Source organism: Pseudoduganella sp. jia 12 (assembly GCF_055502675.1).
The window spans coordinates 1-55123 of record NZ_JBUXKP010000001.1 but is presented as its reverse complement, the minus strand read 5'-3'; the positions used below and the strand labels follow the sequence as shown (position 1 = coordinate 55123).

Genomic DNA, 55123 nt, shown 5'->3' with positions numbered 1-55123 from the left:
CGGCATGGCCGTGCTGGGTTTCGCCGCACGCCGCCGCAAGCAGGGCTGATCCGTTCGCGGAAAACAGGAAAGGGCGCTTCGGCGCCCTTTTTTGCATGCATGGCCGATGCGGCCAGCCTTACCAGGTGATCTGCACCGACGGCGCGCTGCGCTGCGATTCGCCGTGGAACACGGCTTCGATGTTGTTGCCGTCCGGGTCGGTCACGAACGCCGCGTAATAGCCGGGGTGGTAGGGGCGCTCGCCGGGAGCGCCGTTATCCTTGCCGCCGCCTTCCAGCGCCGCCTTGTGGAACGCGTCGACCATGGCCCGGTCGCGGGCCTGGAACGCCAGGTGGTGGCGGCCCGTCAGGTGCCCTTGCGCGGTGTCGCTGTCGCGGGCCGAGACGAACAGCTCGTCGACCCAGAAATAATCCTCGGCCGTGCCGCCGACCGGAATGTCCAGTACCTCGAAGATCGCCGTATAGAAACGCTGCGACGCGGGCAGGTCCTTCACGACCAGCTGGATATGATCGATCAGACGGCCACGGTGTACCTCTTGAGCTTCCATGCTGTGCTCCCGACAGGTTGGTGGACTGCGCAGTATTGCAGCTTTTGCCACCGGAAGTCGCACGCTGGCCGCGTGCGCGAGCATTGACCAGCATGTTGGCCGCGTGTGCATCTATTATCCTGCGCTGGCCGCGTATGCAAACGATCAATCGGCTGAGTATTGCCCCGTAAATGAGCTGTGCGCGTAGGAAAATCAGCGCAAGGTCTTCATCATGGCGGCAGCCGTCATGAACCATACGAGGAGACTTCCCATGCCCCAGCGCCACGCCCGCCGATCCCTTGTCGCAGCCGTCCGGACGGCATCACCCGGCCGGTTGCGGTGGACCTTGCTGGCCGCCGCGCTGGCCGCCGGCCTGGCCCATGCCGCGCCGCACGATCCCACCGTATTCCAGCGCATCGGCGACGTGGCGGATCACCTGGCAACGCCACCCGCCGATGCCCGGCCGATGATGCGGTGGTGGTGGTTCGGCCCCGCCGTCGAGAAGGCGCAGCTGGCCCATGAGATCGACCAGATGAAGTGGGGCGGCATCGGTGGCGTGGAGATCCAGGCCGTGTATCCGATGGCGCTGGACGACCCGTCGCGCGGCGTGAAGAACTTGCCGTTCCTGTCGCCCGAACACCTCGATGCGGTGCGTTTCGCCAACGAGAAGGGGCGTGCGGCCGGCCTGCGCGTGGACCTGACCCTCGGCAGCGGCTGGCCGTTCGGCGGGCCGCACATCGGCATCGGCGACGCGATCGGCAAGATGCGCGTGGCGGTCATCGAAGTGCCGGCCGGCGCATCGGGCTACGCGCTGCCGGCCGTGACGGAAGGCGAGAAGATCGAGGCGGTGTTCATCGGCGGCGGCACGGCCAGGCACTACGATGCCACGCGCCTGCGGCCGCTGAAGGAAACGGCGGCCGGCAACGGCCGCGGCGCCGTGCCGCCGGCCGACGCGCCGCGCGTGGCGGTGTACTACATCGCCAGCCGCTCGGGCATGCAGGTCAAGCGGCCGGCCGTCGGCGGCGAAGGCTACGTGCTGGACCACATGAGCCGCCGCGCCATCGACAACCACCTGCAGAACGTGGGCGAACCGCTGCTGAAGGCGTTCGGCGACCAGCCGCCGTACGCGATCTTCTCGGACAGCCTGGAAAGCTACGGTACCGACTGGACCGACAACTTCCTCGACGAGTTCCAGCGCCGCCGCGGCTACGACCTGCGGCCGTACCTGCCGCTGGTGTTTTCCGGCCAGGGCGCCGACGCGCCGGCCCTGCGCCACGACTGGGCGCTGACCCAGACCGAACTGGTGGAAGACAATTACCTGAAGCCGGTCACCGCCTGGGCGCACCGGCACGGCACGCGGTTCCGCTCGCAAACGTACGGCGAGCCGCCCGCTTCGCTGTCGAGCTTCCGCCACCAGGACCTGTTCGAAGGCGAGGGCGCCCAGTACCGGCAATTCTCGTTCACCCGGCTGGCGTCGTCCGCGGCGCACCTGTACGGCAAGCCGGTGGTGTCGGCCGAAACGTGGACGTGGCTGCGTTCGCCCGCGCACACGGCAAGCCCGCTGGACATGAAGGCCGAGGCGGACCGCATGTTCGTGCAAGGTGTGACGCAGATCGTCGGCCATGGCTGGCCGTATTCGCCGCCGAACGCGCCGGAGCCGGGCTACCAGCTGTACGCGGCGGCCGTGTTCAACCACCACCAGCCGTGGTACATGGTGATGCCGGAAGTGTCGTCCTATCTCACCCGCGTCAGCTACCTGCTGCGGCAGGGCGCCCCGGCCAACCAGGTGGCCGTGCTGCTGCCGAACGACGATGTGTACGCGATCAACCGGCCGGGCAAGACATCGTTGTCGGGCGAACTGCCGAAGTTCATCAAGCCCGAGCTGGTGCAGCAGATCATGGACAGCGGCCACAACCTCGATTACGTCGACCCGGAAGCCGTGCTGCGCGTGGGGCTGGACCGCTACCCGGTGCTGGTGATGCCGAACGTGACACGCCTGGCGCCCGAGGTGCTGGCGAAGCTGGCGGCCTACGTGAAGGGCGGCGGCAGGATCATCGCGATCGGCGCCACGCCGTCGCTGGCGCCGGGCTTCAAGGATGCGCAGCGCATCACCGCCGAGGTGAAGCGCGCCTCTGCCGCGTTGTTCGCGGCGGGCCGCGGCGTGACGAGGATCGGTACGGACGCGGAGCTGGGCCGCGCGCTGCTGGCCGTGCTGCCCGGCGACGTGCAGTTGAGCGACGCGCAGTCGAGCAACGTGGGCAAGCGCGTCAGCTTCGTGCGCCGCAAGCTGGCCGATGCGGATATCTACTTCATCGCCAATACCAGCAACGAGCCGGTGTCCGCGAACCTGGCGTTCCGGCAGCCGCGCCGCCATGCGACCCGGCTCGATCCCGACAGCGGCAGGCTGGCGCAATCGGCGCTGGCGCCGGTGCTGGAACTGGCGCCGTACGAATCGGTGGTGTACGTGATGAGCGATGCGCCGATGCCGGGTGCCGCGCCCGAACGCAAGACCGGCGGCGCCGCCGTGGTGGCCGACCTGTCGACAGGATGGCAAGTGCGCTTCCCGGACCGGGCGCCGGTCACGATGGACAAGCTGGTGTCATGGACCGACAGCGAAGCCACGCGCTACTTCTCCGGGCAGGCCGTATATGCGAGGCAGGTCACGGTCACGGCGCAGCAGCTGGACGGCAAGCGCGTGTCGCTCGACTTCGGCACCGGCACGCCGCTGCCGGACAGCGGCGTGCACGCGCACCATTCGGGCATGCGGGCCATGTACGAACCGGCACTGCGCGACGCGGCCATCGTCACCGTGAATGGCCAGCGCGCCGGCACGCTGTGGCATCCGCCATACCGCCTCGACGTGACGCCTTTCCTGAAAGCCGGTGCCAACGCGATCGAAGTAAGGGTGGCCAACCTGGGCGTGAACACGCTGGCCGGGCGCGAGCTGCCGGACTTCAAGCTGCTGCGCCTGCGCTATGGCAACCGCTTCGAGCTCCAGGATACGGCGAAGATCGCGCCGCAGCCGGCGGGCTTGCTGGGGCCCGTGACGCTGGTGGGGCAGGCGGAGAAGTAGCGTCAAGCAAACAGGCGCCGGATGCCCATGCCGTTCAACCGGCGTCGATCGGCGTCAATTGGCGTCAATCGGCGTAGCGGCATCGCCTGCATATGCCCCGGCATCCGCCGCCGGGGTTGCGTTACCTGAACGGCACCGGCATCAGATGCCGATCACCCCGCCATCGATGCGCGTGATGGCCACCGTGGCCGAACGCACGATGCCGCCCTGCGAGACGGGCACCTTGTCCGGCCAGGTCATCGCATCGATCGGGATATCGCGCGGCTGCTCGGTGCCGGGGTGCTGGATGTTGACGAACAGCGTGCGGCCGTCGGCCGTCATCTGCGTGCCGCAGACTTCGGCGCCATCCGGGGCGATCAGGAAGCGCTTCACCTGGCCGGTGCGGGTATCCATCGCCAGCAGCATGTCGTTGCCGAGGCCGGACCAGTCGGTGCCGGCACCGGTCCAGTCGGAGGCCTTCAGCGCGTCGCCCGCGTCGGTGCCGATCCACAGCCGCTGCCAGCCGTCGAACATCACGCTGTCCGGCGAGCTGAAGGCGTCGCCGTTGATCGTGCCGCGATTGGCCGGGTCCGGCGTATCGGTGGTGCCGGTGCCGGCCAGCACCACCATCTCCCAGTTGAAGCGGGTCGCCGTCACGTTGCCGCCGGCATCGCGCAGGCGGATGATATGGCCGTGCAGGTTCTTGTCGCGCGGGTTCATTGCATTCTTCGCCTGGGCGGCGCGCGGCGCGGCGGCGGTGGTGCCCGGCGCGGTCGCGCTGCCGCGGCTGGTGTTGTTCGACAGCGTGGCATAGACCCAGCCGCTGCCTGCATCGGCAGCGATCCACTCGGGCCGGTCCATCTGCGTGGCGCCCACCCTGTCAGCGGCGAGGCGCGCCCAGACCAGCACCGATGCCTGGTCGGCGAAGCCGTTTTCCGCCGTCAGGCCGTTCTGGCCATGCACCAGCGGCAGCCATTCGCCGCTGCCATCCTCGTTGAACTTCGCCACGTGCAGCACGCCGTCGTCCAGCAGGCCGCGGTTGGCGGTGCGGTTCCCGGTGTCCATCGCTTTCGTGGTAATGAACTTGTAGATGTAGTCGAAGCCCTGGTCGTCGCCCATGTAGAACGCCACACGCTTGTCGGCGTTCACCAGGTGCGCCACGTTTTCGTGCGCGAAGCGGCCCATGGCCGTGCGCTTTACCGGCTGCCAGGTGGGGTCGTACGGATCGATTTCCACGACCCAGCCGAAGCGGTTCGTTTCGTTCGGTTCCACGGCAAGGTCGAAGCGCTTGTCCAGGAAGTGCCACGTGTAGTCGCGCGCATAAGCTGGCACGATGTTGTAGCGCACCCACTTCGGGTCCTGGAAACGCGGATCGCCAGCCGGCAGTTCACGCGTCGCGAAGTAGTTCTTGTGACTGTCCTCCTCGCAGGTGAGGTAGGTGCCCCACGGCGTGGCGCCGCTGCCGCAGTTGCCCAGCGTGCCGCGCACCTGCTCGCCGGCAGGATCGCCACCCGTGCGCAGCGCGGCATGGCCGCGCGCCGGACCGCCGATGCCGATCCACGTGTCCGCGTGCACCTTCCTGGCATAGGTGGAGTCGCGCTGCACCTGCCACTGGCCGGCGGCATCGCGGTACACCTCGGCGACGGAGACGCCGTGGTAGGCCTTCTGCTTGCGCACCACGTCCGGGTTCATCGCCGTTTCGCCGGCCGGGTCCAGCGTGGCCGGATCGGTCGCGGCGTTGACGCCGGCGAAGCGGAAACCGCTGATCACGTTGGCGCGCGCCGCCTCGTGGTTGATCGCCAGCAGGCCGCGGTCGCTGTTCGTCGAACCGAACGGCAGCGGGAACCAGGCCATGCCATCGTGGTTGTCGCCGAACTGCAGTTCCGCTTCGGCGCCGGTGGTGTCGAAACGGCGCGCGGCGCCGGTGCGGAACGCGGGAGCGCCCAGCTTGCTGCCGATCGGATCGCCCTGTTTCGTCACGGCCGTCCAGCGGTAGCCGGGCGGCACGACCAGGTCGTCGCCGGCCATCATCGGCGTGCGTTTCACGCTGTCGAAATTGAGCGTGTTCTCCGGCAGCACCGGGCCGGCCGGCGGCGCCGGCGTGACCGGCGCAGTCGAGGGCGGGGCGGGATCGTCGCCGCCGCCGCAACCGAACAGTGCCAGCGCTACCGTGCTGAGGCCGCCGGTCAGCATTGCGCGGCGCGACAGCCTGGCCGTGGCGATGTCGCCGAAGTAGGGATTGCCGGATTGGTTGGTGCCGAAGTCTTCCGGTTCGGGCGGGCGGGAGGTTTTGCTCATGCGCTGTAGTGTAGGTAAGGCAAGGGTTAATGAGAGCCGGGAATTCTAGGAGGCGCGCGTTACCGCTTGATGACCGGGCGCATGGACGTGAAAAAGCCGGCACGCGGCCGGCTTCCGGTAGGGGGGAAGAAACCTTACGACGCGCGGCGCCGGGTCGGCTTTTTCTTGATGACGGCCTTCTTGCGGCCCTCGACCTTGGCTGTCTTGCGCGCCTTGCCTGCCTTGCTTGCCTTGCTCGCAGCCTTCATCACGCGCGGCGCGGTGGCGACGCGCGGTTCATCGTTGCCGGTGATCAGGCGGCGGATGTTCAGCGCATCCGAGATGCGCGCCGACGAGCCGCCGGCATTGAGCAGCACCATCGTGGCGTTCTTGCCGGCCGCCTTGATGCGCATGATCAGGCAGCGTCCCGCTTCTTCCGTGTAGCCCGTCTTGGACAGGCCGATGTCCCATCCCTTCGCGCCGACGAGGCGATTGGTGTTGTGGTATTCGACCTCGCGGCCCTTGATCTTCATGATGTCGCTCTTGTCGGTCGTCATGCTGGTGATCGTGGGGTAGCGCGCCGCGGCGGAGGCCATCTTGACCAGGTCTTCCGCGGTCGAGATATTGCTCGGCGACAGGCCGGTGGGTTCGGCGATGCTCGTATTCTTCATACCCAGCGCGCGGATCTTGGCATCGACGGCAGCCTTGAACGCGGCCGGGCCGCCGGGGAAGGTGCGCGCCAGCGACGCGGCGGCACGATTATCGGACGACATCAGCGCCAGGTGCAGCACGTCGTAGCGGGACAGCGTGGCACCGACCGGGACGCGCGACGTGCTGTGCTTGAACGTGTCGACATCGTCGCGGTCGATGCTGATCTGTTCCTGCATGTCGAGCCTGGAGTCCAGCACGACCATTGCCGTCATCAGCTTGGTCAGCGAGGCGATCGGCACGACGGTGTCGGCATTTTTTTCGAGGATGATTTTCCCGGCGTCGTCGACGACGAGCACGGACTGCGAACCGAGCGGCACGGCGAGCGCGGCTGCGGAAACGGAAAGCAGCACTGCTGCTGCAATTTTCTTGATCATTGGGTTGTGCGAGGAATGGGCGAGCGAATGGAGCAATGCTTTATAGCAAGGTCCAGAAGGCCGAAAGATAGCATGCGCTTGACAGAACAGTCCAGCCTATGTCAGCAGTGCGGGCCCAAACATGACAAAAATGTGATGAGTCCAGGGATTCGTGCCGTTGAAAGCAGCGCGCCCGCCCTGGAAGGGGCGGGCGCGCATGGCAATACCCGGTCTGGTTCGGGGGACGGTGCCCCGAGCGGCCGACGTGCTTATTTGCTTGCGTAGATCTTGTCGAACTCGCCGCCATCGTCGAAGTGGCGCTTCTGCGCCGCGCGCCAGCCGCCGAACACGTCGTCGACCGTGAACAGCTTGATCGGCTTGAACTGCGCTGCGTATTTCTTGGCCACGGCCGCCGAGCGGGGACGCAGGTAATGCTTGGCGATGATTTCCTGGCCCGCTTCCGAATACAGGAAGTTCAGGTAGGCGGTGGCTTCCTTGCGGATGCCGCGCTTGTCGACCACCTTGTCCACGACGGCCACCGGGGATTCGGCCAGGATCGAGACGGACGGGTAGACGATGTCGAAATTGCTGCCCATCTCGGCGCGCACCAGACTCACCTCGTTCTCGAACGTCACGAGCACGTCCCCGATCTGGCGCTGCGTGAACGTGGTGGTGGCGGCGCGGCCGCCGCCATCGAGCACCGGCACGTTACGGAAGATCTTCGTCACCAGGTCGCGCGCCTGCGCATCGTTGCCGCCGTTCTGCAGCACCGAGCCCCACGCGGCAAGATACGTGTAGCGGCCATTGCCGGCGGTCTTCGGGTTCGGGATCACCACTTTCACGCCAGGCTTGGCCAGGTCGGCCCAGTCCTTGATGCCTTTCGGGTTGCCCTTGCGGACGAGGTACACCATGGTCGAATACATCGGCGCGGCATTGTTCGGGAAGCGCTTGGCCCAGTCCTTCACGACGAGGCCGCGGTCGGCCAGCATGTCGATGTCATTGGCCTGGTTCATCGTGACGACCGACGCCTCCAGGCCGTCCGCCACCGAGCGCGCCTGCTTCGAGGAGCCGCCGTGCGACTGTTTCACCTCGATGCTCTTGCCGGCCTGCTGCTTGTATTGCGCTTCGAAGACCGGGTTGATGTCCTTGTACAGTTCGCGCGCGACGTCGTACGACACGTTCAGCAGCGAGACATCGGCCGCGTGGGCCGGGGCCAGGCCCAGCGCCGTGGCGGCGGCGGACGCCAGCAGCACGCGGCGCAGCACGGAGGTCAGGGTGCCGTGCGTGGAGCCGATGCGGCTGGATGCGGCGCCAAATACGATTTTTTTATTTTCCATGGTGTACTCGTGTAAAAAACAGATATGTATGGTCCGCCAGATTGCGTCTGGAAAGAAACGATATTTTCGTAATTTGCTTAGATGCACCCGGCGCGAGCGGAGCCGGCGGCTTGCGGCCGACTGGTGTATAGTCCGCCTAATGAGCCGCCTTAGGGAAGCGCTGTTTGATTGCTGGTGGATGATATCAGTGTTGAAAAGCGTGTCCAGCAAGACGCAAATGCTCCGTCATACTGGCGTATGCCGGGGTATTTGTGGCGCAGCTGGGCGCGTTTTCTCAAGATCGCCGCCATGAATAAATCAGCGCTTCCGTAGCGCACCATTGACCTTTGCTCTCGCGTTGCAGCGAGCCGTCGTCCAAGCCCGCTGTCATGCTTCAATCGCACGAATTTCCATGAGTTTCGAAATCCGCCCTGCCATTTCCGCCGATGCCGCCGCCGTATGCCAGGTCTTGCGCCGCTCGATCGCCGAATGCTGCGTGCTCGACCACCACGACGACCCGGACATCCTGGCGGCCTGGCTGGGCAACAAGCACCCGGCCATGGTGACGTCGTGGTTCGAATCGCCCACCAATTATTCGCTGGTGGCGGTGCGTAGTGGCGAGGTCGTCGGCGTGTCGCTGCTGACCGGGGCGGGCAAGCTGGCGCTGTGCTACCTGGTGCCGGAAGCGCAGCGGCAGGGGGCCGGCTCGGCACTGCTGAGGCGGATGGAGGAACGGGCGCTCGCCTCGGGCATGAAGGCGCTGCACCTGCACAGCACGGCCACCGCGGAAGGTTTCTTCGATGCCAGCGGTTACCGGCGCGACGGCAATGTGCGCTCCCCATATGGCGTCGAGACGATCCTGTTCTGGAAACCCCTGGTGCAGGATGCGCAGCCCGATGCCCGCAAGCGCTTCTGCAACTGCAATTCCGCCTGATAAAGCGCTGATCGATTGCTGGTGGAGGAGATCAGCCGTGAACAGCGTGTCCAGCAAGACGCAAGTTCGCCGTCACTCCGAGGGAGGCGACCGCCGATATGGCGGGAATTTGTGACGCGGCCAGGCGCGTTTCTCATGGCTGAGATCGCCGCCATGAAGCAATCAGCGGTTCCCTGGCGGCGTTTTTCCCGACTTCGCCCGTACTTCGTTCCCGTACTGTCCCCGCATCTCCCGGTATTTTCTTCCTGTTCACGCCTCCGCTAACGGCTCGTTGCATCCGCTCGCGTGCATGCCGAATGCGCGCCGCCGGAAATCCGGCCAGCGCGCAGGGGCGGGTGATGGCGCCGGGGGCGCGGGGTCAGGGATGCAGCGTGCCGCTGCCGAATGCCTTCAGTTCGCCGGCCGCGAAGGCAATCCAGCCGTCACGGGCGTCCACCGGCTGGGTGGCGATCATTGCGCTGCCGTCGTCCAGCCGGTAGTGCAGGTGCGTGGAGCAGTGCGCGAACAGCGTTTCGCCATTCGACAGGATGAAATTGAACGTGCCGTGCGAGGCGATCTCGCCAGCCACCTGCGCCAGCGCATCGCGCAGCAGGTGCGCGGACGGTGCGCCATGCGGGAAGCGGGCGGCGAGGCGCGAGAGCAGCAGGCAGAATGCCGCTTCGCTGTCCGTGTCGCCCTGCGGTACGAACAGGCCGGGCGCCGGGGCGAACTCCTTCAGGTCGCCGTTGTGTGCGAAGCACCACGTGCGGCCCCACAACTGGCGGGCGAACGGGTGCACGTTCTCGATCGCGATGCGGCCCTGGGTGGCCTTGCGGATATGCGCCAGGATATTGCGGGCCCGCAGAGGGCGGCGACGGATCCGTGCCGCCAGCGGCGAATCGATCGCGGCGCGGTGATCCGTATACAGCCTGCAGCGCTTGCCGCTGTGGAAGGCAATGCCCCAGCCATCCTTGTGCTCGTCCGTCCGGCCGCCGCGCTCGGCGAATACGTCGAAGAAGGGACCGAGTCCGGCGGGTACGCTGCTGTTCAATCCGAGGAGCTGGCACATGATGGCATCGAAAATCGTTGAAGTTGAGCCCACGATACCTGCGCGCGGTTCGCGGTAAAACGAATCTTTTCCAATATGCTTATGTGCTGGCACGCTGCTTCCAGGAAATATCGGGTACCGGCGCCGCTTTTTCCCGATATGCACCGGCCGCATAACGAACGGCAAAAGCATTCGTTTTGAAATTGCCCATGGAGCCTTAGCCTTGTCGCACCGTATCTGCTTCAGAAAGGCTGCAATGAGTTTCCCCGTCCTGCAACAGTACCTGGTCCGGCTGGCCGACCCGGCCGCCAGCGCGAAATCGTCGCTCTGGCTCGACGGCAAGGGCCGCGCGCATGGCCGTTTCTTCAACTGCACGATGACGAGCGTGTTCCATCCCGTTCGCGAACTCGACAGTGGAACGGCCGTGGCCTGCGAAGGATTGGCGCGCGGCCTGTCCGCCGAGGACGAGGGCCTGTCGTTGTGGCGCCTGCTGGAGAATGCCGCCAGCGACGACGAATCCGTCGAACTCGACCGCCTGTGCCGCATGCTCCATGCGATCAACTTCTTCCGGCAGCCCGACGCCGAGCGACTCGACCTGTACCTGAACGTGCACGGGCGATTGCTGTCCGCCGTCAGCAGCAACCACGGCCATGCATTCCGGCGCATTCTCGATGCGCTCGAATTGCCGGTGGCGCGCATCGTGCTGCAATTGCCGCCGACCACGCCGCAGCAGGGCTGGCTGCTGGGCTACGTGGCCGACAACTACCGCCGCAACGGCTTCCGGTTCGCGGTGCACGCGGCCAGCGCCCAGGAAGGGCTGGCGCTGCTGGAACGCGTGCGCCCGGCCGTGATCCGCCACGATGCCCGCGACACGCGCGACCGGGAAGGGCTGGCGCGCCTGGTGGCGGCCGCCGCGGAGCATGGAACCCGGATCGTGTTCCATCATACCGAAGGGCAGGGCGTGCTGTCGGCCCTGCATGGTATTGCCGAGCTGGCCGGTGCGCAGCCGCTGGCCCAGGGGCATGCACTCGACAAACCCCGCGCGGTACTGCCTTCGGAAGCCGTACAGGCTGCAGCGTGAGCTTAAGCAAAACTTAAATGTTGAGCCATATTGGATACAATTTAAGCCACACAGTTAAAGAGCTTTCTCAAGTCCCCCAGCGATCGGCTATAGTGACGCTCGCTTCCGTTTCACTGTACCAATGGGGTAAACATGGCAACGCGCAGAGACTTTCTACACAAGACACTGGGGGCAACGGCCGCCAGCTTCATCGGGGCGCCATTGGTGGGCCTGGCACCGGCCCGCGCGCAGGACCTGCAGCCCCCGCCCGACATCTTCGACTCCCAGTTGCTTGACCTGGAATTCTGGATCAAGCCCCGCACACTGACCGTGACCCGGCCGCAGAGCGGCGAAAAGGCATCGGTGCTGTACTGGAAGGATGGCGAAGTCATCGAATCGGCCTACCAGCAGCTGTGCCACCTGCTGCGGGACGTGAACGGCAAGTCCAGTGCGCCGATGGATCCGAAACTGCTGGAAACGCTGTGGGGCACGCAAGCCTTCGTGGCCCGCTATGGCATCCACAGCCCGATCGAGATCCTGTCGGGCTACCGCACCGAGGCGTCGAACCAGCGCCTGCGCGAACAGGGGATCCCCGCCGCCCGCCAGTCGCTGCACATGGTCGGCAAGGCCGCCGACATCCGCATCGCCAACCTGAACGAAGAAGTGGTCGGCGGACTCATCAAGAGCTTCCAGCAAGGCGGCGTCGGCTTCTACTACCGCAGCGGGCCACGCGGCGGGTGGATCCATACGGACACCGGCCTCAAGAGAACCTGGAAGGGGTAAGATGGGGAATTCGTGGAGCACCGCTCCACGCCCATCGAACGGCTCGGCCTTGCAAGGCCGAGACTGGATGCCCGCGTACCACGAATGATCATCCAGGTACTGCTCCGCGCGCGCTGGATGGCCCGGCCCCGCAGGGCCGAGCCGCCGAAGCATCCCGTCAGCCGTAGTAATACGGCTTCGTCTGCACCGAATCCTTCTTCTGCCGGTCCACCGCATCCAGGTCCTGCCGGTGGTCCCACCAGATCTTCCACCCCCGCCGCTGCTCGGCTTCCGTGTTGGGGTGCTCTTCCTTGTAGCGGTTCAGGAATTGCTCGAATTCCGATACGTATCGCGTGTACTTCATGATTCCTCCTGTTATTCGGTTACACTGCCGGCCAATACGGATACCCGATACGAGACCGAACGACCATGCAGCACGATAACGACGAAAAAGCCATTACACACCCGGACGACAAAGCAGGCGAAGCGGCGAAACCGCGGTTCCGCCCGGTGCCGTGGACGGCGCTGGAAACCCCTGCCGATGTCGAACTGTGGATTGCCGAGCACGACCTGGCATTGCAGGAGCACATCGGCAAGAACGAGACCGGTTATGGCGTCTGCTTCACGCTTGCGGCCGGAGGCGACATCTTCATGCAAACATCGGATGACGCCATTGTTCTCGATGTTACGCCCGATGCCGAGTGGGCGGCGCCACTGATCGCCGCGGTCGCCCAGGCGGAACCGCCGAAGGGCTCGATGTGGATCCTGCCCGACGACAAGCTGGTGCAGCTGATCCTCGGCCTGTCCACGCTGGTGGCCAGCACCACGCTCGTGGCCGGCCACAACTTCGGCCGCCGGCGCGCCTGGTAAAAACGCGGTCGCGGGCGAGAGCGTCCTGCAGTCAAACTCCGGTGCGGGACGTGCTCGACTTGGGCAATCGTGCATGCTAGGCTGGTTCAGCTTTCTCGACAGCCGTTACCAGTAAACGAGGGTTTCATCACGATATGGACGATCCCACGGACTACAGCCTCGCGCCCGTACCCGACTTGCTGCCCGCCCTTGCGCCGTCTGCCGGGCTCACGCATGAAGGCCTGCTGGCGGCGCTCGGCGGCAGCGGCCTGGCGCCAGCCCATGCGGGCGGAGCAGCCGATCGCTTCGACGACCTGTATCTGCTCGCGCCCGTCGGCGTGTTCCTGCTTGCACCCGATTCCACGATCCTCCAGGCCAACCTGGTCGGTGCCAGCCTGCTGGGCGTGGATCGCGCCAGCGCCGGTCGGGAACGCTTTCGCAGCTTTGTCGCGCCACGTTTCGCCGGCGATTTCGATGCGTTCGCCTTGCGCGCGCTGGCCAGCACCGAGCCGCTGCGCTGCGGCGTGCAGTTGCAGGGCGACCGGGGCGAGCGCGGCGTTCCCGTCACGCTGCTCGGCTGCGCGGCGGCCGGCGCGTTGCGCCTGACGGTCGAGCCGGCGGAGGGCCGCCTGGCCGCCCTTGAAAAAAGCGAGGAACGCTTCCGCCGCATCGTGCAGACGGCGCGCGAAGGTATCTGGGAATTCGACGGCCAGGCGCGCACCAGTTTCGTCAACCCCCGCATGGCCGAGCTGCTGGGCTACCCGGTCGAGGCCATGGCAGGCCGCCCGCTGCTGTCGTTCCTCGACGCGGAAGGGCGCTCGCTACTCGAACGCAATATCGCGCGCCAGCAGGAAGGTATGCCCGGGCGGCATGAACTGAAGTTCCTGCGCAGCGATGGCAGCGAACTGTGGCTGCACCTGACCGCCAACCCGCTGTTCGATGCCGGCGGGAATCTTATCGGCGCACTGGCGCTGGCATCGGATATTTCCGAGCACCGCGAATCGACCGAACTGGCGTGGCACCAGGCGAACTTCGATGCGCTGACGGGTTTGCCGAACCGGAACATGTTCCAGGAGCGCCTGCGCCATGAAATGAAGAAAGCGCGCCGCGAGCGCAGCTTCCTGGCCCTGCTGTTCATCGACCTCGACCAGTTCAAGCAGATCAACGACCGCTTCGGCCACCAGCAGGGTGACGCCTTGCTGGTGCAGGCCGCCGCTCGCCTGGGCGCCTGCATGCGCGCCACGGACACGCTGGCCCGCATCGGCGGCGACGAATTCGTGGCGATCCTGCCCGGCCTCGGGCACGTGCAGGATGCCGAGCGGGTCGCGCAGGACATCATCGCCGTATTGAACCGGCCCTTTGAGCTGGCCGGCGGCGAACAGGGGCACATTTCGGGCAGCATCGGCATTGCGCTGTATCCGTCGGACGCGGCCGACGCGGAGGAATTGTTGCGCCATGCCGACCAGGCGATGTATGCCGCCAAGAACGGCGGGCGCAACCGCTACACGTATTTCACGGACGACATGCAGTCGGCCGCCCAGCAGCGGGCCCGGCTGGCGGCCGACCTGCGCCGCGCCGCCGGCGAACATGAGTTCGAGCTGTTCTACCAGCCGATCGTCAACGTGAAGACAGGCGTAGTCGAGCGCGCCGAAGCCTTGCTGCGCTGGCGCCACCCGAAGCGCGGGCTGCTCAATCCTGCCGATTTCATCGCCGACGCGGAATCGTCCGGCGTCCTGCTCGACATCGGCGATCGCGCGTTCCGCCAGGCGGCGGACCAGGTCCTGGCCTGGCAGCGCGAACTGGGCCGGCCATTCCAGGTCAGCATCAACCTGACATCGGCGCAGTTGCGCGACGATGCGCACGGCTGGCTGAGCTATGTGGAAAGCCTGCGGCTGCCGCCGAAGAGCCTCGTCGTCGACGTGTCGGAGGATCTGCTGAACGAGCCGGCCAGCCATGTGTTCGAGCGCCTCGGCCGGCTGCATGCGATGGGCATGCAGGTGGCGCTGGACGATTTCGGCACCGGCCATTCCGCGCTGGCACAGCTGAAGCAGTTCGACATCGATTACCTGAAGATCGACCGCAGTTTCGTGGCGGGCCTGGCGGGCGACTCGGGGGACCTGGCGATGTGCGAGGCCATCATCGTGCTGGCCCACAAGCTGGGCCTGGAAGTGGTGGCGGAAGGCGTGGAAACGCAGGCGCAGCTGGCGCTGTTGAAGGCAGCCGGCTGCGACCTGGCACAGGGCTATGTGTTTGCGCGCCCGGCGCCAGCCGAAGAGTTGCTGGCGCTGGCACGGCAGACCTTCCCCTGATTTACCTGGGGATTACCTGGCAACTGATCGTGGGTTCAAAGCGTGTACGCATTTTCCTCCTGCGCCAACGCCGTGAAATTGCCCGGAATAGCCTGCTATTTCGGGAAATTTCCGCTGGCCTGGCACGAGGATGCATCGCTTTTCACGACCACGCCGTTGCCAAGTGACCCGCTAGCGCCCGGCGTCCCGCAAACTGAGCAGCGAAACGACGCGGTCCCGGTTGATGCCCACCAGCGCGGAGGTCAGCGCCAACAGCGACTGGTAGCCCGGCTCGTTGGCGATCGTGGAAAAACGCGTCGCCATGTCTTCCACGCCTGCCACCTCGATATCTGGCATCGAGCTTTGCGCTCGCCGCGTCGCGGTGTTCAGTTCCGTGCGTACCTTGGCCAGCGCCACTTCCACGTGCGACAGCGCCTGCATCACCTGCTGCAGCGTTTCGCGCATCGAGTCCATGTCGGTGACATCCCATTTCTCGGGTGCCACCGCGGGCTGCTCCGCTTCCGCCTTCAGCCGGTTCAGTTGCCCGGTCGGGAAGCGGATGCCGCTGCCCTGCACGGCGATCGAATCGCGCACCGACGGCCAGTTGCCTTCGCCGGTCGAAAACACCAGATCGCCATCGTCGTTCGCGGACACGCGCACGCCGGCTGGCCCCAGGGCCTGGTCGAAGCGAGCGACGATTTCCTTGTCGGACAGGCCGGGTGACAGGTGCACGGAGCGCAGTCCCTGTGTTCCACCGCCGACGGAGACGGCCAGCGTTTCGCGGGCGCCGTCGCGCAGGTTCTGCAATGACATGCCGCGCACGGTGAACCGCTGGCTGGAGGGTTCGGCGCCGCTGTAGTTCAGCCGCGCGTCGAGCGTGCCGCCGGAAGCGTCGCGGCGGCCGCGCCACGTGTCGGCGAATTGCCGCACCTGCTGTTCGAGCTGGCCGTCGCGCATCTGGCGCGCAGCCAGCTTGGTCGCGAGGTCGGTCTTCAGCGTGCGCAACTGCGCGGCGCTTTGTTCAAGGAAGTCCACCGCCTGCTGGGCGCTGGAGATATCGTTCTGCAGGGGCTGGTCCCAGTTGCGCAGGCCACGCCGCAGTGGCGCGGCATGGGTGGGGGACGCGGCCGGCGCCCCCGGCGCCGGCCCATTGGCCGGCGTGTTTCCCTGGGCAGCGCCTGCCGAGCCTGTACCGTCCAGCGCGGTCGTCGAGCCCGACGAGTCCTTGCTGATACCGGCACTGCTGGAGCGCTGTAATATTTGCATTGCGATGTTGTGTAGTTAGGTAAGAACGTTAGGCAAGGAACATCAATCTGGAAACATCAATCGGGAAACATCGTTCAGGAACATCGATCCAGGAACATCGATCCACGAACATCAATCAGAGAACATTGAAGAGAGAAAGATTGCTGATCTTGGAATAGGACTGATAAGTCGCTTGCAGTGCCATATTGTAGCCTGACAGCTCGCTGGCTGCGACACCGTAATCGAGCTGTCCCAGTTCGGTCATGGCGCTCTTGTTCGACAAGCTCACGTTCGCATGGTTGCTGTCGAGCGTGGCGAGCACGTTTTGCGCGCCGCCCAGCTTGGCAATCTTGCCGGCCAGGGCATCCTGGCTCGACTGCACCATCGTCATGGTCGTGGAGATCATCGACTTGAGCGGTTCGGCGGAGGACCCGGTGGTCGTATTGCGCAGCGCGTCGATTGCCTTGTTCATCTGGTTCAACAGCGTATCGACGCCCCCGACGTTCACGTTGACGGGTTGCGTGATGCCATTGCCGACCACCACCTTCTGCTCGCCCGCATTGCCGGCATAGCTGTAGCTGGTGCCGTCGAAGGCGATGGGCGGGGTGTTGGTCAGTGTGCCCGAGAACAGGTATTTCCCTTCCTGGTCGCGGGTATTGGCTGTGTAGAGCATGCTGTCGCGGATCGCCACCAGGCTGTCCACCATCGCCTTCAGGTCGTCCGGCGTGTTGCTGGCATCGGCGGCCCAGACCATCAGGTCGTGCGCCTGGTTCAGGTCGCCAACCATGGCGGACAGATAGCTTTCGTTTTTCGACAGGCGGATCTTGACCGCGCCGATATTTTCGCGGTACTGATCGATGATGGCCTCTTCGCGCGTCAGGCGCGAGATCCGCACGTTGGTGATCGGGTCGTCCGACGGCAGCATGACGGCCTTGCCGGACGCCATCTGCTGGGACAGGCGCGAAGCCATCGTCTGGTTCAGCTCGAGCGAGCGGTTCAGCGTGGCGTGGAACTGGGTGCTGGCGATACGCATGATGCCTCCTTTAGCCGAACATCGACAGCGTGGCGTCGAACAGCGAGTTCGCCACGGCGATGACTTTCATATTGGCCTGGTACATGTTCTGGAACTCGACGAGGTTCATTGCTTCCTCGTCGCGGTTGACGCCGGACGTCGATGCCCAGTCGTCTTCTGCCTGGTGGCGGATCGTCTGCGCGGTATTGAGCAGCGATTTGTTCTGCTGGCTGTCGATGGCCAGCTTGCCCACCAGCTGCGTGTCCGCATCGCCCAGGATAACGTTGCCGAGCGAGCCCAGCGCGATGGTCTGGTTCTTGATGTCGACCAGCAGCTGCAGGTTGGTCGAATCGCCCGGCGTGCCGTCGGCGGACAGGGCCAGGTCGTCGGCACTGTAGCCGTCGGCGACGGAAAGGATGCCGCCCGCTCCGCTGCCGCTGACTTCGAACATCGGCTTGCCCGGGTTGCCGGCGCTGTCCTTGCCCGCGGCAAGCTGGGTATTCATCTTCGTCGCCAGTTGCGACGCCATCGACACGATCGATTCCTGCAGCGGTGCCAGGATGTTCTTTTCAAACGCACCCAGGCCGCCCAGCTGGCCGCCCACGGTGCTGTCGTTTACCGCATACACGGAGCGTGCGAACGTCACCTGCATCTGCGGCGTGCCGCTTGTCGTATCGATGCCCAGCGCGGCGGCCTGGTTGCCCACCACGAGCGGCTGACCCGACTTCAGCGACACGGCACGGCTGCCGTCCGCCTGCTCCAGCACTTCGATGGCGGCCAGCTGCGACAGGCTGTCGATGGCCATGTCGCGCTCGTCGATCAGCGCCGAGACATTGGTGCCGGTGGCGCCGGCAGCGGTGATGCGCGTATTGAGCGAGGCGATGTTCTGCGTCAGCGTGTTGAACTTGGGCAGGATCGCATCGCGCTGCTGCTGCACCGACAATTGCTGGTTGCGCGTGACCTGGTAGATGCTGTTGAAGCTTTCCGCCAGCGCGCCGGCCTGCGCCACCACCTGGCCGCGCAGCGGCGCCGATGTGGGTTCCTCGCCCACCGCATTGAGCGCCTTGAAGAAGTTATCCATGCCGTAGGACAGGCTCGACTTGTCGTCGCCCATCACCTGTTCCAGCTGGGTAAGGTAAGCCTGCTGCGAGTCATAGCGGCCCAGCTCGGAGTTGGCGCGCCACAGCTGCTGGGTCTTGTACGAATCGGAGATGCGCAGCAGCGCGCTCACTTCGACGCCATTGCCGGCCTGCTTCGAGCCGAAGCCGGGGGCGACGGCGGCCAGCAGCACGCCCTGGCGCGTGTAACCCTTCGTCTGCAGGTTGGCGACGTTCTGGCTGGAGGCGTTCAGCGCGGCCTGCGCCGCCATGGCGCCCGACAATGCGTTGTTAATGATAGGCATGGGACTGATCCAATTGAAGTGGTCCGCCGGGTGTCCGGCGGACGGCGACTTTCTCTTAACTAGTCAAGGCGACGGTGCGCCAGGCCAAATTAAGTTTCCGGAGAAATTTTATTTACGGGTGCCGTCGCGGCGGGCGCCGGCGCTGCCGGCATCAGCTGCCGCAGGATCGCATCGGCGATGCCGAACGCGCGCTGGTTGGCCATCTGGTCGGCCACCATGTTGTCGGCCATGTCCAGCATGTCGCTGTTGATGGAGTCCTTGTAGATGCTGTCATCGCCGGCCAGCTCCTTGGTGGAGCTGCGCATCTGTTTCAGCATGTGGCCGATGAAGAAGCTTTCGAACTTCACGGCCGCTTCGCTGGCCTTTTTCTTGTACGCAGCGGCGGCCGGATCGGACTCGGCCGGTGCCACGGCCTGCGGCAGCGTGGAACTGGTTTCGTTCAGGCCGAGCGCGCCGCCCGCCGGGCCCACGGCGCCGCTATGCATCGATGTCAGTCGGGGATCCATCAGATCACCACCAGTTCGCCTTCGATCGCGCCGGCCTGGTCGAGCGCCTGCAGGATCGCCATGATGTCGTCCGGCGTCGCGCCCAGGCTGTTGACCGTGTCGACGATGGTCTGCAGCTTGGCGCCCGGCGGCCACTGGAACATCGGGCGTCCGCCCTGGTCCACGGATACGTTCGATTGCGGCGTGACGGCTGTCTGGCCACCGGCGAACGCGTTCGGCTGGCTGACCTTGGAGCTTTCCGAAATCACCACCTTCAGCGAACCGTGCGTGATGGCGGCCGCCTTCACGCGCAGGCCTTCGGCGATGACGACGGTGCCGGTGCGCGAGTTGAACACCACCCGCGGGTTTTCCTGCCCGGCCTCGATCGCCAGCGCTTCCAGCTTGGCCATGAAGGCCACGCGCTGGGTCGGGTTTTCCGGCGCCACGACGGACACGCTGGTCGCATCCTCCGTGCTGGCGATGCCGCCGAATTTCCTGTTGATCGATTCGACGATATTGGTGGCCGTCTCGAAGCTGGGGCGCTTCAGCGACAGGCGCACGCTGCCGTTGGTGGAGAAATCGGTGGCGATTTCCCGCTCGATCATGGCGCCGTTCGGAATGCGGCCGGCGGTCGGCGTGTTGACGGTGACGGACGAGCCGCTCTTGCCGGCGGCGGACAGGCCGCCGACCACCACGTTGCCCTGGGCCAGCGCATAGACTTCATTGTCCGCCGCACGCAGCGGCGTCAGCAGCAGCGCGCCGCCGCGCAGCGACTTCGCGTCGCCCAGCGACGACACGGTGACGTCGATCGGCTGGCCGCGGCGGTAGCCTGGCGGGAAGACGGCCGACACCATCACGGCGGCCACGTTCTTGCTTTTCGCATCGGCGCCGTCCGGCATCTTCACGCCGAACTGCTTGAGCATGTTGACGACCGACTGGCTGGCGAATTTCACCTGGGTAGAATCGCCGCTGCCGTTCAGGCCGACCACGAGGCCGTAGCCGACGAGCGGGTTTTCCCGCACGCCTTCGATCGACACGAGGTTGCGCAGCGATTGCGCGGCTTGCGCGGGCATTGCGGCCAGCAACAGCGCGCCGGCGGCCATCAGGGAAGTGAACAGTTTTTTCATCGTCGCGTCAGAAAGGCATCAGGGGGCCGAGGAAGAAGCGCTGCAGCCAGCCCGGCTGGTTGGTATCGGCCAGCGTGCCCTGCGCCGAATAGGCGATGCGCGCGTTGGCGATGCGCTGCGACGACACCTGGTTGTTGGCATCGATGTCGGCGGCGCGCAGGTAGCCGCGCAAGCGCAGGAATTCCTCGCCTTGGTTCAGCGTCACGCCTTTTTCGCCGGCCACCTTCAAGAGGCCGTTCGGCATCACTTCCTGGACGATGACGGTGATCGCACCGGTCAGTGCGTTCTGCTGCGTGGCGGTGGCGTCTCCCTGGAACGAGTGGCCCGCGGACAGGTCGACGCCTGCCTTCGGGAACGCCTTGCCCAGCAGGGAAGGGGGGGTGACGGAAATGCCCGAATCCTTGCCCAGCTTCGTGCCGGCGCTCTTCGATGCCTGCGTGGTTTCCTGCAGGATCACCGTCACGACGTCGCCGACGCGGAAGGCGCGGCTGTCCGACGTCAGCGACAGGCCCGCATCGGCGGAAAACACGCCGCCAGCCGTGCCGCGCGGCGCGGCGGAACGAACCACCTGGGGCGGCTCGTCGAACGGACCGGGACGCACGGCGGGCGGGGCGAGGGAGGAAGCGCAACCGGCCAGCAGCATCGCGGCCATTGCGCACAATTGCGCTTTGATCATCGGACTCGAAACCTTCGTCAGGGTGAAAAGAATCAGCGGGCGGCCTGGGCCAGGTACTGCAGCATGTTGTCCGCGGCGGACAGTACCTTCGTGTTCATCTCGTAGGTACGCTGGGCCGCGATCATGTCGACCATCTCTTCGACGACCTGCACGTTCGACGCTTCGAGCGCGCCCTGCTTGATCTTGCCGAACTGGGCATCGCCCGGGCGGCCTTCGGTCGCCGCGCCCGACGAAGCGGTCTCGGAGAATAGGTTTTCGCCCAGCGCCTGCAGGCCGGCCGGGTTGATGAACGTGGTCAGCGTGAGCTGGCCCAGTTCGGTCGGCTGGGTATTGCCGGGAATCGTCGCCGTCACGGTGCCGTTCTCGCCGATGGTGATCGACGTGGCATTGTTGGGCACGGTAATCTGCGGCACCAGCGGCAGGCCCTGCGCATTGATCAGCACGCCATTTGCATCCAGGCCCAGCTGGCCGGCGCGGGTGAAGGCCGCCTCGCCGTTCGGGCGGCGCACCTGCAGGAAACCGTTGCCCATCACGGCCACGTCGTACTGGTTGCTCGTGATCTGGGTGCTGCCGGTGGTGAACACCTTCTGGGTGCCGACCATGTGGGTACCGTTACCCAGCTGCACGCCGGTCGGTGCCAGCGTGTTGTTGTCGGCGCGCTGCGCGCCCGGCTGGCCTTCGACGGAGTAAAACAGGTCTTCGAAGACCACGCGGTCCTTCTTGAAGCCGACCGTGTTGGCGTTCGCCAGGTTGTTGGCGATGGCTTGCAGTTTTGCATCCTGCGCTTGCACGCCGGTCTTGCTGATCCACATTGCTGGATTCATACGATGCTCCTGAGAGTGTTCTGTGTGCTGGGAAACTTTACCCTTTTACGGCAATCCGTAGGGCAACTTTAGTGCCGCATGGAAAATTGCGTCGCACGGCAGGCGACGGATGTTGCGCGAGGGATACGCTGCGGCAGCGATCGGCCGCAGCGTGTTGCAGGATTGTTACGGCTTGGGCGCCGCTCACTGGCTGCTTACTGGCTGCTTACTGGCCGCTCACCAGCCGGTTGCCGGCCGTGGTCATGTCGTCCGCGGCCTTGAACAGCTTCATCTGCACTTCGAACGTGCGGTTCAGGCTCATGGTGGCGACCATTTCCTCGACGGCCGACACGTTCGAGCCTTCCAGGTGGCCGGAGCGCACGGTGACGGTGTTGTCGGTCATCAGCGGCTGGCCGTCGCGCGAGACGATGAGGCCCGCTTCGTTCTTGGTCAGTTCGCTGCCTTCGGCATTGACCAGTTTCAGCTTGTCGATGACCTGCATCTCGCCGCGGCCGCCCGGGCTCTGGATCGACACGGTGCCATCCTGGCCGATCTCCACCTTGCTGTGGATGGGCAGCGTGATCGGGCCGCCTTCGCCCAGGATCGGCATGCCGTTGACGGTCATCGTGCCATCCTGGTCCAGCGTGATCGCGCCGGCGCGGGTGTACGCTTCGCCGCTCGGGCCTTCGACGGCGAAGTAGCCGCTGCCGGAAATGGCCACGTCCATCTCGCGGCCGGTCGGGCGCAGCGTGCCCTGCTTGGTCGAGATCGCATTGGCCTGCATCGTGGCCAGGTGGCGGTCATCGTAGCCGTAGCCGGGCGCCGCCTGCGCGGTCGCCAGTTCCAGGTTGGCCCGGAAGCCACCCGTGTCCATGTTGGCCAGGTTGTTGGCGTGTACCTGCTGGCCCCGCAGGGCCCGCTCGGCACCGCTCATCGCGGTATAGATCAGCGCATCCATGGTTGCTCAGCCTTACATTGCCTGCATCAACGATTGCAGCATCTGGTTCTCGGTGGTGATCACCTTCGAGTTCGCCTGGTAATTGCGCTGCGAACCCATCAGGCCCACCAGTTCCGACGTGATGTCCACGTTCGAGCCTTCCAGCGTGGCGATCGACAAGGCGCCGGCCGAACTCGCGCCAGGGTTGTCCAGGCTGACGGTACCGACATCGGCGCCGTTCGCGGTCCAGCTGGAATCGCTGACGGGGATCAGCGCATCCTCGTTCGAGAACGTGGCCAGCTTGATCTGGCCGACAGCCTGCTGCTCGCCGTTCGAATACTTGGCGATGACCTTGCCGTCCGACGCCAGTTCCACGCCGACATACTGGCCGGTCGTGTAGCCATCGGCCATGTTGACGGACGTGGTGGCCTCACCCGCCTGGAACGTCGTGCCGACGTAGTCGAGCGTGATGTCCATCGCGGCGGCCGGGGCCGGGTTGTAGCCCAGCTTCAGCGTGGTGGGCGTGTTCGTCATCTTGCCGTTCGCGTCGAACGTGAGCTTGACGCTGGCGCCGGCGGTCGGCACCTTGCCGTCGATCAGCGTGTGGACCGTCACGGAATTGGCCGCGTCGTCGTCGCGCACGAAGTACTGGCTCACCGTGTGGCTCTTGCCCAGGCTGTCGAACGCCAGCGTGACCTTGGTCATGTTGTAGCTGGCCGGATCCGGCGCCACGGCCGGGTTGGACGCATCGAATGCCACGGTCGGCTTTTTCCAGTCGGCCGACAGGTTGGCGGCGAAGTCGATCGCCTTGGTGGCCTTCGCTTCCAGCGTCTGGGTCGGCACCTTGATGTCGCCCGGCACGCCTTCCGAGGCCACGCCCGGCGTCAGCTGGTTGCCCTGCACGCGGCGGCCGGCGCTGTCCACCAGGAAGTCCGAGCCATCCTTGGTGAAGATGCCGACACGGCTGTACACGGTCTCGCCCGACGTGGTCTTGCTGACGAAGAAGCCGCGGCCATTGATCGACGCGTCCAGCGAGCGGCCGGTCGACAGCATGCCGCCGGTCAGGCCGATGTTCTGCGTGGTCGAGCCGACCTGCACGCCGGTCGGCTGGCTGCCCGCGTACATCGACGAGAAGTTCGCGCGCTGGGCCTTGTAGCCGTAAGTGCTGGCGTTGGCGATGTTGTTGGAAATGCTGTTCAGTTGCTCGTTGACGGCCTGGATGCCGGACAGTGCGATATTGAAGCTCATGGCGGGTCCTTGTTACAGAGAGGTAATGGCGGCGCCGGCAGCGGCGACAGCGTTGGAGTTGGATTTACCGTTGAATGCGGTAATTGCGCTCGGTGCGACTTCGCCGACGTTGGCGACGTTCAGCACAATGCTGCCGTTCGAGCCCAGGCGCACACTGTTCAGGCGGCCGGCGATATCGACCGGCGGGTTTTCGCCCGAAGAAGTAACGACCTGCATCTTGTAATTTCCCGCCGGCAAGCCCATCGCCGTCGGATCGATCGAGATCGGCGACGTGCCCGCGTTCAGCGGACCCAGCGCCAGTTCATGCGCGACGCCGTCGGTACCCGTGAGCACCAGCGTCGTCTTGCTGCTGTTCGAACCCAGCGTGACCGCGCCGCCCACTTTCGCGCCGTCCAGCTGCACGGCGGTGGCACTCGTCATGACTTCGGAACCCACCTGGGCACCCAGGCTCAGCACCTGCATGCTTTGCAGCACGCTGGCATTGTTGCTGGTCTGCGAAGCCAGGCTCTGCAGTGCTTCGGTCTGCGACAGCTGCGTCAGCTGCTGCACGAATTGCGACGGGTCCGATGGCGACAGCGGATCCTGGTTCTGGATCTGCGCCACCAGCAGCTTGGTGAACATCTCCTGGCTTTCGCTGGTGCCGCTCGTGCCGTTGGCCTTGGGCATGGTGCCGCCGGCCGTGGATGCCGCCGCACTGGCGGAGTTGGTAAAAAGATTGGTTTCCATGATCAGCCTTCACCCAGTTTCAGCAAGGATTGCTGCATGCCGCGCACGCGGCCCATGACTTCGACATTCGTTTCAAAGGCGCGCGAGGCGGACATCATGTCCGTCATCTCGGCCACCTGGTTGACGTTCGGGTAGAACACATGGCCGTCCGCATTGGCCATGGGATTGTCCGGCTCGTACACCTTGCGCAGCGGCTCGGCGCTTTGCACCACATCGAGCACCTGCACGCGGCTGCCGGCGGCGCCGTCTTCGTTCATCACGGCCGCGAATACCGGCTTGCGGGCGCGGTACGTATCGTTTTCGTTGCCGGAGACGGAATCGGCGTTGGCCAGATTCGATGCCACCGTATTGAGGCGCACCGTTTGCGCCGCCATCGCGGAACCCGCGATCTGGGAAATGTCCTTGAAACTCATGAATGCTCCTGCTTGGCTGACCAGGCGGTTATCGACATGCCGCCGGCGTTCTGAATGACAAACTCACCATGACTGGTGGAAATTTTTCGCGCCGGCCGTCACGACCGCCGGCGCCCGTCATTTACTGGCCGGATTTATTGACCATTGATGGCCTTGGCCAGCCCGCGCAGCTTCATGTTGACGAACGTGAGACTGGTCTGGAAGTCCGTCGCGTTCTGCGAGAAGGCCGCCTGTTCGATACCGATCTCGACGGTATTGCCGTCCGCCGTCGGGTGGAACGGCACGCGGTACAGCGGGTCGCTGTCGCTCATCAGCGAAAGGCCGCCCTCGTCCTGCGAGCGCATCTGCGCCATCGAAGCGGCGAAGTCGATATCCTTGGCCTGGAAGCCAGGGGTGTTTTCGTTGGCGATGTTCGATGCCAGGACGCGGGTCCGTTCCGCCCGCAGGTGAAGCGCGTCGGCGTGCACGCCGAACGCTTCCTTGAAATTGATACCCATTGATTCTCCCTGTGAGACGAGCCGCCGTGCCACGCGGGGCAGCCCATGTAAAATGACCGCGGTTGCATGAAACATTGCCACCAGCCATTTGGATGAAGCGCAAATGAAGCCCATACTGCACGTTGAACCATAAGGTGTTGCCCATGCTCAACAAATCAATTGTACCCGGAATTTTCTCTTTATTGCTCATCGGCACCATCAAGTTTTCGGTTGCAGCGCCAGTCACGACGGAACAACTTGTCGCCCAGGTGCAGCAGGCCGCCCAGGAGCAGTTGAAAAGACATGCCGGACTGGCAAACTGGAGCGAGCCGCAGTTCACCGTCGACGTTGTTCGTAATACACGGCCCATCGGCGCCTGCGCGCAGCCGCCCCGAGTGGAGCCGGCCGATGTGCGCATGCCGGCACGCATGCGCTTCGTGGCAATCTGTCCAGACCAGGGCGGCTGGCGTTACGAATTCGTCACGCGCGCGAAGATTTCCGCCAAGGTAGCCGTTGCAGCAACTGACTTGTCGCCCGGGAAAATCCTGTCGACAGAGGATGTGTTGCTTGAGCGCCACGATATCAGCGGCATGCCGGACAGTTTCTCGGATCTGACCGCCGTGCAGGACATGGCGACACGCCGCACGATCCGCGCCGGCGACGTATTACGGCAAAACATGCTTGTCACGCCCACGCTGGTCAAGCGGGGCGATGCCGTGCGCATCGTGGCGAAGAACGAGCAGATCGAGGTCAGCATGGCTGGCGAAGCCCTGGATGGCGGCGGGCGTGGCGCGACGATCCGGGTGAAGAATGCCAGCGGCGTGACGATCCGCGCCCGCGTGACCGACATGGGCCAGGTCCAGCCTGCGGAGTGAGCCGCAGGCCCGAGGCATTGCTGTGCTCGCTCTACCGCATGAACCGTTACCAATAGTCAAAACCTGGCGGCAACGTATGTTGGCGTTGCCAAGCCGTCAGTCGTGTGATTGCGGAGTCATTGTTTTCAGAAAACATATTTTCTTATGCAAAACAATCACTTAGATTCGCCGCAAATGCCCGACAAGTTTGCATTTTTTTTAATATTTCCCTGTTAGAGTGACTTCGCATGCCGAGTTCGGTGTGCCGATACCGGCGATTCCGGAACTTCAACGGGGACCCTTATGAAACTGCTAGTACAAAAATTGGCTGCGGCGACAGCCATTCTGGCCTTTGCGTTCAATGCGCACGCTGCGATCGGCAGTGCCAGCGCTGCCGACGTCACGCTCGCCGGCCAGCCTGCCGATGCGTTTGCCTATGAAGCGGGGTGGAATCCCCATGCGGGACCGAACGGCGATACGAGCGGTTTCGGGAGCGCATTCGATGGCTTCGGCACGGGCGCGTTCGACCTGCTCGACAAGTACGATGCCAATGAAGGCTTCAGCAATACCGGGCCGCTGACGTTCACCTTCACGGAAACCACCGGTACGAACGGCCTGTGGACCGTTACCAATACCAGCGCCACGTCGAATATCACGCTGGATCTGGTGTTTGCCATCCACGCCGGCAACCAGGGCGGCGCCTGGCTGTTCGATAACCAGACGGTGGCAGCCGGACAGACGCTGCAGGGCGACTGGGAAATCCTGTGGACCGTGGGCCAGGGGCAAGGCAATTCGCCTGATTTCTCCAACCTCACATTGTTTGCGCGCGATGTGGTGATTACGCCGGTTCCGGAACCGGGAACGTATGCGATGCTGCTGGCAGGACTGGCTGTCACAGTCGTCGCGCGCCGCCGCCGCAAGAGTTGATTTCCCGGACGGCATGAAAAAGGGGCGATTCCGCGAGGAACCGCCCCTTTTGCATTGCCGCCATGTTCTTCCGCGCTGTTGCCACGCTCCTGCCACGTTTTTGCCAGGACTCCAGCGTCGCCCGAAAGCGATGCTGCCGGCAGTCGCGCCCGCCGCATGACTGACGATGCGGTCAGTACTCCGTCCGGGCGACCTTCGCCGCCAGCTTCGACAGCTTCTGCACATAGGCCGGATCGGTGGCGTAACCGCCGCGTGCCAGGCCGCTGGCGAACGCGTGCGCGTCGTTGCCCGTGTTGAGGGCCTTCTGGTAGCGCGGGTTCGAGGCGAGCAGGTTCGCATAGTCGTTGAACGCGCTGGCCTGGTCGGGGTAGCTGCGGAACTTTTCCACTTTCCGCACTGCCGCGCCATGCTCATATTCGGTGGTGACATTGGCCGCCACATCGCCCTGCCACTGGCCGCCGGCCTTGATGCCGAACAGGTTGTTGCTGTCGGCGGTGCCGTTGCGCAGCGGGCGCTGGCCCCAGCCGGATTCGAGGGCGGCGTGGGCCGCCACGATGTCCGGCGAAACGCCGAGCTTCGCCGCCGCGGCTTCGGCATGGGGGCGGATCGTGGCCAGGAAGCGCTGCTGGGCATCGCCACCGATGCCGTCGTCGCCATCCACGGCCGATGCCGCCGCACTGCCTTCGGCGCCGCCGAGTGCCACGCCGGCCAGCCGGGCACGCAGGGCGGCCCCATCCGCGGTCAGGGGCGTATCCGGCCCGCTGAACGACTGGCCGCCGCCTTCGGCGATAAAGGTGGCCACGTCGGCCTGCACGGCCTGGAAAGCGCCGGAGAACGCGACACCGCCGCCACCGGAAAACCCGGCGGGCAGGGCGGGGCGCGCCGCGCTCATGTTGGACATGGTGGCCGAAGTGGCCTGGGTGGGCATCGTCGAGAACGTCATGTCAGGCCGGCTCATAGGTCTGGTTTTCACCGTGCAGCACGCGCTGCATGATCGTGAATTGTTCGGCAAGCAAGTCGCCATTGCGCCGGCCGGCCGTCTTCGCCGCCAGCACCATCCGTTCCAGCGCCTGCCAGTCGGCTTCCAGCCGGGCGCGCGGTTCCGGGCGCAGCAGCGTGAACACCTGCGCGATCGACGGGTTCGGGCCCGTCAGCCGCACGGCGAGTTCCACGCGCCGGGCACGCCGGGCTTCCAGCGTGTCGACCAGGTCGCCGATCTCGCCGGCGAGCTGGCCCAGCTGTTCCTGGTGGTGCCGGATGGCCGCATCGAACTGCCGTTCCAGCAGGTCGAGCAGCACGGGGTAAGCCGCCATGTCGTCGGCCACGCCTTGCAGCAACTGCTTCATCGCCTCCTGGCGGCTGATACCCTGTTTTTGCTCACCATTCACCACTGCAACCACGTTACTGGCCTCCGTGGAAACGCTGGATCACGCCGGCCAGCTTGCCGGCATTGAACGGCAACTCGCCCTTGGCGAGTGCATCGCGCAACATCGCCACCTTGGCGTGGTCGAAGTCGGGCATCTCCTTCATCGCCTGCACGGCGGGCTGGAGGACGGCAGATTGCAGGGCCGCGCTGGCCGCCGGGGCGGCTGCCTTCGGTGCCTCTGCCGGGGCGGTTTCGGTGACGGTCTGCACCGGCATCACGCCCGGGGTTCCACTGGAAATTCGCATACGTTGACCTCTTGGCTTGGTTTCGATCGCCATGTCCGTTACCCTCCAGCCGGCAGCATCTTGTCGCGCAGCTGTTTCAGTTCGCCCGCATCCGGCAGTTCCGTCTCGACACCGGGAGCGATCGCTTCCGTATTGCCCGGCATGCCGAACATCCCGGCAATGGCGCCGGCCTGGCTGCTCGTCAGGATCAGCAGTTCGATGCGCCGGTTGATGCCGGCCGTGGCGTGCTTCGTGTCGAGCGGCGCGCGGTCGGCCATGCCGACCACCTGCAGTACGCTGTCGACCGGCATGCTGCCGGCAAGCAGTTGAGCCCGCGCGGACATGGCGCGGTTCGACGACAGGTTCCAGTTCGAGAACGCGGCGTGGCTCGTATTTTCGTATTGCGACGAGTCCGTGTGGCCGACGATCAGCATCTGGTTTTTCATGCGTGCAAACAAGGGTCCCATTTTACGCAAAAGCGACTGGAATTTCCCGGTGGGGATGGCGCTGCCGCGCACAAACATGCCTTGCCTGTCGGTATCATGCAACATGACACGAAGGCCATATGGCGTGATCACCGATTCCAGGTTGCTCTTCAGGCCAGCATCGTGGCTCATCTGTTGCAGTGCCTTGGCCAGCATCGCCAGGTCGTCGCGTGTTTCGTAGGCCACTTTCGATGGCGCCTGTTGTGGATTCTGCTCGGTGCTTTCGACTTCCTTGCCCTGCACGTCGGAATTGCCGGTGCGCGGCATGGGGAAGCGTTCGATCAGGCTGCCCCGCGGGCCGCCCACGGCTTCCGGCATCACGCCCTTGCCCTGGTCCGTCTTGTTGCCATCCGATTCCGTCAGGATCTGCTGCAGGCTCTCGGTATTGCGCGCCGCCATCAGCCACAACACCAGGAACAGGCACATCAGCGCCAGGCAAAAGTCCGCGAACGCCACTTTCCATGCGCCGCCGTGATCGTCGTGCGCATGCTTGCCGCCGCTGCGCTTGACGATCGTGGTTTCATGGTGTTTCTCATGCGGCTTTAGCACGGCCACCTCCCTCGCCACTTTCCATCGCGTTGATCCAGCTTTCCAGCTGGGCAAAGCTTGGCTTCGTGTTCAGTTGCACCAGGCGGCGGCCGGCGTCGATCGCCAGCAGCGGCGGCTTGCCGGATACGTGCGTGACCAGCACGACTTTCACCGATTCCAGCGCGCCCGCTTCTTCGCCGACGAGCTGCTTGAGCATGTTGCAGATCGGGTCGATCAGGCCATAGCACAGGAAGATACCGATGAACGTACCGACCATGGCCGCGCCCACCTTTTCGGCGATCTCGCCGGACGAGGCGCCGCCGCCCACGGTGCCCATCGTGATCACGATGCCAAGCACGGCCGCCAGAATTCCGAAGCCCGGCATGGCTTCGCCGATCTTGCCCAGCGACTTGGCCGGCTGCGTCAGTTCTTCGTGGATCAGTTCCAGTTCCTGCTCGAGCACGCCTTCAAGTTCGTGCGCGTTGATCTTTCCCATCGCCATCAGGCGGAAGTTGTCGACGATGAACGCCAGCAGCTTCTGCTCTTCCAGCACGGAAGGGTAGCGCTGGAAGATCGCACTGTCCTTCGGAGCCTCGACGTGCGCGTCCAGTGCCTTCAGGCCGCCCGCGGCCAGTTGCAGCAGTTCGTACATCAGCAGCAGCAGCTGGCGCTGGAATTCCGAATCGTACTTCTTGCGCACGATGATCTTTTTCAGCTGGTGCGACAGTTCATGCAGGATGTGGCCGGGATTGCCCAGCACCAGCGCACCCGCGCCGGCGCCCGCGATCACGAGAATCTCGATGGGGTGCCAGATGGCGGCGAACGTGCCGCCCATCAGCATGTAGCCGCCGAAGACGCTGCCGAAAATAATGAGTAGGCCGACAATTTGCTGCATGGTTGCTTTCCTTTACTTGGGGTGCCGGCGGGTCAACCCTGCAGCACGGCTTTCATCTTGGTCAGTGCCGCCTTGTTCAGCTGGCACACGCGCGCATCCGTCAAATCCAGCACGGCGGCGATTTCCTTGTAGCTGAGCTCGAACTCGTAGTACATCTGCACCACGCGCTGCTCCCGTTCGTTCAAGCCGTTCAGGGCCTGTTCCAGGCTGCGCCGCACCATCAGCTGCTCTTCGGGGCTGGGCGCGCTGCCGGCGCTGCCGTCTGCGCCGCCTTCCTGCAGCAGGTCGTCGAAGCTCGCCATCGTCTCGGCGCTTTCATCGAGCTGGTAAGCCATGTATTCGTCGGCCGTGATGCCCAGGCCGGCAATGGCTTCCTGCTCGCTCGGTTCGCGGCCCAGTTTCCGGGTGAGGGCGCGCACGCCGTCGCGCAGCTTGTGGCTTTGCTGGCGCACCGCGCGCGGCCGCCAGTCCTGCCGGCGCAGCTCGTCCAGGATGGCGCCGCGGATGCGCAGGCTGGCGAAGCTGCCGAATGCGGCATCCGGTTCGCCGTAGCGCCGCAGCGCTTCCAGCAAGCCCATCAGGCCGATCTGTTCCATGTCCTCGCGATCGATCGCGCCGCTCACCTGGGAGTTCAGCTGGCGCACGATCTTCTTCACCAGCGGCGCATACGACATCAGGTGTTTCTGCTCGGCCGCCGGCGACAGTGCCTGCGCGGCCGCGCGGACTTCATAGGTTTCGCCATAGCTTTCGCCGTAGCTTTCGGCATAGCCGCCGCCGTAATTCCCGGCGGAGGAGTCGGTTGCTGCACATACCATCACCATACAGTTCCTTTATTCCACGATCAGCTTGCCGATCATGACTTCCTTGAACGGTTGTTCGCGCTCGTCTTTCTCGTACTGTTCCTCGAACGCCTTGTTCAGCACCTCGGCGTATTCGTCGATCGTCATCACCTGTGCCTTGTCCATCGGCAGTGCCGACAGCGTGCGCACCGCCACGCTGCGCAGCAGGGGCAGCTCTTCCTTGGCTTCCTTTTCCTTCTTCAGCGGCGCGGCCACCACGAGGTCGGCGGACAGGTAGTGCGGCACCGCCTGGTTCGGCGAGCGGCGCAGCATCACGATGACCTTGTCGACCGTCAGGTACTTGACCGGGCCGGCTTCTTCCTCGTCTTCCTTCTTCTTCTTTTTCTTGGGTTTCTTTGCCTCGTCGTGATGGCCCTCGGCCGCGTCGGCCTTCGGTGCCAGGAACCACACGGCGGCGCCGGCGCCGCCGCCGCACACCAGTGCCACGCCAAGGATGATGATGATCAGCTTCTTGTTCATTTACTCGTTACTCCCGCAGCATCGCGAAGGTGGTGTTGTTGACGTCGCCCTCGTTCAGCGCGCGGCCGGGGCCGCGCTGCTCACGCTGTTGCTCTGCTTCCCGCTCGGGCTGGCGGCCGCGGCCTTCGCTGTCGGCCAGCGAGCGCGATGAAGCTTGCGAAACCGTCACGGCCACATCGCCCTGCTGGCGCTGCGACAGATCCTGCCGCATCGAATCGCCAACGGCGTTCAGCTGGCGCACGACTTCGCTGTTGGTGGCCGACATGCTGACATGCAGCGCACCGGCGGTCTGGCGGATCGAAATCTCGATGCTGCCCAGGTTGGGCGGCTCAAGGCGTATAACGGCTTGATCGTTCCCTTTCTGAAGGGTAACTTGTAAACGATCGCCGAGGGCCGCGCGCAGCGGCTGTTGCCACTGCTCCGGCGTACCGGCCAGCTTCACGGTATCGGCGGGCGCGGTGGCGCCGGCGAGCGGTGCCGAGGCGGCCATTACGCCGCGGAACGTTGCCTGTCCTTCACCCTGCGGCTGCTGGCCGGCCTGGCCATCCTGGCCGGACTGGGCAGCGCCATCCTGGGTGGCGAGCACGGTTGCTGCCGCGTTGGCGGCGCTGTGCACGGTGCCGCCGGCGGTGGCCGTACCGGCCGCGCCCGCGCGTGCATCGGTCTTCAGGGCAACCGGTTCTGCGATGGCGGGCAGGGCGCCTTGCAGCAGCCGTGCCGCCAGCGGCGTGGTGGCAACGGTCGCCGCGGCTGCGCCGTTCGTGATCGCGTCGGCGGCTGCCTGGCGTGCGCTGCCGGAGGCGGCCGCGAGCAGCGTGGCGCCGCGCGCCTGGGTAGCGTCGACGGTGGCCATGCTTGTGTTCGTCGTGCCGGCCGTAATCTGGACAGCCTGCGGCAGCACGGCGAAATGCAGTGCCGGCATCATGGCCGCGAGCGGCGCTTCCGCCGGCGCTTCCTCGGCGGCCGGTGCTGCATCTTCTGCCTGCGCAGCGGGCATGCCGGCCGGCTGGGTACCGGCAATCCCGGCTGTCGTTGCCAGCCCGGCGAAGTCGAACAGCTGGGCGAACGGCATGGGCAGGCCCGTGCCGCCGGTGCCACCTTCGGTGGTCACTGCAGGCGTGCCTTCAGCCAGTGCGGGTGCGCCGCCAACGGCGACGCCAGGCAGCGCGCTTTGCGCCGCGGCCGCGCCACCCGGCGCGGAAGGGGTATTGATCATCATGCTCCGGTCCCGGAAAAATCATTGTCGAGGGCATAGGCAAGCCAGCCCTCCTTGTGGGTATTGATCTGTTGCAGGTGCTTGCCCAGTTCGGTACTGGCGGTGCCGACCGCCTGCGTCGCCGCCTCGTGCTGCTGGCGCAGGGCTGCCAGCGCGGTCCGTTCGGCCGGTGTCCACTTGCCCTGCCGGGCGAGGGCCGGCACGGTGGACGCCATCTGCGTGTTCAGCGCTATCAGCGCGTCCCAGTCCGCCTCGGCCGCGGCGGCCGCGACCTGCTGCGCGAGGCGCAGCAGCTGTTGCTCCCTAGCCATGCTTGGCCTGCACGCCGAGCCAGCCCTGCTTGATGGTCGTCAGCAGGCCGACCACCTCGTCCACGATCGTCGGGTCGAGGTCGATGCCGGCACGGTACAACCGCGCTGCGCAATAGTCGTACAGGTTTCCCAGGTTGGCGACCACTTCGCCGCCGTTGTCGAAGTCGAGCGAGCTGGACAGCCCATTGATGATTTGCGTGCACTTGTCCAGGCTCATTGCCTTCAGTTCGTAGCGCCGGCCGACGATATGGCCGCGGGCGCGGGCCAGCTCTTCGAGCAGGCCGTCGGTCAGCACGAGTACCAGCTCGACCGGCGAGGCACGCGCGGTTTGCGCATCCAGGTTGGTTGCATGGTATTCGCCGTAGGCATCCAGATTCATCATGTAGTCACCGTTGAGATTTGACGCGCCGTCAGTCGTCCTTCGAGAACATGGCGTCGAACATAGAGGTATTGCTTTCCATCTGCGCCTGCAATGTCTGCAAAGTCGAAAACTGGTTCAGATAGCGAAGGTAAGCGGATTCGTATTGTCGGTCGAGGGTGGCCTGGCGCTTGAGCAGGGTAGTCTGCAGCTGCGAATTGACTTCGCGCCGCTTCACGATCTGGCCATTGGTCGTGTCGGTCCACACACTGAGCAGCTTGTCCACGTCGCCCAGCACGCCGGTCGGCGCGCTGGCGCTGTTGTTGCCCATGATCTTGTCCAGCGCGTCCGGTTTGGCGGCCAGCATCTTGTTCAAGCGTCCGGTGTCCAGCGACAGCGTGCCGTCGCGGCTACCGGTAATGCCGAAGTGCACGAGGGATACCCCGTCGACTTCCTGGCGCAACATGGCCTGCATGCGCGTGCGCAGCGCCTGGAGTCCGGAATCGGCATGCATCACGCCTGCCGACTTGCCACTCGCAGCATCGCCGGCATCGGTCAGCGTCTTCATGGTGTTGATCAGCTTGTTCCAACCGTCGACAAAGCTCTGCAGGTTGGCCGCGGTACCGCCACTGTCGGCGGCCACCGTCAGCGTCACCGGACTTTCCCCGACCGATTGCGCCTTGGTAAACGTCATCGACACGCCATCGACCGCGGTGTACGTATTCGAGGCCTGCTGCATCTTGACGCCACTGGCCTTGTCGCCGAGGTAGATCACCGCATCCTGCCCAGCCACCAGGTCCTTGCGTTTCGTCGTGTCGGACAACGCCGTGCGCAGCGCACCCGCCGGCAGGCCGGCTGCATCGATCGAGACCGTGTTGACAGCGCCGGTTTCACTGGCCGACATCACGAGCGTCGGCACGCCACCGATCGTCATCGTCGATGCGGTGACCTTCGAGGTATTGCCGCTGGCGGAATTGATCGCGCTCGCCAGTTCTTTCACGGACAGGATGCCGTCAGCGCTCTTGTCGGCCTGCGTCAGGTCGACGGCGAACGTCGTGCTGCCCACGGTGACCTTGATCGTGCCGGCTTCGGCCATTGGCGTCGTATCGGCGATGCCGCTGTACTGTGCCTGGTTCGCCGTGGCCAGTTTCTCGACAAAGAAAGCATAGCTGCCCGCCGCCGCCGAAGCGCTGGCGCTGGCAGTGCCCACGGGTGAGCTGAACGTGGCCGTCGTCGCCAGCACCGTCTTCTTCAGCGAAATGCTCGACATGGCCGTTTCAAACGACGACATGGCCGATTTCAGCGATGTCAGGGCTTTGTCGGTCTCACCCGCAATACTGTTTTGCAGCGTCAGCGTCGATTGCCGGTCCTGGATATAGACCGATGCAAGTTGCGTCGCCGTGGTTTTCGGATCGTAGGTAGGAGAAGAGATGGCCATTTTGGTGCTCCGCGGAAATATATTAAGAGTGTACCTTGAGGAAGGGCGACAAAAGGCCGTTCCCCATGAAATTTATTTCCGTACGGATCTATTTGCGCTTATTTTTGGGAACGAAGCCACACTTGCGTTGCCAGGTCGTCATGCACTTTACGTTCCTGCACTGCGCCCTTGCTGGCCAGCGCCTTCTCGTTCTTTTCCAGCACCTGGCCCAGCACTTCGCATTTCACGTAAGCCTGGTTCAGCGCGCGTTGCGAGATGGCCATGTCGGCCTCGTGCATGGTGAGGTCGAGCCGGTGGCTGTCCGCCATGGCCAGCACGGCCTGCTTGTAGTTGCCGCAGTTGGCGGCCAGCGCAAGCGGCAGGCTGCCGGAAGCACCGCTGGCGACGGCCAGGCTGTGCAGCCGTTCGAGGTTTTTCTTGTAGCGTTCGGCGGTGGCCGTTTTCTCGGCCTGCGCAGCCTGCAGCTTTTCCAGCTGGGTATTGCGCAGCGCGACCAGCGAGGTCAGGTTCTGGATCAGCAGACGGTCGGTCATTTCATCAGCCTTTCAAGTCCTTCGACGCAACCGGTATAGGGCGCGTCTTCCTTGGTGCCCTGGCACAGGAAGTGTTCGATATGCGGGTTCAGTTGCACGGCGCGGTCGGTCACCGGGTCGGCGCCGGGCACATAGGCGCCCAGCGGGATCAGGTCGCGCACGCGGTCATGCTTGGCCATGGCCGCTTTCAGCGCGCGCGCCGCCAGCATGTGCTCCTGGCTGATGATGCCGTTCATGCAGCGGCTGATCGACTGGCCCACGTCGATCGCCGGATAGTGGCCGCGCTCGGCCAGCGCACGCGTCAGCACGATGTGGCCGTCCAGGATGGCGCGCGCCGTGTCGACGATCGGATCCTGCTGGTCGTCGCCCTCGGCCAGTACCGTGTAGATGGCGCTCATCGAGCCGTTTTCATGCTCGCCATTGCCGGCCGATTCCACCAGCTGGGGCAGGTTCGAGAAGACCGATGGCGGGTAACCCTTGGTGGCCGGCGGTTCGCCCAGCGCCAGGGCCACTTCGCGCAGTGCCATCGCATAGCGGGTCAGCGAATCGACGAGCAGCAGCACGTTCTTGCCCTGGTCGCGGTAATGCGCCGCGATCGTGTGGCACAGCTCGGTGGCCATCACGCGCATCATCGGCGATTCGTCCGCCGGGGCAATCACCAGCACGGCCTTCTTCAGGCCTTCGGCGCCCAGCGACAGGTCGATGAACTCGCGCACTTCGCGCGAACGTTCGCCGATCAGGCCGACCACGACCACGTCCGCCACCGTCTGCCGCGTCATGATGCCCAGCAGCACGGACTTTCCGACGCCGGAGCCGGCCATCAGGCCCACGCGCTGGCCCTTGCCCAGGGTGAGCATCGAATTGATCGCCCGCACGCCCACGTCCAGCGGTTCGTGCACGGGTTTCTTGCGCAGCGGATTGACGCGCGGCGGATGCATGTCGAGCTCGTGTTCGCCCGTCAGCTTGCCCTTGCCGTCGATCGGCTCGCCCAGGCCGTTGACCATGCGGCCCAGCCAGCCATTGCCGATCTTCAGCGTGGCCTTTTCCTGCTGGGGCAGCACGCGGGCGCCCGTCTGCAGGCCGATGGCCTTCTTGAACGGCATCAGGTACGACACCTTGTCGCGGAAACCCACGACCTGGGCGTCGAGCCACTGGCCGTCCACGGTTTCGATGCGGGCGCGCTGGCCCGTGTGCAACGGGCAGCCGACCGCTTCCAGCAGCAGGCCGGATGCACCGACCAGCCGGCCCGTGGGCGTGGCCATCGGTACGGCATCCAGTTCCAGCTTGCGCAGCGCGTCTGCAATCATTCTTCGGTCTCGTCTTCATCGCCGCTGTCGGCGGCCTGCAACTGTTTGTCCACCTGGTCCATCACGGCGGCCAGGCGCTGGGTACAACCGGCGTCCACTTCGTTGTCGCCGGCGCGGATGCGGCATTCGCCCGCATCGAGGGTGGCATCGGCGATCAGGTTCCAGCGCTTGGCGCGTTTCGGGTCCAGTTCCGACACCCGCTTCATTTCTTCCGGGTTCAGGTACACATCGATGTCGTCGCGCGTGGCCGGCATCGAGGCCAGCGTTTCATCGACCAGCGCCATGATCTGCACCGGCTGCAGCGCCAGCTCGGCGCGGATCACCGAGCGGGCCACCTTGGCCACCAGGTCCACCACTTCCTTGCGCTGCGCGGCGCGGTAGTCGCTGCGCAGTTTCTTCAGGCTTTTCAGCATCGCGTCGACGGGACGGGCCAGCTCGTCCAGCGCGACCGCGGTCTCGGCGCGGCCTTCGTCGCGCCCCTGGGCGATGCCCTGCACGCGCCCGGCTTCGAATCCTTCTTCCTGGCCGCGCTGCAGGCCGATCTCGTAGCCGTCGCGCTGGCCCTGCTCGAATCCCTCGCTGATCGACGCCTGCCATGCGGCGGCATCGGGCGTGGCCGTGCCGTCACCGCGCGCCGCGGGCGGCGTGTGGTGCGACAGGGGCGGGAACCGGTAAGGGCGGAACTGCTTCATTCGACCACCGTTTCCGCGAACAGCTGAACCTCCACTTCGCCGGCATCGGCCAGGGCCTTGACGGTGGCCATGATTTCCGAGCGGGCCGCCTCGATGCGCGACATCGGCACCGGGCCGGCGCGGCGCATCATGTCTTCGAATGCCTGCGCCTGGCGCTTCGGCATCGTCTTCAGCACGGCGTCGAGGATCGACGGCTCGGCGCCTTTCAGCGCGATCGACCATTGCTCCAGCGGCACTTCCTCGATCAGGCGCGACAGCACGGCTTCGGTCTGCGTGGCCAGAATCAGGAAGTCGTACATCGACAGTTCGATCTGTTCGACGATCGACGGGTCATGCGCACGCAGCAGCTCCACGACCTGGGCACGGTTGCCCGGCAGGCGGTTGAGGATCTCGGCAACCTGCTTGACGCCTTCGATGCTCGTGCTCTGCATGTCGAACGACCCGAGGCAGCGGTCCACCAGCTCGTCGAGTTCGGCCAGCAGGTCGCGGTCGATCTCGTCCAGGCGGGCCAGGCTCAGCAGCACCAGGTCGCGGCCTTCCATCGGCAGGCCGTCGACGATCTGGCCAGCCAGCGCCGGCGGCAGGAAGGAGAGGAACACGGCCTGGATGCGCACGTGCTCGTTGGCGATGTAGTCGGCCAGCCATTTCGGCGACGCCCACTGCAGGCGGGCCATCTTCGGGCGCAGTTCGTCGCCGTAAATGTTGTTGAGCACGGTGTTGGCGATGTCGCCGCCCAGTGCCAGGTCGAGCGAGCGCTTCAGGTACTGGCGCGAGGCGCCGTGCACGCCGGACTGCTGGCGGTAGTCGTCGAAGAAGGTCTGGATCGCGCCTTTCACGGCTTCGACCTTGATGCCGCTCATCCGCGACATGACTTGCGTGACTTCCAGCAGCTCCTCGCGGGACAGGCAACGCAGCACGGCCGCCGCCTGTTCCTCGCCGATCGACAGCAGCACGATGGCGGCCTGTTCGACAGGGGAGAGGGTCGCACCTTCGATCGGTGCCAGATCGTTCAGATTCGCGTTCATGTTATTGAGCTCGGCCATTTTTCTGCATCCACTGTTTGACGACTTCCGCAACACGCTCCGGCTCTTTTTCGGCCAGAACCTTCAGGTGATCGACCATCACATCGACCGGCGAACCGGCGGGCGGCAGATCATAGTTCTCCAGCAGCGGCTGGACGGCGATGCCACCAGCTCCGGCTGCCGGGATCAGCGCGCCGGTTGCCACGTCGGCGGCGGTGCCAGCCAGTGCGGCCGGGGTACCGGCTACCGGCAGCGCATCCACGGTGCCCGGCAGGGCTACAGCGTCGGCGCGGCGGTCGCTGCCGCTGCGGGTGCCGATCACGGCCGGCACAGGGGCGGCCGGCGCCAGGCTGTTCGTCAGCAGCTTCAGCAGCGGACGCAGGAGCAGGAAGTAGCCCAGCAGTGCGGCCAGTGCGTAGCTGATCCAGCCACCGATGTCGACGATGTTGTCGCGCTCTTCCCACCACTGCACCGGTGCTGCCTTGGCCGGGAAGCGCATGGCGGACACTACCAGCGAATCGCCGCGTTCTTCATTGATGCCCAGGCCGTTGCGCAGCACCTTGTCGATATTGGCCAGCTCGGCAGCGCTCCAGCCCGCTTTCGGGTCGGCGGCGGCGGACTGGGCCAGCACGATCGCCACATTCTGGCGCTCCAGACGGCCACGGGCACGCTTGGTTTGAACGATACTGCGATCGTAAGCATACTGGCGCGTGGTTGCATTCTTGCGTGCCGTGCCTTCCGGCATCTGGCCCGGTGCAGCGGCCGCTTCGGTGCCTGCGGCGCCCGGTGCTGCCGGTGCTGCTTCGGCCGGCGGGCGGTTCGACAGCGTGCCCGGCACGCCCATCGCCGTGCGGTTGCGATCCTGCTCTTCGCGCATCGCTTCGCTGGTGACCTTCGGTGCTTCGCCGAACTTCTCGACGGTTTCCTCGACCTTGTCGTTGTCGACCGAGGCGGTGACGCTGACCTTGAAGTTGTCGTCGCCGACGATCGGACCCAGCAGGCCGCGGATATTGTTCTTGATGCCGTCCTGGATGTGCTTCTGGCCTTCGTTGCCGGCGGCGTTCGCATCGAAGCCGTCCGTCAGGTCGACACGCGAGCTCAGCAGGTTACCTGCCTGGTCCACCAGGCTGACACGGGTCGGGTCCAGGCTGGCCACCGAGCCGGACACCATGTTGACGACGGCGGCGATGTGTTCCGGCGTCAGGGTGCGGCCCGGCTTCAGGCCGATCACGACAGCAGCGGAAGACTTTTCACCGTCCGACGACACGAACGACGTCGACTTGGCGATCGACAGGTGCACCCGGGCGCTGGCGATGGCGTCCAGCGTCATGATGCTCTGCGACAGTTCGCCTTCCAGGCCGCGGCGGAAGCGCACGTCCTGCACGAATTGCGACACGCCCAGCGGATCGTTCTTGTCCATCAGTTCCAGGCCGGCCGGCAGCTGGGCGGTCACGCCTTTCGACGCCAGCAGCATGCGCACCTTGCCCAGTTCCGATTCCGGTACCAGCACCTGGCCGCTGTCCGGGTGGATGCGGTAGGCGATCTGCTCGGCATCGAGCACGGTCATCATGTCGGCCGCGACCACTTTCTCGCGGGCGCCGAACACGGACTTGTAGCCGGACTGGTCCTTCCAGAGGAACATCAGCACGATGGCGGTCACGCCGACAGCCAGCATCAGCATCGGGTACAGGTTCTTGACGAGGGCCGGGGGCATGGCAGCGGCGCCATTGCCACGCAGGCGCCCAAAAGCGGACTTGAGGGTGTTGATCACGTCGGGACTTTCGCGGTGAAGGGTAGTGCGGAGAAAAGTGCTGCCGGAAACGGCGGACTACAGCGTGCCAATCAGAGTGGCAGCTTGATGAGCTCGTCGACAGCGCCCGTCACCTTGTTGCGAACCTGCATCAGCATCGAGAACGAGAGGCTGGCTTCCTGGCTGGCCATCATGGCGCCCACCAGGTCGTCGCTGCGGCCGGCGTCGACATCGGCCACTTTTGCGCCCGCAGCCTTGTCGGCCGCGTTCACGCCGGAGACAGCGCTCATCATTGCCTGGGCGAACGAGCCACCGGATTGCCCGGCGTCGTGGCCGGACTGTGCGCCGAATTGCATGGCGGGTGCGATCGCGCCCGCTTGTCCGGCAAGGTCGGAAGCGGCGTTCGTGAGTGCCGCGAGGTCCGCCTTGATCATGCCGCCGATATCATTTGCCATAAGCCATCTCCTTAGAATACAACGTTGAACTTCGTCCAGCGATCGGTTGCAAGCTTGTCACCGCATTACTTTGGATCAATAAAACTTGCTGCCGACTTGCTTGTAGGTATCGGTCGCCAGCGCCGCAACTTGATACTTACAAAGAAAAACTTCCGATTTTTCGTGCACCGCATTTGCGGTTGAAAAAGCATGGCCGTATTAATTGGGTCACTCGGTCGTTATTGGCCAGGTACGATTGGTTGCGCTGCGTTGTTTCTAATATAAGAAACTTGAAATCGTGGCAAAACTCTTTAAAAATCATGCACTAAGCATCGATCCGGTATTAACCGGTTTATTGCTGAGTAGCAGCATTAATTGACGCCCGACAGATAGAAGCTTACCGCGCGGCAACAACACTGTAAAGAGGCGATTTCAATCGTGCGCGGTATTGTTGCATGGCAATACGCCAGAAATTGGGTTATGCTTCCGGGCCTGTACCGTACCCGCGCAGGCTTTGTGGCCATTTGCGCTACGATGTGGACGTGCAGAGGGAAAAAATAAAACCATGACCACGCTAACCACCACCGCACCGCACCAGGTACTGGATCCGAGTTTGCTGGGCCGCCCGGTTCACCGGTTGCCGCAGTTCGCCGCCCAGCTGCGCGATGACCTCATCGCCGCGCTGCGCCATCCCGCGAGCCGGCGCTATTGGGGCGGCACCGAGGTCGAGCAAGTGGGCTTCTCGCAGCTCACGGGCAGCGAGCCGCGCATGCGCTGGCAGTACTTCGCGGCAGGTGCGGGCGTCATCGCGTTCGCGATCGAACGCCCCGTGCTGCTGTCGGCACTGGACCAGCGTTACGGTGCAGGCAAGGGCGCCACGCCGGCGCCGGATGCCACCCAGGTGCGCGTGACCGCCACCGAGGAACGGCTCGGTGTTGCGCTCGGACAACAGCTGTCCCATGTCGTGGCATCCCGTATCGCCGCCGGCGTGCCGGGCGGCCAGCCGCTGACCACGCCGCTGCCGCCCGCCGCGCCCGCTCCCGGAGGCCAGCCGGCCAAGGGCACGTGGATCGTCACCATGAATGTGCGCGCCGGCGATCTCGCAGGCAAGGTATGGTTTGCACTGGATAAGCATTTGATATCCGACGTGCTGCACGGCCTGGCACCCCAGCGCGAGTCCGGGCGCAGCGCGGCCGGGCAGGCGAAAAAACCCGCGGCGCCGCTGGCACAGCGGCTGCAGGTGACGCTGGCCGGCCAGCTCGTCAGCAAGGAAGTCACGCTGGGCGCGCTGTTCGACCTGCGCATCGGCGACGTGATTCCGGTCAGCCTGGACAGGGCCGACGTGATGCTCGAGGACTCGCGGCTGTACACGGCCGCGGTCACGGAGCACAAGGGAAAATTGTGCCTGACCTCTTTTGAAGACAGTGAATGACCATGATGAACGAGAACGGCAACAATGACGCATTGCTCGACGACACCGAAGAGATGATCATCGAGCCCGTGGCCGGCGAGCTGGCCGGCGACTTCACCCCGGCCCCGCGCGCCCCGCGCCGCGACCTGCCGCAGATGATGCGCAAGATCCCCGTGACGCTGACCCTGGAAGTGGGTTCGGCGCGGATTTCCCTGCAGGACCTGATGAATATCGGCCCGGACAGCGTGGTGGAGCTGGACGCGCTGGCCGGCGAGCCGCTGGTCATCAAGGTCAACGGCACTGCGATCGGCCGGGCCGAGGTGGTGGTGGCGGGCGAGAACTATGGCTTGAAAGTGATCGACCTGGACGGGCTCAATCTCGACATGATGACCTCATGATGGGCGGCGGGGCGACAGCGGCCGGCACCTTCCCGACGCAGCCGCGCCGGCCGTTCGCAACCAGGATCGCACCGGGGGTGGCGCTGTTCGCCGTGGCCCTGGCGCTGCCCGCACTGGGCTTCGCACAGGCGGCGGATACACCGGACCTGCTTGCCGGCGTGGTGCCCGGCGCCCGCACCGACCTGTCGGTGAAGATGCAGATCCTCGTCATCATGACCCTGCTGGGCCTCTTGCCCGTCATGGTCATGATGATGACGAGCTTTACCCGCTTCGTCATCGTGCTGTCGCTGCTGCGGTCCGCGCTGGGCTTGCAGCAGGGCCTGCCGAACCGGATCATCACCGGCATCGCGCTGATCCTGACCCTGCTGGTCATGAAGCCGATCGGCGACCAGGTCTGGCGCGATGCGTTCGTGCCCTATGACCAGGACCGCATCGGCCTGCAGGATGCGCTGCGCATTGCCGAGCAGCCCGTGTCCCGCTTCATGCTGGCCCAGACCAGCAAGGCCGCGCTGCGGCAGATCGCCACGCTGGCCGGCGAGCAGAACGTCACCAATCCGATGCAGCACGGCTTTCCGGTGAAGCTGGCCGCGTTCGTGCTTTCCGAACTGAAGACGGCGTTCCAGATCGGCTGCATGCTGTTCATCCCGTTCCTCATCATCGACCTGGTCGTGTCGTCGGTGCTGATGGCGATGGGCATGATGATGCTGTCGCCGCTGGTGATCTCGCTGCCGTTCAAGCTGCTGCTGTTCGTGCTGGTGGATGGCTGGACACTGACCGTCAACACCCTGGTCACCAGTATCCAGGCATATTAGGACATTACAGGACAAGCCATGCTGACTCCCGACGTGGCCGTCGACCTGGTGGTCGAGGCCCTGAACATCACGATGGTGCTGGTCCTGGTGCTGGTGGTGCCCGGGCTCGCCGCGGGCCTCGTCGTGGCACTGTTCCAGGCGGCCACGCAGATCAACGAGCAAACGCTGTCGTTCCTGCCCAAGCTCCTCATCACGCTGCTGGCGATCATCGTCACGGGGCGCTGGATGGCCGGCTACCTGATGGACTATTGCGTGTCGATCTTCACCCGCGCAGCCACGCTGGTCGGCTGACCCGCCAGGATGGAACAGGTCCTCGCCAACCTGCTGCCCCTGCTGAACGCGCTGTGGTGGCCCTTCGTGCGTTCGATGGCGCTGCTGTCGGCGGCCCCCGTGCTGGGCGAGGCGATGGTGCCGGTGACGATCCGCGTGCTCCTTTCGGTGACGCTTGCCGTGATGATGCTGCCGGTGACCGGCAAGGTGCAGATCGTCGAAGACCCGTTCACGCTGGCGATGGTGGCCGCCACGATCGAGCAGGCGATCATCGGCTTCGTGCTGGGGCTGGCTTTTTATTTCGCCATGGCCGCGATCAGCGTGCTGGGTTTTGTCGTGTCGTCGCAGGTGGGGTTCTCGATGGCGGTGATGAACGATCCGCTGAACGGCTCGTCGTCGGACGTGGTGTCCACGCTGCTGTCCATGCTGTCGATCATCGTCTTCTTCGCCATCGACGGCCACCTCGTCCTCATCAACGTGATCGGCGCCAGCTTCAAGGCATGGCCACCCGGTGCCGGCTACGGGCCGCTGCTGTTGCAGACGGTGGCGTGGAACGTGGCGTGGGTGTTTTCGGCGGCGATGCTGCTGGCGATCCCGGTGGTGTTCGCCACCGTCGTCGTGCAGATCGGCTTCGGCTTCCTGAACCGCGTGGCGCCGTCGCTGAACCTGTTCTCGCTGGGCTTTTCGGTGATCACGATTTTTGGCCTGCTGATGCTGGGCCAGGTGGTGCGCTTCATTCCCGACCATTACACGCGGATGACGAGCCAGGTGCTGGAGATGATCCGGCAGCAGATGACGGCGGAGGAGGCCAGGCGCAATGGCTGAAGGTGGCGACAAGACCGAGAAGGCGTCACAGCAGAAGCTGAAGAAGGCGCGCGACGAAGGGCAGGTCACCCGCTCCAAGGACCTGGCCACGGCGATCGGCATCCTCGTCAGCCTGCGCCTGTTCGTGTTCCTGATGCCCGATTACCTGGAACACTTCCGCACGATCTTCGCGGCCAGCTTCGTCCAGCTGGAAGGCGGCGACGTGCTGATGAACGCGATGTCCGACGTGTTCTACGAAGCCAGCATGCTGCTGGTCAAGATGGTGGCGCCGCTGTTCGTGGTGCCCCTGTTCATCGTGCTGGCCTCGATGCTGCCCGGCGGCTGGCTCTTCAGCACGAAGAACCTGATGCCGAAATTTTCAAAGATGAATCCCGTGTCGAACCTGGGGCGCATGTTCAAGGGCAAGGCCCTGTTCGAACTGGGCGTGTCGATCGTCAAGGTGTCCATCCTGATCGCCGTGCTCGTGCACATGTCGCGCTCCACGCTGAACCAGTACACGCAGCTGCAGGCGCTGCCCCTGCAGAACGCGATGACCGATGGCGCGGCGCTCATGCTCGATGGCGTGATGTCGCTGGTGGTGATCTTCGTGCTGTTCGCCGTGATCGACGTGCCGGCGCAGGCATTCTTCTTTGCCAAGAACCAGCGCATGAGCAAGCAGGACCTGAAGGAAGAGCACAAGAGCAGCGAGGGCCGGCCCGAGGTGAAGGGGCGCATCCGCCAGCTGCAGCGGGCCATGTCGCAGCGCGCGGCACGCAAGACGGTGCCCACCGCGGACGTGGTCGTGGTCAATCCGGAGCACTACGCGGTGGCGCTCAAGTACGACAACGCGCGCGCCGAGGCGCCGTTCGTGGTGGCCAAGGGCGTCGACGAACTGGCCCAGTACATCCGCCTGATCGCCGAGGAGCACGATATCGAGGTGCTGCGCCTGGCCCCGCTGGCGCGCGCCATCTACAATACCGCACAGGTCAACCAGCAGATTCCCGTGCCGCTTTACCAGGCGGTATCGCAGGTGCTGCATTACGTGTTCCAGATGAAGGCGTTCCGCGCCGGCGGCCGGCAGGCCCGCCCCGCGTTGCCCGACCGGATCGAGGTACCAACATCGATGAGTGAGGCTTCCAACCCATGAATTTCCTGAACTCCCTGGTGGTCGAACTGCGCCGCCACAAGTTCGCCACGCCGCTGTTCGTGATGTCCATCCTCGCGATGATCATCCTGCCGCTGCCGCCGATCCTGCTGGACGTGCTGTTCACGTTCAACATCGTGCTGTCGCTGATCGTGATCCTCGTGTCGGTGCAGGCCAAGCGCCCGCTGGACTTTTCCGTCTTCCCCACCGTGATCCTTGTCACGACGATGCTGCGGCTGACGCTGAACGTGGCATCGACCCGCGTGGTGCTGCTGCATGGCCACGAAGGCACGCATGCGGCGGGCGCGGTGGTCGAGTCGTTCGGCAACGTGGTCATCGGCGGCAATTTCGTCGTCGGCCTCGTGGTGTTCGTGATCCTGATGATCATCAACTTCGCCGTCGTCACCAAAGGCGCGGAGCGGATCTCGGAAGTGTCGGCGCGCTTCACGCTCGATGCGCTGCCCGGCAAGCAGATGGCGATCGATGCCGACCTGAATGCAGGCCTGATCAACCAGGAAAAGGCCCAGCTGCGCCGCAAGGAAGTGGCGATGGAAGCGGATTTCTACGGCGCGATGGACGGCGCCTCGAAGTTCGTGCGCGGCGATGCGATCGCCTCGATCCTGATCCTCATCATCAACCTGGTCGGCGGCGTGGCGATCGGCGCGATCATGCAGGACATGGGCTTTGGCGACGCGTTCCGCCAATATGCGCTGCTGACGATCGGCGACGGCCTGGTGGCCCAGATCCCGGCCCTGCTGCTGTCGGCCGCGGCGGCGATCATCGTCACCCGCGTGTCCGACGCGGGCGACTTCGAGGACGAGGTCAGTACCCAGCTGCTGGCCAATCCGAGCGTGCTGTACTCGGCCGCCGGCCTGATGACGATCATGGGCATCGTGCCGGGCATGCCCTGGCTGCCGTTCCTGTCGTTCGCGGGCGCGCTCGCCTATGTGGGCTGGCGCATGCAGCAGCGCGCCGTGGCGCCACCCGATACGCGGCAGCTCGAAGCCATCGAAGCCGTGCTGCGCGAGGAAAAGACACCGGAGCTGGAGTGGCAGAGCCTGCCGGTGGTGCACCCGTTGCAGGTGCTGCTGGGTTACAAGCTCGTGGGCCTGGTCGACAAGGCGGCGGGCGAGGTCCTGACGAAGCGGGTGCGCGGCGTGCGGCAAAGCCTGTCCGAGGCGATGGGCCTCGTGCTGCCGCCGATCGGCGTGCGCGACGACCTGGGCTTGAAGCCCTCGCAATATTCCGTGGTGCTGGGCGGCGCGGTGATCGCCCAGGCGGAGGTGTTCCCGGACCGGCTGATGGCGATTCCATCGCCGAACCTGTATGGCCAGATCGACGGCATTCCCGGCGTGGAACCGGCCTACGGCATGCCGGTCGTGTGGATCGATCCGGCCGACAAGGCACAGGCGCTGGGGCTGGGCTACCAGGTGGTGGAAGCGCCCAGCGCGATCGCCACGCACCTGTCGAAGCTGATCCGCGAATACCTGCCGGAGCTGTTCCGGCACGACGACGTGGGCGCCGTCGTCGAACGCCTGACCGCACTGGCGCCGAAGCTGGGCTCCGCGCTGGACAAGGCGATGACGCACACGCAACTGCTGCGTGTGTTCCGCGTGCTGCTGGCCGAGAACGTGTCGCTGAAGGATATCGTGCCGATCGCCACCACCTTGCTGGACAGTTCGGAGGCCACGAAGGATCCGATCCTGCTGGCGGCCGAGGTGCGCTGCGCGCTGCGCCGCCAGATCGTGTCCGCGCTGTTCGGCCAGCGGAAGGAAATGCTCGCGTTCAACCTGGGCGGCGAGCTGGAAAACATGCTGCTGGGTTCACTGAACCAGGCGCGCCAGTCGGGCAAGGTGGTGCTCGACAACTATCCGATCGATCCCCACCTGCTGGCCCAGCTGCAGGTGAACATGCCGGTGGCACGCGAGCAGATGAAGCAGCAGGGCACGCCGCCGCTGCTGCTGGTGCTGCCGCAGATCCGGCCGCTGCTGGCCCGCTACGCAAGACTGTTCGCTCCGGGGCTGCATGTGCTGTCGTATAACGAAGTGCCGGAAAACCGCGAGGTGTCGATTATCGGTACGGTTGGCTGAAGCAGGGCCTGCGCGAAATAGTCTTTCGAGCCGCGTTACGGTCACGGCATGCGCACCGTGGCCTGGGCAGTTCAGCTGTGCAGTTCGACGAACTGCTCGCCAGGCGCCGCCGCTTGCGACATCAGCATGGCCAGGTCGGCCATGGCCTTGAACATTGGGGGCGTCAGCGATGCCGCCTCCATCGAGGTGGGATGCCGGCTGCCCGCGGTGAGCAGTTCGTGCGTCAGGCGGATACGCACGATGCGCACGCCGCAGTGACTCATGATCTCCCTGATCGGTGGCAGCATCTCGCGCACGTGCCGCATGGCGCCGGCCTGCGCGGCGCCGATCGCCAGCAGGACGCCGCCGTCGACCGGCTCGATCTCCAGCACCACCTTGCCCAGGTCGGGCATGTGTACTTCCAGCCGCAGCGCGACACGTACCGGGCGACGGCGGCGCGAAGCTGCCCCGTCGTCTTCCGCATCGCGCACGACGACACGCAGCACCAGTTTTTCCGCACCCGATGCATACACGGCAAAGCGCCAGGCATCGAGCTCGGACACCACTGGCGGCGGCAGCCGGCCATCGCGCACCACCTGGGACACGGCCTCGGACTGGAACAGGCTGGCGGGTACGCGCCGTCCGCGGCTTTGCGCAACCTGCGCGGCGCGCTGCTCGGCATAGGTACGGACCATGGCCATCCAGGATGCCGCCAGGGCCGATGGCTCGGGCGAATGCGCCACCAGCTGGCGTGACGCGAACAACTGGTTCGGCTGCATCGACACGGCATCGCCGAGCAATGCTTCGGCGGCCAGCTTGCCGGTCAGCGCCGATGCGAGCAGTTTTTCATCCATCGCTTCGAGCATTGCGCCGGTCGTGCCGGGAACAACCGGCTGATACGGCTCACTGGCCGGTCCGGCGAGCGCAAGCTGCTGTTGCGACTGCCCGGGCCGCTCGCGAGCGAAGCGTTCCGGAATCGTCAGCGCGGCATTGAGACCTGTTACTCGATCGATGGACATGTCGTCAGCTTATCATGCGTGGGTAAAAAAAAGCCAACCGGAAGTCTGGTTGGCCTTGGGCGGTGCCGGCACGGGGCCGGCTCCATGGTGCTGCTACGATTGATTACTGCAGCAGCGACATGACCATCGAGGACATGCTGTTCGACTGCTTCAGCATGGCGGTGCCGGCTTGCATCAGCATCTGGTTCGACGTCATGTTCGCGCTTTCCTTGGCGAAGTCGACATCCATGATGCGGCCGGTGGCGGCCTTGGTGTTCGAGCTGATGTTGCCCAGGTTGGTGTTGATGTGGTCCAGGCGGTTGGCCGCGGCGCCGATCGACGAGCGTACCGTGCTCACTTTCGCGATAGCGGTGGTCAGCTTGTCGATGGTGGCGTTGGCAGCGGTACCCTTGATCTCGGCACCAGCAGTTGCGCTGGTGTAGTTTGCCGTGGCAGCCGTGATGGAGGTGCCCACCGCGGTCATTGCGGCGCTCACGTCGAGCGACATCGTTTCGCTGGAGCTGGCGCCGATCTGGAACGTCATCGCCGACGCCAGCTTGCCGCCCGCCAGCAGTTTCGAACCGCCAAACGTGGTGTTCTCCAGCACGTTTTTCAGCTCCGCGCCCAGGGCATCGTATTCCGACTGCATGGCGGTCTTGTCATCGTCGCTCGATGCCGCATCAGCGGCCTGGGTAGCCAGGTCCTTCATGCGCACCAGCATGTTGGTGACTTCGTCGAACGCGCCGTCAGCCGTCTGCAGCAGCGACTTGCTGTTCTGCGTGTTCGTCATGGCGACCGACATGCCGCTCGTCTGTGCTTTCAGGCGGGTAGCGATCTGCAGGCCGGCGGCATCGTCCATTGCCGAGTTGATGCGGAAGCCGGTGGACAGGCGCGTCATCGAGGTGGACAGGCTGTTCTGGGTACGCGACAGGGCGTTCTGGGCGGACAGGGCGGCGTTGTTGGTGTGAAGGCTCAGCATGGAATACTCCGGATAATTAGTAACTGGGGCATGCTCTTCACGCCCTCATGAATACAAGGCGGCCGGCCGGCCCCGTTCATTAAGTGCCATATGGAAATTATTTTTTAAAAGTGCCGCGGTAAGTCATGGGCCTGGAATGCTCTATGCGAATTGCGTGCCAAAATGTAAAAAAGCCAGCCGCGAGGCTGGCTTTTCCACCGTGCCGGTCGCCCGGCCAGGCATTACTGCAGCAGGGACATGACCATCGAGGACATGCTGTTCGATTGCTTGAGCATGGCGGTGCCGGCTTGCATCAGCATCTGGTTCGACGTCATGTTCGCGCTTTCCTTGGCGAAGTCGACATCCATGATGCGGCCGGTGGCGGCCTTCGTGTTCGAGCTGATGTTGCCCAGGTTGGTGTTGATGTGGTCCAGGCGGTTGGCCGCGGCACCGATCTTCGAGCGCACCGTGCTGACATCGGTGATGGCGGTGGTCAGCTTGGTGATGGTGGCGTTGGCGCTGGCGGTCAGTTCGGTACCGGTGGTTGCACCAGCATAGTTCGCCGTGGCGCTACCGACCGACGACACCAGGGTCGACATGGCGCCCGAGACGTCGAGCGACATCGTTTCGCTGGCGCTGGCGCCGATCTGGAACGTCATCGCGGATGCCAGCTTGCCGCCGGCGAGCAGGGTTGCGCCGCCGAACGTGGTTTTCGTCAGCACATTGTTCAGTTCCTGGCCCAGTGCGTCGAATTCCGATTGCATGGCGGTCTTGTCATCTGCGCTGGACGAGGCATCGGCGGCCTGGGTGGCCAGGTCCTTCATGCGCACCAGCATGTTGGTGACTTCGTCGAACGCGCCGTCGGCCGTCTGCAGCAGCGACTTGCTGTTTTGCGTGTTGGTCATGGCGACCGACATGCCGCTCGTCTGCGCTTTCAGGCGGGTGGCGATCTGCAGGCCGGCGGCATCGTCCATTGCCGAGTTGATACGGAAGCCGGTGGACAGGCGCGTCATCGAGGTGGACAGGCTGTTCTGGGTACGCGACAGGGCGTTCTGGGCGGACAGGGCGGCGTTGTTGGTGTGAAGGCTCAGCATGGAATACTCCGGATAACGTTGTCAGGGACATGCTCTTCACGCCCTCATCAATACAAGGCGACAGGTTCGCACCATTCATTAATGCCGTGTGGAATTATTTTGAGGTCGTGAAAACGTGATGGCCGAGCATGCAAAACACCACGCCAAAAACAAAAAAGCCAGCCGCAAGGCTGGCTTTCCACCGTGCCGGTCGCCCGGCCAGGCATTACTGCAGCAGGGACATGACCATCGAGGACATGCTGTTCGATTGCTTCAGCATGGCGGTGCCGGCTTGCATCAACATCTGGTTCGACGTCATGTTCGCGCTTTCCTTGGCGAAGTCGACGTCCATGATGCGGCCGGTGGCGGCCTTCGTGTTCGAGCTGATGTTGCCCAGGTTGGTGTTGATGTGGTCCAGGCGGTTGGCCGCGGCACCGATCGACGAACGCACCGTGCTGACTTTCGAGATCGCGTCGGTCAGGTTCGAGATGGCGTTATTGCCGGTGGTGGTCAGCTGGCCGGCGGCAGCGGTAGCGGTGGTGATCGCCGAGTCCAGCGCGGTCATGGACGCAGACACGTTCAGCGTCATCGTTTCGCTGGAGCTGGCGCCGATCTGGAACGTCATCGACGCTGCCAGCTTGCCGCCCTTGAGCAGCTTCGAACCGCCGAACGTGGTGTTGTCCATCACGTTTTTCAGTTCCTCGCCCAGTGCTGCGAACTCCGACTGCATGGCGGTCTTGTCATCGTCGCTGGACGAGGCATCGGCGGCCTGGGTGGCCAGGTCCTTCATGCGCACCAGCATGTTGGTGACTTCGTCGAACGCGCCGTCGGCCGTCTGCAGCAGCGACTTGCTGTTCTGCGTGTTCGTCATGGCGACCGACATGCCGCTCGTCTGTGCTTTCAGGCGGGTAGCGATCTGCAGGCCGGCGGCATCGTCCATTGCCGAGTTGATGCGGTAGCCGGTGGACAGGCGCGTCATCGAGGTGGACAGGCTGTTCTGGGTACGCGACAGGGCGTTCTGGGCGGACAGGGCGGCGTTGTTGGTGTGAAGGCTCAGCATGGAATACTCCGGATAATTGGTGACTGGGGCATGCTCTTCACGCCCTCATGAATACAAGGCGGCCGGCCGGCCCTGTTCATTAAGTGCCACATGGAAATAATTTTTTAAAGAGCGCCGAGGCAAGTCATCGGCCTGGAATGCTCTCTGCGAATTGCGTGCCGAAATGTAAAAAAGCCAGCCGCAAGGCTGGCTTTTCCACCGTGCCGGTCGCCCGGCCAGGAATTACTGCAGCAGGGACATGACCATCGAGGACATGCTGTTCGATTGCTTCAGCATGGCGGTGCCGGCTTGCATCAGCATCTGGTTCGACGTCATGTTCGCGCTTTCCTTGGCGAAGTCGACGTCCATGATGCGGCCGGTGGCGGCCTTCGTGTTCGAGCTGATGTTGCCCAGGTTGGTGTTGATGTGGTCCAGGCGGTTGGCCGCTGCACCGATCGACGAACGCACCGTGCTGACTTTTGCAATGGCGTCGGTCAGGTTCGAGATGGCGGTATTGGCAGCGGAAGTCAGTTCGGTGCCGGTGGCGGTTGCGCCGTAGTTCGACGTTGCAGTGGTCACCGAGGAAACCAGATCGCTCATCTTGGTGCTCACGTCCAGTGCCATCGTTTCGCTGGAGCTGGCGCCGATCTGGAACGTCATCGACGATGCCAGCTTGCCGCCTACCAGCAGCTTCGAGCCGCCGAACGTGGTGTTCTTCAGGATATTGCCCAGTTCCTGGCCCAGTGCATCGAATTCCGACTGCATGGCGGTTTTGTCATCTGCGCTGGACGAGGCATCGGCGGCCTGGGTGGCCAGGTCCTTCATGCGCACCAGCATGTTGGTGACTTCGTCGAACGCGCCGTCGGCCGTCTGCAGCAGCGACTTGCTGTTTTGCGTGTTGGTCATGGCGACCGACATGCCGCTCGTCTGCGCTTTCAGGCGGGTGGCGATCTGCAGGCCGGCGGCATCGTCCATTGCCGAGTTGATACGGAAGCCGGTGGACAGGCGCGTCATCGAGGTGGACAGGCTGTTCTGGGTACGCGACAGGGCGTTCTGGGCGGACAGGGCGGCGTTGTTGGTGTGAAGGCTCAGCATGGAATACTCCGGATAATGGGTGACTGGGGCATGCACGTCACGCCCTCATCAATACAAGGCGACATCCCGAGCGCTCCGATTAAATGCCGTACGGAAAAATTTTTCAGATTTTTTTCGCCAGCTCGGCGGCATGGATTTCTGCGTTGGTCATCGGGACGATGTCGTAGTCGATCTCGAAGTTTTCCGGTGCAAGGCCCGCGCACCAGCGTTGCCACATATGGCGTCCAGCGCCTTCCAGGGCAGCGGACACCACGGCAGGCCTGCTCATCGGCGCAAGGCTCAGCAAGGCGCGCAGGCTCATGCGCAGGTCGGCCAGCAGTTCCAGCCGCGCCGTCACCGCCAGGCCGCGCTCGACGAAACCATCGGCGCTCTGCGCAACGAACGCTCCCAGGTTCAACTGGTAGAGAACGCCTGCGGAACTGCGTCCAGCCAGCGTCGGTCCGGCAAGCGTCAACAGTGGAACACCCATCCAGAGCGCCTGCAAGGTCGTGGTCCCGCCGGTGTAGGGGAATGTGTCCAGGCACAGGTCCACTTTATGGTGCAGGCGAATGTAATCCTGCATCGGCACGCGGGACTGGAAATCCAGGCGCGACCGGTCGATGCCTTCCTCGGCGAACCATTCGACAAGATGGTCGTATTGGCCATCCTTGGGCATGCCAGCGAGCATCAGGCGGGCAGTTGGCTGTGCCCGCAGCAGTTGCGACCAGAGCGCAATGACCGGCCGCCGCAGTTTGTTGATGCGATTGAAACTGCCATAAGTAATGTAGCCATTGGCATAAGCCGGCAAAGGATTGACCGGAGGTAAGTCCTTCCTCGGTTCGAACACGGCGCAAGACGGCAGGTAGGCGAAGCGTTCGGTAAACTGCGGCGCCAGCTCCGGCGGCAGGGTATGGTGGTCGTGCAGGATGTAGTCCATGCTCTTCAGACCAGTGGTGCCCGGATAGCCGATCCAGGTTGCCTGGACCGGCGCCGGCTTGCGGGCAAACACGGCAAGCCGGTTCCGGTTCGTGTGGCCGGACAAATCGACGAGTACATCGATCGCGTCTGCGCGGACCAGTGATACCACAGCCTCGTCATCCATCGCGGAGATGTCGTTCCATACCGTACAGTTCCGGCGCACCTCTTCCGTCACGTGGTCTTGCAGGATGTTGTTGTAGTAAGCGTACAGTTCTACACGTTCCGACCGGTGCAGCTGTTTCAGGATGGGCGTGAAAAAATTCGCCAGCGCATGATTGTTGAAGTCGCCTGAGACGAAGCCCAGGCGAATGACGCGCTCCGGGTTCCTGTCGTTGGGGTGATCCGAGAGCGGCGGGGCCAGGGCCTCGCGGTGCATGCCGAAGCGGAAATGTTCGGCGGCGAGTTCCTCCGCGGTCACGTCGTCCGCATGCGACAGGCAGAACAGCAGGTTCCCGGTAAGGTCCAGGTCGCCCGGCAACAGTTCCAGCGCAGCACGGCAACAGGCGATGGCCTCGGGAAGACGCCCCTGCTGGGACAGTATCGCGGACATGCTCAGGTGCGCACGCTGGTAATCGGGCTGCATTGTCAGAACATGGCGCAGTTGCGCCATTGCCTCTTCGTTGCGGCCCATCCGGTGCAGGCAAATGGCAAGATTCTGCTGCATGTTGATG

Annotated in this window: 57 protein-coding genes (1 of these 57 cut by a window edge); 16 read left to right on the top strand and 41 right to left on the bottom strand. The window is 64.6% G+C overall.

Features of this window, described 5'->3' with window-relative positions; translation table 11 throughout:
- A protein-coding gene (locus ACY65G_RS00285; protein ID WP_464995380.1) for an FxDxF family PEP-CTERM protein crosses the window boundary here: on the top strand, positions 1 to 49 show its end. It extends 446 nt beyond the left edge of the window; 49 of the gene's 495 nt are visible here — the last part of the coding sequence; its start codon lies beyond the left edge, outside the window; the stop codon is at positions 47 to 49.
- A 69-nt stretch (positions 50 to 118) separates the two neighbouring features.
- Here ACY65G_RS00285 and ACY65G_RS00280 read toward each other — a convergent pair whose 3' ends face one another.
- Complete coding sequence (locus tag ACY65G_RS00280) at positions 119 to 547, bottom strand: VOC family protein (protein WP_464995379.1); 429 nt, start codon at positions 545 to 547, stop codon at positions 119 to 121.
- Positions 548 to 797: 250 nt separating this feature from the next.
- Here ACY65G_RS00280 and ACY65G_RS00275 point away from each other — a divergent pair, with 250 nt between their 5' ends.
- The gene (locus ACY65G_RS00275) at positions 798 to 3599 is read left to right on the top strand and encodes a glycosyl hydrolase (RefSeq protein ID WP_464995378.1); all 2802 of its coding nucleotides are present in this window, start codon (positions 798 to 800) and stop codon (positions 3597 to 3599) included.
- Positions 3600 to 3740: 141 nt separating this feature from the next.
- On the opposite strand, the gene ACY65G_RS00270 is transcribed toward ACY65G_RS00275, so the two are convergent.
- The 3 genes from ACY65G_RS00270 to ACY65G_RS00260 form a co-directional block, all read right to left on the bottom strand.
- Positions 3741 to 5876, bottom strand: coding sequence for a PhoX family protein (locus ACY65G_RS00270; protein WP_464995377.1), 2136 nt, complete (start codon positions 5874 to 5876; stop codon positions 3741 to 3743).
- A 134-nt stretch (positions 5877 to 6010) separates the two neighbouring features.
- Positions 6011 to 6940, bottom strand: a complete 930-nt coding sequence (locus ACY65G_RS00265; RefSeq protein WP_464995376.1) for a serine hydrolase — start codon at positions 6938 to 6940, stop codon at positions 6011 to 6013.
- A gap of 248 nt (positions 6941 to 7188) precedes the next feature.
- A complete protein-coding gene (locus ACY65G_RS00260; RefSeq protein WP_464995375.1) occupies positions 7189 to 8256 on the bottom strand; it encodes a sulfate ABC transporter substrate-binding protein in 1068 nt (355 codons plus the stop codon).
- 391 nt (positions 8257 to 8647) lie between these two features.
- On the opposite strand from ACY65G_RS00260, the gene ACY65G_RS00255 reads away from it, so the two are divergent.
- A complete protein-coding gene (locus tag ACY65G_RS00255) occupies positions 8648 to 9169 on the top strand; it encodes an N-acetyltransferase family protein (protein ID WP_464995374.1) in 522 nt (173 codons plus the stop codon).
- A gap of 358 nt (positions 9170 to 9527) precedes the next feature.
- On the opposite strand, the gene ACY65G_RS00250 is transcribed toward ACY65G_RS00255, so the two are convergent.
- A complete protein-coding gene (locus ACY65G_RS00250) occupies positions 9528 to 10217 on the bottom strand; it encodes a class II glutamine amidotransferase (RefSeq protein ID WP_464995373.1) in 690 nt (229 codons plus the stop codon).
- A gap of 235 nt (positions 10218 to 10452) precedes the next feature.
- Here ACY65G_RS00250 and ACY65G_RS00245 point away from each other — a divergent pair, with 235 nt between their 5' ends.
- On the top strand, positions 10453 to 11277 hold the full coding sequence (locus ACY65G_RS00245) for an EAL domain-containing protein (RefSeq protein WP_464995372.1): 825 nt from the start codon (positions 10453 to 10455) through the stop codon (positions 11275 to 11277).
- Positions 11278 to 11409: 132 nt separating this feature from the next.
- Positions 11410 to 12039: a YcbK family protein gene (locus tag ACY65G_RS00240; protein WP_464995371.1), complete on the top strand. Its 630-nt coding sequence runs from the start codon at positions 11410 to 11412 to the stop codon at positions 12037 to 12039.
- Positions 12040 to 12196: 157 nt separating this feature from the next.
- On the opposite strand, the gene ACY65G_RS00235 is transcribed toward ACY65G_RS00240, so the two are convergent.
- Positions 12197 to 12382: a DUF3460 family protein gene (locus ACY65G_RS00235; RefSeq protein ID WP_464995370.1), complete on the bottom strand. Its 186-nt coding sequence runs from the start codon at positions 12380 to 12382 to the stop codon at positions 12197 to 12199.
- Positions 12383 to 12447: 65 nt separating this feature from the next.
- On the opposite strand from ACY65G_RS00235, the gene ACY65G_RS00230 reads away from it, so the two are divergent.
- Both ACY65G_RS00230 and ACY65G_RS00225 read left to right on the top strand, forming a co-directional pair.
- Positions 12448 to 12888: a hypothetical protein gene (locus tag ACY65G_RS00230; protein ID WP_464995369.1), complete on the top strand. Its 441-nt coding sequence runs from the start codon at positions 12448 to 12450 to the stop codon at positions 12886 to 12888.
- Positions 12889 to 13022: 134 nt separating this feature from the next.
- On the top strand, positions 13023 to 15176 hold the full coding sequence (locus ACY65G_RS00225) for a putative bifunctional diguanylate cyclase/phosphodiesterase (protein WP_464995368.1): 2154 nt from the start codon (positions 13023 to 13025) through the stop codon (positions 15174 to 15176).
- Positions 15177 to 15347: 171 nt separating this feature from the next.
- On the opposite strand, the gene ACY65G_RS00220 is transcribed toward ACY65G_RS00225, so the two are convergent.
- The 12 genes from ACY65G_RS00220 to flgB all read right to left on the bottom strand — a co-directional run bounded on the left by ACY65G_RS00220 (position 15348) and on the right by flgB (position 25726).
- Positions 15348 to 16421 (bottom strand): hypothetical protein, encoded by a 1074-nt coding sequence (locus ACY65G_RS00220; protein WP_464995367.1) that lies wholly within the window; start codon positions 16419 to 16421, stop codon positions 15348 to 15350.
- A gap of 115 nt (positions 16422 to 16536) precedes the next feature.
- Positions 16537 to 17433 carry a flagellar hook-associated protein FlgL gene (flgL, locus tag ACY65G_RS00215; protein WP_464995366.1) on the bottom strand — a complete coding sequence of 299 codons (897 nt, stop codon included), beginning with the start codon at positions 17431 to 17433 and terminating at the stop codon, positions 16537 to 16539.
- Between the two features lie 10 nt (positions 17434 to 17443).
- The gene (gene flgK / locus ACY65G_RS00210; RefSeq protein WP_464995365.1) at positions 17444 to 18814 is read right to left on the bottom strand and encodes a flagellar hook-associated protein FlgK; all 1371 of its coding nucleotides are present in this window, start codon (positions 18812 to 18814) and stop codon (positions 17444 to 17446) included.
- A gap of 89 nt (positions 18815 to 18903) precedes the next feature.
- The gene (locus tag ACY65G_RS00205) at positions 18904 to 19320 is read right to left on the bottom strand and encodes a rod-binding protein (protein ID WP_464995364.1); all 417 of its coding nucleotides are present in this window, start codon (positions 19318 to 19320) and stop codon (positions 18904 to 18906) included.
- Positions 19320 to 20426: a flagellar basal body P-ring protein FlgI gene (locus ACY65G_RS00200; RefSeq protein WP_464995363.1), complete on the bottom strand. Its 1107-nt coding sequence runs from the start codon at positions 20424 to 20426 to the stop codon at positions 19320 to 19322. The genes ACY65G_RS00205 and ACY65G_RS00200 overlap by 1 nt, the downstream gene beginning before the upstream one ends.
- Positions 20427 to 20433: 7 nt before the next feature.
- A complete protein-coding gene (flgH, locus tag ACY65G_RS00195) occupies positions 20434 to 21102 on the bottom strand; it encodes a flagellar basal body L-ring protein FlgH (protein WP_464995362.1) in 669 nt (222 codons plus the stop codon).
- Positions 21103 to 21134: 32 nt separating this feature from the next.
- On the bottom strand, positions 21135 to 21926 hold the full coding sequence (gene flgG, locus ACY65G_RS00190) for a flagellar basal-body rod protein FlgG (RefSeq protein ID WP_207221139.1): 792 nt from the start codon (positions 21924 to 21926) through the stop codon (positions 21135 to 21137).
- A gap of 205 nt (positions 21927 to 22131) precedes the next feature.
- Complete coding sequence (locus ACY65G_RS00185; RefSeq protein ID WP_464995361.1) at positions 22132 to 22863, bottom strand: flagellar basal body rod protein FlgF; 732 nt, start codon at positions 22861 to 22863, stop codon at positions 22132 to 22134.
- A gap of 12 nt (positions 22864 to 22875) precedes the next feature.
- Entirely contained in the window at positions 22876 to 24090 is a 1215-nt protein-coding gene (locus ACY65G_RS00180; RefSeq protein ID WP_464995360.1) for a flagellar hook protein FlgE, read from the bottom strand.
- Positions 24091 to 24102: 12 nt separating this feature from the next.
- Positions 24103 to 24816, bottom strand: coding sequence for a flagellar hook capping FlgD N-terminal domain-containing protein (locus tag ACY65G_RS00175; RefSeq protein WP_464995359.1), 714 nt, complete (start codon positions 24814 to 24816; stop codon positions 24103 to 24105).
- Between the two features lie 2 nt (positions 24817 to 24818).
- Entirely contained in the window at positions 24819 to 25229 is a 411-nt protein-coding gene (gene flgC, locus ACY65G_RS00170) for a flagellar basal body rod protein FlgC (RefSeq protein ID WP_130188746.1), read from the bottom strand.
- Between the two features lie 134 nt (positions 25230 to 25363).
- Complete coding sequence (gene flgB, locus ACY65G_RS00165; protein ID WP_464995358.1) at positions 25364 to 25726, bottom strand: flagellar basal body rod protein FlgB; 363 nt, start codon at positions 25724 to 25726, stop codon at positions 25364 to 25366.
- A gap of 143 nt (positions 25727 to 25869) precedes the next feature.
- Here flgB and flgA point away from each other — a divergent pair, with 143 nt between their 5' ends.
- Both flgA and ACY65G_RS00155 read left to right on the top strand, forming a co-directional pair.
- Positions 25870 to 26580: a flagellar basal body P-ring formation chaperone FlgA gene (gene flgA, locus ACY65G_RS00160; RefSeq protein ID WP_464995357.1), complete on the top strand. Its 711-nt coding sequence runs from the start codon at positions 25870 to 25872 to the stop codon at positions 26578 to 26580.
- Between the two features lie 282 nt (positions 26581 to 26862).
- Positions 26863 to 27486: a PEP-CTERM sorting domain-containing protein gene (locus ACY65G_RS00155; RefSeq protein WP_464995356.1), complete on the top strand. Its 624-nt coding sequence runs from the start codon at positions 26863 to 26865 to the stop codon at positions 27484 to 27486.
- A 172-nt stretch (positions 27487 to 27658) separates the two neighbouring features.
- Here the strand turns inward: ACY65G_RS00155 and ACY65G_RS00150 are convergent, their stop codons facing one another.
- The 17 genes from ACY65G_RS00150 to ACY65G_RS00070 all read right to left on the bottom strand — a co-directional run bounded on the left by ACY65G_RS00150 (position 27659) and on the right by ACY65G_RS00070 (position 41445).
- On the bottom strand, positions 27659 to 28444 hold the full coding sequence (locus ACY65G_RS00150) for a glycoside hydrolase family 73 protein (RefSeq protein WP_464995355.1): 786 nt from the start codon (positions 28442 to 28444) through the stop codon (positions 27659 to 27661).
- Positions 28431 to 28832 carry a flagellar export chaperone FlgN gene (flgN, locus tag ACY65G_RS00145; protein WP_464995354.1) on the bottom strand — a complete coding sequence of 134 codons (402 nt, stop codon included), beginning with the start codon at positions 28830 to 28832 and terminating at the stop codon, positions 28431 to 28433. Before flgN ends, ACY65G_RS00150 begins: the two co-directional genes overlap by 14 nt.
- A 55-nt stretch (positions 28833 to 28887) precedes the next feature.
- Positions 28888 to 29190, bottom strand: coding sequence for a flagellar biosynthesis anti-sigma factor FlgM (gene flgM, locus ACY65G_RS00140; protein ID WP_464995353.1), 303 nt, complete (start codon positions 29188 to 29190; stop codon positions 28888 to 28890).
- A 5-nt stretch (positions 29191 to 29195) separates the two neighbouring features.
- The gene (locus tag ACY65G_RS00135) at positions 29196 to 30170 is read right to left on the bottom strand and encodes a flagellar motor protein MotB (protein ID WP_464995352.1); all 975 of its coding nucleotides are present in this window, start codon (positions 30168 to 30170) and stop codon (positions 29196 to 29198) included.
- Positions 30154 to 31044, bottom strand: a complete 891-nt coding sequence (gene motA / locus ACY65G_RS00130) for a flagellar motor stator protein MotA (protein WP_464995351.1) — start codon at positions 31042 to 31044, stop codon at positions 30154 to 30156. The genes ACY65G_RS00135 and motA overlap by 17 nt, the downstream gene beginning before the upstream one ends.
- A gap of 32 nt (positions 31045 to 31076) precedes the next feature.
- Entirely contained in the window at positions 31077 to 31859 is a 783-nt protein-coding gene (locus ACY65G_RS00125) for a FliA/WhiG family RNA polymerase sigma factor (RefSeq protein WP_464995350.1), read from the bottom strand.
- Positions 31860 to 31874: 15 nt separating this feature from the next.
- The gene (locus tag ACY65G_RS00120) at positions 31875 to 32363 is read right to left on the bottom strand and encodes a flagellar basal body-associated FliL family protein (RefSeq protein WP_464995349.1); all 489 of its coding nucleotides are present in this window, start codon (positions 32361 to 32363) and stop codon (positions 31875 to 31877) included.
- A gap of 7 nt (positions 32364 to 32370) precedes the next feature.
- Complete coding sequence (locus ACY65G_RS00115; protein WP_464995348.1) at positions 32371 to 33582, bottom strand: flagellar hook-length control protein FliK; 1212 nt, start codon at positions 33580 to 33582, stop codon at positions 32371 to 32373.
- Positions 33579 to 33890, bottom strand: a complete 312-nt coding sequence (gene fliT / locus ACY65G_RS00110) for a flagellar protein FliT (RefSeq protein WP_464995347.1) — start codon at positions 33888 to 33890, stop codon at positions 33579 to 33581. The genes ACY65G_RS00115 and fliT overlap by 4 nt, the downstream gene beginning before the upstream one ends.
- Positions 33883 to 34272 (bottom strand): flagellar export chaperone FliS, encoded by a 390-nt coding sequence (gene fliS / locus ACY65G_RS00105; RefSeq protein WP_464995346.1) that lies wholly within the window; start codon positions 34270 to 34272, stop codon positions 33883 to 33885. Before fliS ends, fliT begins: the two co-directional genes overlap by 8 nt.
- A 28-nt stretch (positions 34273 to 34300) precedes the next feature.
- A complete protein-coding gene (fliD, locus tag ACY65G_RS00100) occupies positions 34301 to 35686 on the bottom strand; it encodes a flagellar filament capping protein FliD (protein WP_464995345.1) in 1386 nt (461 codons plus the stop codon).
- Between the two features lie 98 nt (positions 35687 to 35784).
- On the bottom strand, positions 35785 to 36219 hold the full coding sequence (locus ACY65G_RS00095; RefSeq protein WP_464995344.1) for a flagellar export protein FliJ: 435 nt from the start codon (positions 36217 to 36219) through the stop codon (positions 35785 to 35787).
- Positions 36216 to 37526 (bottom strand): flagellar protein export ATPase FliI, encoded by a 1311-nt coding sequence (fliI, locus tag ACY65G_RS00090; protein WP_464995343.1) that lies wholly within the window; start codon positions 37524 to 37526, stop codon positions 36216 to 36218. The genes ACY65G_RS00095 and fliI overlap by 4 nt, the downstream gene beginning before the upstream one ends.
- Complete coding sequence (fliH, locus tag ACY65G_RS00085) at positions 37523 to 38218, bottom strand: flagellar assembly protein FliH (protein ID WP_464995342.1); 696 nt, start codon at positions 38216 to 38218, stop codon at positions 37523 to 37525. Before fliH ends, fliI begins: the two co-directional genes overlap by 4 nt.
- Positions 38215 to 39243: a flagellar motor switch protein FliG gene (locus tag ACY65G_RS00080; RefSeq protein WP_464995341.1), complete on the bottom strand. Its 1029-nt coding sequence runs from the start codon at positions 39241 to 39243 to the stop codon at positions 38215 to 38217. Before ACY65G_RS00080 ends, fliH begins: the two co-directional genes overlap by 4 nt.
- Before the next feature lies 1 nt (position 39244).
- The gene (fliF, locus tag ACY65G_RS00075; RefSeq protein ID WP_464995340.1) at positions 39245 to 41011 is read right to left on the bottom strand and encodes a flagellar basal-body MS-ring/collar protein FliF; all 1767 of its coding nucleotides are present in this window, start codon (positions 41009 to 41011) and stop codon (positions 39245 to 39247) included.
- Between the two features lie 71 nt (positions 41012 to 41082).
- Positions 41083 to 41445 (bottom strand): flagellar hook-basal body complex protein FliE, encoded by a 363-nt coding sequence (locus tag ACY65G_RS00070; RefSeq protein WP_464995339.1) that lies wholly within the window; start codon positions 41443 to 41445, stop codon positions 41083 to 41085.
- A gap of 544 nt (positions 41446 to 41989) precedes the next feature.
- Here ACY65G_RS00070 and ACY65G_RS00065 point away from each other — a divergent pair.
- The 7 genes from ACY65G_RS00065 to ACY65G_RS00035 are packed head-to-tail and all read left to right on the top strand — an operon-like array spanning position 41990 to position 48353.
- Positions 41990 to 42856 carry a FliM/FliN family flagellar motor switch protein gene (locus tag ACY65G_RS00065; RefSeq protein WP_464995338.1) on the top strand — a complete coding sequence of 289 codons (867 nt, stop codon included), beginning with the start codon at positions 41990 to 41992 and terminating at the stop codon, positions 42854 to 42856.
- Between the two features lie 2 nt (positions 42857 to 42858).
- On the top strand, positions 42859 to 43233 hold the full coding sequence (locus tag ACY65G_RS00060; protein WP_464995885.1) for a FliM/FliN family flagellar motor switch protein: 375 nt from the start codon (positions 42859 to 42861) through the stop codon (positions 43231 to 43233).
- Positions 43230 to 44045, top strand: a complete 816-nt coding sequence (fliP, locus tag ACY65G_RS00055) for a flagellar type III secretion system pore protein FliP (protein ID WP_464995337.1) — start codon at positions 43230 to 43232, stop codon at positions 44043 to 44045. Before ACY65G_RS00060 ends, fliP begins: the two co-directional genes overlap by 4 nt.
- A gap of 18 nt (positions 44046 to 44063) precedes the next feature.
- A complete protein-coding gene (gene fliQ, locus ACY65G_RS00050) occupies positions 44064 to 44336 on the top strand; it encodes a flagellar biosynthesis protein FliQ (protein WP_130188766.1) in 273 nt (90 codons plus the stop codon).
- A 9-nt stretch (positions 44337 to 44345) separates the two neighbouring features.
- Complete coding sequence (locus ACY65G_RS00045) at positions 44346 to 45140, top strand: flagellar biosynthetic protein FliR (protein WP_464995336.1); 795 nt, start codon at positions 44346 to 44348, stop codon at positions 45138 to 45140.
- Positions 45133 to 46266 (top strand): EscU/YscU/HrcU family type III secretion system export apparatus switch protein, encoded by a 1134-nt coding sequence (locus ACY65G_RS00040; protein WP_464995335.1) that lies wholly within the window; start codon positions 45133 to 45135, stop codon positions 46264 to 46266. The genes ACY65G_RS00045 and ACY65G_RS00040 overlap by 8 nt, the downstream gene beginning before the upstream one ends.
- Positions 46263 to 48353 (top strand): flagellar biosynthesis protein FlhA, encoded by a 2091-nt coding sequence (locus tag ACY65G_RS00035; protein WP_464995334.1) that lies wholly within the window; start codon positions 46263 to 46265, stop codon positions 48351 to 48353. The genes ACY65G_RS00040 and ACY65G_RS00035 overlap by 4 nt, the downstream gene beginning before the upstream one ends.
- A 71-nt stretch (positions 48354 to 48424) precedes the next feature.
- Here the strand turns inward: ACY65G_RS00035 and ACY65G_RS00030 are convergent, their stop codons facing one another.
- From ACY65G_RS00030 to ACY65G_RS00005, 6 genes are all read right to left on the bottom strand, one after another.
- The gene (locus ACY65G_RS00030) at positions 48425 to 49351 is read right to left on the bottom strand and encodes a hypothetical protein (RefSeq protein WP_464995333.1); all 927 of its coding nucleotides are present in this window, start codon (positions 49349 to 49351) and stop codon (positions 48425 to 48427) included.
- Between the two features lie 103 nt (positions 49352 to 49454).
- Positions 49455 to 50309 (bottom strand): flagellin N-terminal helical domain-containing protein, encoded by an 855-nt coding sequence (locus ACY65G_RS00025; RefSeq protein ID WP_464995332.1) that lies wholly within the window; start codon positions 50307 to 50309, stop codon positions 49455 to 49457.
- Between the two features lie 221 nt (positions 50310 to 50530).
- Positions 50531 to 51382, bottom strand: a complete 852-nt coding sequence (locus ACY65G_RS00020; RefSeq protein WP_464995331.1) for a flagellin N-terminal helical domain-containing protein — start codon at positions 51380 to 51382, stop codon at positions 50531 to 50533.
- A gap of 205 nt (positions 51383 to 51587) precedes the next feature.
- On the bottom strand, positions 51588 to 52421 hold the full coding sequence (locus ACY65G_RS00015) for a flagellin N-terminal helical domain-containing protein (RefSeq protein ID WP_464995330.1): 834 nt from the start codon (positions 52419 to 52421) through the stop codon (positions 51588 to 51590).
- Positions 52422 to 52643: 222 nt separating this feature from the next.
- Positions 52644 to 53495: a flagellin N-terminal helical domain-containing protein gene (locus tag ACY65G_RS00010; RefSeq protein ID WP_464995329.1), complete on the bottom strand. Its 852-nt coding sequence runs from the start codon at positions 53493 to 53495 to the stop codon at positions 52644 to 52646.
- A 103-nt stretch (positions 53496 to 53598) separates the two neighbouring features.
- Positions 53599 to 55123: O-linked N-acetylglucosamine transferase, SPINDLY family protein (locus ACY65G_RS00005; RefSeq protein ID WP_464995328.1), on the bottom strand; the 1525-nt coding region annotated here is incomplete at its 5' end.

Excerpts from the sequence above, each read along its gene's own strand:
- ACY65G_RS00280 (WP_464995379.1), bottom strand. The coding sequence starts at position 547 with ATGGAAGCTCAAGAGGTACACCGTGGCCGTCTGATCGATCATATCCAG.
- ACY65G_RS00275 (WP_464995378.1), top strand. The coding sequence starts at position 798 with ATGCCCCAGCGCCACGCCCGCCGATCCCTTGTCGCAGCCGTCCGGACG.
- ACY65G_RS00270 (WP_464995377.1), bottom strand. The coding sequence starts at position 5,876 with ATGAGCAAAACCTCCCGCCCGCCCGAACCGGAAGACTTCGGCACCAAC.
- ACY65G_RS00265 (WP_464995376.1), bottom strand. The coding sequence starts at position 6,940 with ATGATCAAGAAAATTGCAGCAGCAGTGCTGCTTTCCGTTTCCGCAGCC.
- ACY65G_RS00260 (WP_464995375.1), bottom strand. The coding sequence starts at position 8,256 with ATGGAAAATAAAAAAATCGTATTTGGCGCCGCATCCAGCCGCATCGGC.
- ACY65G_RS00255 (WP_464995374.1), top strand. The coding sequence starts at position 8,648 with ATGAGTTTCGAAATCCGCCCTGCCATTTCCGCCGATGCCGCCGCCGTA.
- ACY65G_RS00250 (WP_464995373.1), bottom strand. The coding sequence starts at position 10,217 with ATGTGCCAGCTCCTCGGATTGAACAGCAGCGTACCCGCCGGACTCGGT.
- ACY65G_RS00245 (WP_464995372.1), top strand. The coding sequence starts at position 10,453 with ATGAGTTTCCCCGTCCTGCAACAGTACCTGGTCCGGCTGGCCGACCCG.
- ACY65G_RS00240 (WP_464995371.1), top strand. The coding sequence starts at position 11,410 with ATGGCAACGCGCAGAGACTTTCTACACAAGACACTGGGGGCAACGGCC.
- ACY65G_RS00235 (WP_464995370.1), bottom strand. The coding sequence starts at position 12,382 with ATGAAGTACACGCGATACGTATCGGAATTCGAGCAATTCCTGAACCGC.
- ACY65G_RS00230 (WP_464995369.1), top strand. The coding sequence starts at position 12,448 with ATGCAGCACGATAACGACGAAAAAGCCATTACACACCCGGACGACAAA.
- ACY65G_RS00225 (WP_464995368.1), top strand. The coding sequence starts at position 13,023 with ATGGACGATCCCACGGACTACAGCCTCGCGCCCGTACCCGACTTGCTG.
- ACY65G_RS00220 (WP_464995367.1), bottom strand. The coding sequence starts at position 16,421 with ATGCAAATATTACAGCGCTCCAGCAGTGCCGGTATCAGCAAGGACTCG.
- flgL (WP_464995366.1), bottom strand. The coding sequence starts at position 17,433 with ATGCGTATCGCCAGCACCCAGTTCCACGCCACGCTGAACCGCTCGCTC.
- flgK (WP_464995365.1), bottom strand. The coding sequence starts at position 18,814 with ATGCCTATCATTAACAACGCATTGTCGGGCGCCATGGCGGCGCAGGCC.
- ACY65G_RS00205 (WP_464995364.1), bottom strand. The coding sequence starts at position 19,320 with ATGGATCCCCGACTGACATCGATGCATAGCGGCGCCGTGGGCCCGGCG.
- ACY65G_RS00200 (WP_464995363.1), bottom strand. The coding sequence starts at position 20,426 with ATGAAAAAACTGTTCACTTCCCTGATGGCCGCCGGCGCGCTGTTGCTG.
- flgH (WP_464995362.1), bottom strand. The coding sequence starts at position 21,102 with ATGATCAAAGCGCAATTGTGCGCAATGGCCGCGATGCTGCTGGCCGGT.
- flgG (WP_207221139.1), bottom strand. The coding sequence starts at position 21,926 with ATGAATCCAGCAATGTGGATCAGCAAGACCGGCGTGCAAGCGCAGGAT.
- ACY65G_RS00185 (WP_464995361.1), bottom strand. The coding sequence starts at position 22,863 with ATGGATGCGCTGATCTATACCGCGATGAGCGGTGCCGAGCGGGCCCTG.
- ACY65G_RS00180 (WP_464995360.1), bottom strand. The coding sequence starts at position 24,090 with ATGAGCTTCAATATCGCACTGTCCGGCATCCAGGCCGTCAACGAGCAA.
- ACY65G_RS00175 (WP_464995359.1), bottom strand. The coding sequence starts at position 24,816 with ATGGAAACCAATCTTTTTACCAACTCCGCCAGTGCGGCGGCATCCACG.
- flgC (WP_130188746.1), bottom strand. The coding sequence starts at position 25,229 with ATGAGTTTCAAGGACATTTCCCAGATCGCGGGTTCCGCGATGGCGGCG.
- flgB (WP_464995358.1), bottom strand. The coding sequence starts at position 25,726 with ATGGGTATCAATTTCAAGGAAGCGTTCGGCGTGCACGCCGACGCGCTT.
- flgA (WP_464995357.1), top strand. The coding sequence starts at position 25,870 with ATGCTCAACAAATCAATTGTACCCGGAATTTTCTCTTTATTGCTCATC.
- ACY65G_RS00155 (WP_464995356.1), top strand. The coding sequence starts at position 26,863 with ATGAAACTGCTAGTACAAAAATTGGCTGCGGCGACAGCCATTCTGGCC.
- ACY65G_RS00150 (WP_464995355.1), bottom strand. The coding sequence starts at position 28,444 with ATGAGCCGGCCTGACATGACGTTCTCGACGATGCCCACCCAGGCCACT.
- flgN (WP_464995354.1), bottom strand. The coding sequence starts at position 28,832 with ATGAAGCAGTTGCTGCAAGGCGTGGCCGACGACATGGCGGCTTACCCC.
- flgM (WP_464995353.1), bottom strand. The coding sequence starts at position 29,190 with ATGGCGATCGAAACCAAGCCAAGAGGTCAACGTATGCGAATTTCCAGT.
- motA (WP_464995351.1), bottom strand. The coding sequence starts at position 31,044 with ATGCAGCAAATTGTCGGCCTACTCATTATTTTCGGCAGCGTCTTCGGC.
- ACY65G_RS00125 (WP_464995350.1), bottom strand. The coding sequence starts at position 31,859 with ATGGTATGTGCAGCAACCGACTCCTCCGCCGGGAATTACGGCGGCGGC.
- ACY65G_RS00120 (WP_464995349.1), bottom strand. The coding sequence starts at position 32,363 with ATGAACAAGAAGCTGATCATCATCATCCTTGGCGTGGCACTGGTGTGC.
- ACY65G_RS00115 (WP_464995348.1), bottom strand. The coding sequence starts at position 33,582 with ATGATGATCAATACCCCTTCCGCGCCGGGTGGCGCGGCCGCGGCGCAA.
- fliT (WP_464995347.1), bottom strand. The coding sequence starts at position 33,890 with ATGGCTAGGGAGCAACAGCTGCTGCGCCTCGCGCAGCAGGTCGCGGCC.
- fliS (WP_464995346.1), bottom strand. The coding sequence starts at position 34,272 with ATGATGAATCTGGATGCCTACGGCGAATACCATGCAACCAACCTGGAT.
- fliD (WP_464995345.1), bottom strand. The coding sequence starts at position 35,686 with ATGGCCATCTCTTCTCCTACCTACGATCCGAAAACCACGGCGACGCAA.
- ACY65G_RS00095 (WP_464995344.1), bottom strand. The coding sequence starts at position 36,219 with ATGACCGACCGTCTGCTGATCCAGAACCTGACCTCGCTGGTCGCGCTG.
- fliI (WP_464995343.1), bottom strand. The coding sequence starts at position 37,526 with ATGATTGCAGACGCGCTGCGCAAGCTGGAACTGGATGCCGTACCGATG.
- fliH (WP_464995342.1), bottom strand. The coding sequence starts at position 38,218 with ATGAAGCAGTTCCGCCCTTACCGGTTCCCGCCCCTGTCGCACCACACG.
- ACY65G_RS00080 (WP_464995341.1), bottom strand. The coding sequence starts at position 39,243 with ATGAACGCGAATCTGAACGATCTGGCACCGATCGAAGGTGCGACCCTC.
- ACY65G_RS00070 (WP_464995339.1), bottom strand. The coding sequence starts at position 41,445 with ATGGCAAATGATATCGGCGGCATGATCAAGGCGGACCTCGCGGCACTC.
- ACY65G_RS00065 (WP_464995338.1), top strand. The coding sequence starts at position 41,990 with ATGACCACGCTAACCACCACCGCACCGCACCAGGTACTGGATCCGAGT.
- ACY65G_RS00060 (WP_464995885.1), top strand. The coding sequence starts at position 42,859 with ATGATGAACGAGAACGGCAACAATGACGCATTGCTCGACGACACCGAA.
- fliP (WP_464995337.1), top strand. The coding sequence starts at position 43,230 with ATGATGGGCGGCGGGGCGACAGCGGCCGGCACCTTCCCGACGCAGCCG.
- fliQ (WP_130188766.1), top strand. The coding sequence starts at position 44,064 with ATGCTGACTCCCGACGTGGCCGTCGACCTGGTGGTCGAGGCCCTGAAC.
- ACY65G_RS00045 (WP_464995336.1), top strand. The coding sequence starts at position 44,346 with ATGGAACAGGTCCTCGCCAACCTGCTGCCCCTGCTGAACGCGCTGTGG.
- ACY65G_RS00040 (WP_464995335.1), top strand. The coding sequence starts at position 45,133 with ATGGCTGAAGGTGGCGACAAGACCGAGAAGGCGTCACAGCAGAAGCTG.
- ACY65G_RS00035 (WP_464995334.1), top strand. The coding sequence starts at position 46,263 with ATGAATTTCCTGAACTCCCTGGTGGTCGAACTGCGCCGCCACAAGTTC.
- ACY65G_RS00030 (WP_464995333.1), bottom strand. The coding sequence starts at position 49,351 with ATGTCCATCGATCGAGTAACAGGTCTCAATGCCGCGCTGACGATTCCG.
- ACY65G_RS00025 (WP_464995332.1), bottom strand. The coding sequence starts at position 50,309 with ATGCTGAGCCTTCACACCAACAACGCCGCCCTGTCCGCCCAGAACGCC.
- ACY65G_RS00020 (WP_464995331.1), bottom strand. The coding sequence starts at position 51,382 with ATGCTGAGCCTTCACACCAACAACGCCGCCCTGTCCGCCCAGAACGCC.
- ACY65G_RS00015 (WP_464995330.1), bottom strand. The coding sequence starts at position 52,421 with ATGCTGAGCCTTCACACCAACAACGCCGCCCTGTCCGCCCAGAACGCC.
- ACY65G_RS00010 (WP_464995329.1), bottom strand. The coding sequence starts at position 53,495 with ATGCTGAGCCTTCACACCAACAACGCCGCCCTGTCCGCCCAGAACGCC.